The sequence below is a fragment of the Myxococcus sp. AS-1-15 genome (assembly GCF_020037055.1).
GTDB classification, from domain to species: domain Bacteria; phylum Myxococcota; class Myxococcia; order Myxococcales; family Myxococcaceae; genus Myxococcus; species Myxococcus fulvus.
This window is the reverse complement of record NZ_JAIQDF010000024.1, coordinates 57,672-103,753: the sequence shown is the minus strand read 5'-3', so window position 1 is coordinate 103,753 and position 46,082 is coordinate 57,672. Positions and strand designations below refer to the sequence as shown.

The window sequence follows — 46,082 nt, the reverse complement described above, 5'->3', positions numbered from 1 at the left end:
CTGACGGGGAAGGCCAGCGGGAAGTTTCCCCCTGTGTCCATCCACATGCCGTGGATCATCCTCGTCCAGCCGCCCGTCGCTGCTCGGCTTGAGGGGCTCACAGGGGCCATCCCGGTCCCGACGCGGTTCAAGGCACGACCTGGAGTGGCCGAGCTGCTGGAACTGGAGGTTCGACCTGGAGGGGGCGTTCGCGGAGGGAGTGACGGTACGCCTTGCAGGACTTGCGGCCGCGTGGGCGGCGCAGCACTTCCTCCCCTGAACGAGTTGCGTCTGGATGCCGTTCCCTCCGCCGATTTCGCGAGGGTCTGTCCGACCGTGGTGGCGGTGAGTGAGCGCGTCGTCGAGCGGCTGGGAAAGGAACTGGAGGCGTCAGAGATTGTCGCCGTTGACATCACGGGCCCCCGGAGAGGCGCGGGCTCTCAGCCAGCCGGCATCGTCGTGTCGCCGTGATGATCGCCCGAGGCTGCGCGTAGGACACGAGCCTGGGGATGAGCGCATGGGCTGCTTGCTCGCGCCCACGGGAGTTCTCTGCTGGGGGCGCTACCGGAGTTCGTGCGTCGTCGTGACTGGCGCTGTTCCGTCGTCCGGTCCGCGCCAGTAGGGCTGCACCCAGATGAGCCTCCGGTCGCGGCGCTCGGGGCCGTGCGCCTGGCGCTTCCAGTGCCCGGAGACGCGCACGCGAACGACGAGCGGCATCCCGGTGCCCTCGGACTCGGGAGGGCGCTCCACGGGCGGGACGTTGCGGCCGAGGATGATGCGGCGCTGCGGGTCCAGTTCCTTCAGCTTCGCGCGGAGCTTGTCGCGCTTCTCCCCCTTGGGGAGCTTCTCCATGCGCTCGCGGAGCTGCCGTGCTTCGCGGTTGTGCCACACCTCTTCCCGCACGCCCCCGCTGGCTGCGTAGAGGGCGACGTTCATCGCCCAGTTCCAGAGGGCTCGCCAATCGCCGTGGGGGGCTTCGCCCGTCTTCGCCGCGTGCTCGGTGAGGGCGTCCTCCAGCATGCGCCCTTCCGAGAGCGCCGCCGAGAAGAGGTTGAGCGTCCGGGCCCCGTCAGGGCGCCGCGCCTCAACGCAGATGCGCCAGCACCGCCCGGGCTCCGGCCTCTTCGGCTTCGCGGAGGTCAACAACCGCGAGCGGATGGCGGGCGTGGGTGCGCGGTGGACTTTCGGCCTATAGGCACGCGGCCCGCTCTAGCCCAGGGCGGGCCGGTCTATCGGTCGAGTGGCCGGAAGGCGTGGAAGTGAGCAGGCACCCATCCTGTAGTGGGGCCTGAACTTCGTGACCCTTGGGGTTATCGCTCATCCCGGGGTTACTGAACTATGAGGGCTGCGTATGCGCGATATCGATGTCCGCACAGCGCTGCTGCGGGACCTGCGCGCCGCCCATGCCGGTGAGTCCGACACGCTCATCCTGGACGAGCTTGGGCTGGAGCATGGTGATGTTCGCGTGGATGTCGCCGTCATCAACGGCGAGTTGCACGGGTACGAGCTCAAGAGCGAGCGCGACACCCTGGAGCGACTGCCGCGTCAGGTGACGGCGTACAGCGCTGTACTGGACAAGGCGACGCTGGTGGTGGGGCGGAAGCACCTCGAAAAGGCCCTAGCCCTCATTCCGGAGTGGTGGGGCGTGCTGGCTGCGACCACCTGTGAGGACGGTACGGTGGCCGTCGAGGTCCACCGAGCTCCTCGCCTCAATCCGGAGCAGAAGCCGCTCTCCGTCGCGCGGTTGCTCTGGCGTGATGAGGCGCTCCGGCTGTTGGAGGACATCGGGGCCGCTGCCGGAGTTCGCAGCAAGCCCCGACCGGTCCTCTACGAACGCCTCACGGCGTCGCTCCCCCATGACCAGTTGAGGGACCGGGTGCGGCTGGCGCTGAAGTCGAGAACGCGCTGGCGAGCTGACGAACGACGAACGTGAGGTGGTGGTTCGTCCCGACGCGCCGCCATGTCTCCGGGTTGCCGGGCTTCATGCTGCCTGTCGCGCAGCCCGCGATGTACCTGTCGCCCTCGCTGAAGGTCGCCCCCATGAACTCGGGCTGGGCGATGAGCTGCTGGCACAGGCCAATGAACCCCGCGCCGCCGTTCTTCTTGAAGTTGACGCCCTTGAAGATCAACCACTCGGCGGAGGCTGTGTACCGGATGTTCTGGGGCGTCTTGAGGACGCGTGGGTCAATCTCCGCCAGCGTCGTGAAGGAGATGCCGTAGTCGGCGAACGATGGCTTGCGCGTTCCAGGAGCAAGGCGCGAGCAGACGTGACGCCAGAGCAGCCAGTCCACGCGAGACGTCCGTCCGACGGCACCGACGGTGAAGGACCCGAGGGTCTCCGGGAAGGCGCAGCTCGCCAGCGTAAGCGTTCGCCACGCGGTCAGGTTCGGCATCGCTCCGAGGAGAATGGGGACGCTGGCGACGTATGCCTGGACCGAGCCCGAGTCTACGTCCTCCAAGTCGATGAGCACGTCCAGCATGCTAGGGGCGAGCGAGAGCTGGCCGGCCAAGCCCGTCAACAGGGCCGGCAGACCGGGCGAGAAGAAGTGGTCCTTCACGATGCGCAGCATCGCGCCGCGCTGGTCCACAACTGCGGCACCAGCGACGGCCGCGATTGATGCCGGTCCAGCCGTCGAGGTCAGTACGGGGATGAGTTTCAGCCCCTTGCCTCGGGCGAGGTCGAAGAGGCACGTGATGGGGCTTCGGCCAGCAGGGTCGCCCTCGACGGCGTCGCTCAGGTCCGCCGTCTCCACGTCGACGAAGATGGGCCGGTCCGTGCCCCAGTACTTGAACAGGTTGTCGACCGTGGAGACGAGGTGGGCGAACTCCGTCTTCTTCGCCACGTCGTCTTCCCAGTTCCAGTCGACGGGCGGCACCTCAATGACTGGCGTAAGCCCGGCCAGGTCCGCCGCGTAGAGTTCCTTCAGAGCGCTGTACTCGCCGCGCTTTCCCTTCAGAATCGGAACGTAGTGTGTGTGCTTGAACAGGACATCCCCCGTTGTCTGTGGAAGCCATCAAGACAACGCTTTCAAAAGCCCGCTGGCAACTGGGTTCGGTTCTACCCGCTGCGGGTGGACGCCAGCCATTGATGCGACGGTCACGGGCCGCACCGAATTCTCCGCCTTCGACCAAGCGAGGTCGACTTCACAGAATCGGCAGCGTGTGTATCGTGGCCAGGACAGCTCGATGCCCACAAGGAGAGGACTGCATGAGCCACGTGAAGCGCGACTGGGAGAGAGGCGAAGCGATTCGAGATGCCGTCACCGCGATAGCTGCCGATTTGGGGGCTCTTGCGTCCTGCTCTCAATGTGGCGCTGTCTCCGACGTGGATGACGAGATGCGCGAAGAGGTCCGCGCGGAGGCGCTCAAGCAGTTCCACGCAGGGGGGGAGGACTTGCGCGAGGCCGAGGGAGACCAGGAAGTTGTCGACGCCGTCGACTCGGTGATGGCTGACACGGGCGACGAGTGCTCGTGCCAGCCCAGCCTCGCCGGTGACCCCCGCGACGAGGAACCCTGACCCACCAGCCAACGGTCTGCTGGCGAGGTAGCGGCCCGCTCATGAGCACCGGGGCGGGCCTCTCGTCCTACTTCCCGCCGTTGGTTTGCAGCCGCTTCAGTGCCAACAGGTACGCGGGAATCGTCTCCTCTCCAAGCCTGACGCTCGCGAATCGGATTGCTTCAGCCGCCGCTCGGGCAGGGATGAGTTCTTCGTTGACTGCTTCCTTTAGCCGCAGAACAAGCTCCGCATCTGCGATGGCTTCGGCGCGCGCAACTTGAAACGCCTCCAAGTCCTCTTTGACGCCCATGGTGCCCCCGTTGCTGGTGTGGAACCGGCATCAGACCCCATCCGGTCGGTGGCATGGAAGATCCCCCCAAGCGCGCCAGGACTAGAGCGGGTCGCCGAGGGTCCACCGCAGCCCGGGCTCCAGCAGGAGGAGGCGGCGCCGGTCGCCGCGCACGAGACGCAGCCCCTCCTGGTGCGCCATCTCCCCCTCAATCACGGCCTGGATGGGGCAGTGAGCTGTTGCACGGCGCTCCGAGTCGGCGCCGGCGGGCTCGTCGTAGAAGTGCCACTGCTCGCCGTCCCAGTCCAGACGCCCCTGGGGTTTCCCAGAGCCGGGCTGGGGCTCCGCCCACCCCCACGCATCCATCAGCGCGAGGGCGGCCGTGTGCGCCTTCGTGCCAGGGCGGAATCGGTGTCCATCGCTCATCCTTGTGACTGCTCCATCAGCTTGGTGAAGCGTAGCTCGCACGCGAGGTCCACGGCCTTCTGGTGCTCTTGTGCGCCAGCGCGGGCTGCGACAGGGAGGTTCAGCCGCAGCGCCTGGTCGTGCTCGCCGAGGAGGACGGCCAGCGCGATGAGTTCCGTCCTCTGCTGCTCGGCGTAGTCGGCCGCCCAGCCGGAATCGAGGGCGGCGCGGACTTCCTGACGGCGCCGGAGAATCGCTTCCTTCCCCTGCTCCGACAGCCTCCGGAGCCGAGCGGGCCGGCACCAGTCGGCGAATGCGGGGATGCACTCGCCACCGTTGAGAGCTGCCGCTGCGCCCTCGACGTCGAGGCGCGACATCGTCCCGCAGTTTTCGCACTTGAAGGACTGGGGGTTGGCCGGGTTGGGGCTGAAGATGTGCCCGCGCCGCCCTGCCTCCGCCAGTTCACCTTTGACGACCTCGTCCATGCGTACCCCCGTGTTGCTGCGCGGCGTGCGTGCCACGGTGTTGTTTGAAGCCAACGACTGCGGGACCTCATCGATACCAGCATCCTCGCCCATCCCATCGGCCAGCGCTCTCACCCCGGGGTGGTATGGCCTCGGGTGGCGGGCAAGCCGGCACACGCCTGAGGCGCCCGTTTCGCCCTGGTCGGTACATGCGTCCAAGAGGACCCGGAGGGTGCTGGGCCTTGTCCTCCCAGGGACACTCCAGAGCACCGTCGGCGCGGGGGAGGAGCTGCGCGCCGCAGGCCGGACAGCGGTACGTGGTGGGCATGCCCCTGAGACGCGGGCCGCCGCGGATGTTACCTGGGCCGGCTACGCGCGCGCGGAGGGCGGGGCGCTCGGTGGCACCTCCTCCTGGCTGCGGCCCACCAGGTACCCGATGAGCATCAGCGAGCCGACTTCGTTGAGGATGCCCGCGCGGGTGTCCTCGGGCAGCATGGCGCCCACCTCGTCGATGATGGTGCGCGTGTACTCGGCGAGGACGTCGGGCAAGTCGGGCCCGGCCAGTCGGTCCATGAGCGCTGCTACGTCGCGGTCGGTGAGGTGAGGGAGTCGCGCCAGGAACTCGGCGGCGTGGATGGCTCGTGCGTCAGGCATGGGCGTGGAACCTACCCAAGCCCATGCCTCGGGACGACGCACCAGGAGCGTGGGCTACCGCGACCGGCACGCGTTCAGGCTGTCCTTGGCGTCGCGAATCCGGCCCTTGGCGTAGCCGATGTTGTCCTTGAGCACGACGAGGACCTGCGTCAGCGCGTCCCTGACGCTCGAGTACACGCCGGCCTCCGGCGTCGCGAGGCGCTGCACTTCCGTCACCCGCTCCTGGATGAGGCGCAGGTGCTCCGCCTCCTGGATGTACTGCTCCAGTTTGGCTTCGTGCTTTCGGCAGTCAGCGGCCTCGGCGGGGCGCGGCGTGGAAAGGAGAATCGCAACCGCGACCGCAATCATCATCGACTTCATGGCGCACCTCTCGTGATGCAGCGCGAGGGGATTCCCGCGCTGGTGTTGCTCCGGGCGTCGGCCCGGTAGGTCTATGGACTGCGGCGATTCCGGGTCAGCGCCTGGCCCGCCACCTGGGGCTCCCCAACGTGGCGTAGGTGTGCCGCTCGCACGCCCACTGCCAGAGCTGCTGGAGCGCGGCGAACAAGTCGGCAGGGGAGGCGAAGCGACGGCGGCCGCGCTCCAACTCGCCGAGCATGGCGGGCGAGACGCCCCAGCCCGCGGCTATCTCCCGGAGGGACAGGCGCAGCTCGACACGGAGGGCGCGGAACACCTGCCCGTCGCTCTCGCGCTCGCGCCTCGCCTTGGCCTCGGCGAGGGACGCCACCGGGCAGGCACCGACGGATGGCATGGGCGGGCACCGCTCGAGCGCCAGCCGGTACCACCAGTGCGACAGCGGCTGCGGAGCGGATGTCACCGGGCACCTCCCTCGGACTCCCAGGTGGAGAGCGGCTCGATGTGCCCCATGGCCCTGGCGACGTGGATGTCGCGAGCGCTAACCCAGATGTGGCCGGTGGCCAGGTCGAACTTGACGGAGCCGAGGCACCCGGGGACGCGCAGCGTGACGGAGTCCGTGGCGATGAACTCCACCGTCGCGTCCGGCAGTGTCGCGAGTGCCTGCCGACGCGCGGACGCCTCGTGCTCCCGGTGCCGCTGCATGTCCTCGGCCCACGCCTCCTGGCAGGCGACGGAGCACCACGCGTTGTCATCGGTGACGACGGGCTCGGCCAGGACGTCGGCGTTGGCGTCGTCCGCGCACCGCTCGCAGCCCTCGTCGGCCACGGGGTGGTAGCACCACGCGCACTCGTACCACCACCCGGCATCGAGCAGCGCCGACACTGGGACGGGGCCGGGCGCGTGCTCGTCAAACCGAGGCTCGCGGCGGATCTTGACGTGGCGCGGGGCGTCACCGGTGGCGCGCCCCGCGAGCACCCGCGCGCGGCCCTCGCACCTGGCGAACACGACGTGCTCGGCGCCCTCGGTCTCTCCGTCGGTCACCCAGGCCAAGGCGGTAGACGGGCTCACGAGCGTCCCCCCCAGCGCATCGGACAGCGTGGCGATGGCGTCGCCCACGCGCCCAGCGGGCCCGTCGCGCAGCTGGCCCAGCGCCTGCCGGACAGCGTCGACGAGCCGGGGCGACGCGCGGATCTCCGCGGCAGGTGGTGACGGCACCGCGCCCGCAGTCTCCAGCGACAGGGCGCGCATGGACTCGGCCACGTTGGCCTGTTGGCGGAGTCGCATGTGGTCCGCCGCGAGCGATCCGAGAGCGCGGAACGCGTCGACCTGGACGCCCGGCGGCGCGTACTGGATGGCTTGTCTCACAGCCCTAGGGCCGTGGTACCCGCCGTGGGTCGCGCGCTCGGCCTTGAACGCTGGCACCGACGGCGCTGGCTCGGGCCTGCGAGGGCGCGGCGCAGCTGGCGCAGCGGGCCTGGTGTCCACCGGGTTCCGCGCGAGGAGGATAGGAGGGGAGACGCTCGTCCCGCGGACTCCCTTCGCGGCGTCGTAGGCGGCGAGGACGGCTCGGCCCTGCGCCGCAGTGAGCTTGATGGGCATCACCCCGGCGTCCGGCAGGCGGTGGACCTCCTCGTTGAGACGGACCTGCTCGGCCACAGGCCCCACCGCATCCACCAGCGCGGGCGGGGTGGACGCGATGCGCTCGCACTCACCGGTGTCGTGCGCGCAGCACTCGCCGCACGCGGGGTCGGACGGGCGCGCTTCGCCGCTTCGCCGCCCCCAGCAGGTGGCCGGCTTTCCACACACCGAGCACTGCGTCGGGGCGGGCGGTGACTGGGAGGCGCGAGCGCGGATGCGCTGGGCCGTCTCGTCTCCGCGACGCGTCTTCCACCCTGGAGACTCCGCCGCTATCGCAGCCTCCTCCAGTGCCGCGTTGCGCGCGCCCGCGAGCTTCTCCGTCAACTCCTTCACGCGCGCCTCGGCGGCGTGGTTCAGCGCCTGCCGCTCCTCCCACTCCCGCTCCGCACGGGCCACGGCCTTGTCCCGCTCCGCCTCCAGCGTGGTGACGCGCTCGCGGAGGGCTTCCGCTTCGGACTCCGTCGAGTTCCGCTCCGCCAGGCGCTGCTCGGCCAGCCGGCGCAGCGCCCATGCCTCATCGTCGCGTTTCTTCAAGTCCGCGCGCAGGTGGTCCGGCCCCACGTGCTCCGGCGAGCCACCGCGCTCCAGTCCGCTCGCATCCTTCCAGGCGTCCACCTCCGTCCGTGCAGCGTCGCGCTCGGACTCGGCCTTGGCGAGGTCGTCCTCCGAGGTGTTGCCCCGAGCAACGGCGCCCTCGGCGAGGACGAGCAGTGTGTCCTTGCCCATGAGCGGCCGCCCCAGGTAGCCCGCCAGCACGGCCCGGGCCTTGTCCATCTCGGCAGTGAGCGCCGCGATGTGGCCGCAGACGCGCGACTCGGCGTCGGCGCTCAGTGGTTCCATCGCGTCCTCCAGTTCCCGTCTCGTCAGCAGCTTCGCCTCACACGTCACGGCTCGACTCCTTTCGCGGCCAGCCCAACGCGGGGAGCCGCCACTGCTCGGGCGTCGTCGCAGCACCCAGCCAGATGCAGGTGGCGACACCAACGAGTCCAGACCACACCAACAGCGCGCCCTTATCCGCAGCGCTCGGCGTCACCTCGAGCAGCCAGCAGGCGAGTCGCAACGCCAGCACGGACGCCAACGTGCTGCCCCAGCCCACGGCAAAACAGCCCAGCACCTTCGCCAACATGGACACCTCGGGTGCAGCGGAAGAGGCGCGGGCGGCCCGTGCTGCACCGCCCGCGCGTGAGTCAGAGGGCTACGGCGTGGCGGCCTGCACGCTGCCGTTGCTCCACACCGTCGCGCCGTTGACCACCGTGAGGACGGAGGTGATGCCCCCGAGCTCGGGCACCGGAGTGGATCTCGGGTCGCGCGAGAGCACCTGGAAGCTGGCGCGCTTCCCGGGCTCCAGCGTGCCCAGGTCGGTCCATCCGCGCGCCGCTGCGGCGTGCACCGTCCACGCGTCCAGAGCCTCCTGGAGCGTCAGCCCCTGGGCGGGTCGGAAGGGGTGGGCGACCGCGAGTTGAATCTGGAGCCACGTCGACGTCGGCGCAATGAAGTCGTCCGAGGCGAAGGCCAGCCGCACGCCGTTGGTGACCAAGTCTCGGAGCGGCTCGCTCTCCGCGACGACGGCCGGCGCGTACCGGGCGGCGCTGAGCGGCGGCACCGTCAGCAGGTGCGTGGGGTTCTGCACGACGACGACACCGAGGCGCGCCGCGCGGGCCATGTCGGCGGGGCGGAAGTGGTCCCCGTGCTCCAGCGTCACCTGGGGCCAGCGCCCAGACGGCCCGCCGAGGGCTTCCAGCCGGTCCAGGAAGAGCGTCACCGCGCCGTCGCCGAGCGCGTGGGCGAGCAGCCGGCCCTCACCACCGAGCACTCGCATCAGCGCGAGGTCGATGTGGAGCGTCGAGAGGTTGGCGAACCCATGCCACGGCGCCGCCTCCGGGCACGTCTCGGGCGAGACGTACGGCAGGTGCATGAGAGCCTCACACCGGTCCGGCGAGCCGTCGATGAACACCTTGACGTGCGTCTCCCCGCGGTAGGGCTGGCAGTCCTGCGCCGGGTCCGTGAGCAGGCACGCCATCCGCCAGTAGTCCCCGGGCACCTGGGCGTAGACGCCGGCGCCGCGGGCCGGGCTCACCATGAAGGGAATCGCGAGCCCGCGGACCTGCCCAGTCCGCCACGCCGCCTGGGCGTAGCCGGTGGCATGGGCGACTAGGTCGGCGTCGGTGAAGGCCAGCGCCAGGCGCTGGAAGAGCGGCACCTCCGCCAGCTCCTGGACGTAGCCGGTGAGCCGGCCGGTGGAATCCCGGGTGAGCCGGCCGCCGTACGGGTCCGCCTGGCCGTCGCTGAAGCCGGCGAGCGCCAGGGAGGCGGAGTTGACGGCGAGCCCGTGCCCGCCCCAGCTGGCGATGACGACGGGGTGGTTGGGCGCCACGGCGTCGAGTGCGGCGCGTGGGTCCTGGCCGGCGCTGGCCCAGTAGGCCACGGAGACGAGCACCATGATGGGCTGGCCCGCGGGGGCGACCAGCGCCCGCTGTCGCACCAACTCGAGTACCTCGGCCGCGTCCGGGCCGTAGGGGTGCTGCGGGTGCGTCGGGTCGGAGACGTACTCGGGCGAGTTGACGAACCAGGCCGGCGCCCCGAGGGGCTCCGGGTGGATGTGTCCGTCGACGAATCCGCACATCAACGTGCGTCCGCCCAGGTCGACGACGCGCGCGCCGTGGGCCTGCGCCTCCAACGTCCGTCGCGGGCCGGTGCTGGTGATGCGGTCGTCCGTCGTGAGCAGCGCCTCGGCAGGGGGCGCGCCGGGCACGCACGTGTCGATGCGGCCGTTGACGTAGAGGACGCGCTCTGGGTCCGGTGGCTCGGACGGGCATCCGAGGCCAGCGGCGAGCAACAGCGAGAGCAGCTTGTTCATCTGGTGGGTACTCCAGGTGCGAGGGTGACGAGCCCGCCGTCCGAGACACCCTCGGACCGGGCTGGTGCATGTCGAGGTGGGAAGGGGAAAGGGCTGCCGGGGGCGCTCCGGCAGGTGCAGCAGGGGCGCCGCGTCAGCAGTACCGCCGGACGCGGCGGATGGGCGTCACGTCACAGGCGGAACATCGACGTCCAGAGCGAGTCGCACTTCGCGAACAGGGCGGCCACGTGCGGGTCCGGGTTTGCACCTGCGTCGACAGCGGTCGCGCAGTGGCGCTTCCACTTGTCCGCGAAGGCGTTCGTTTCCGAGAGCGAGTCGGACGTCCAGATGCCGCCCCAGCGCGTCCGGTAGTCGTCGTCGCTGACGTTCATGTTTGAGTAGCGGCTGCCCTTCATCGCGCAGCGCTCGGCGCCGCGCCACCGGGCGCACTGGTACACCGGGTCACTCCATGAGGCGGAGCCGGGGATGTTGTTGAGACACTGGACGGTTGCGTCCCAGCACTTGTCCAACGCCTTCCGGGGGAGTCCCTCGACGTCGGACGGCCGCTGCGTTTCCCTGCCGGCGGTGGTCAACTTCGGCGCGGACGCCAGCTTCGCCTGGCGCTGCATGGCCTTGAGCACGTCGGGGGCCGGGGGAGGGGCAACCTCATCGAGGAGGGCGCGGTTGAAGTTCGCCTGGGTGGCGGGCTGGTAGGAGTGCCAGACGGCCCGGTCCACCATGGCGTCAATCACCTGCTGTGCATCGCCTTCCGTCGTCACCGACGCGCACACCTTCTTGCTACGGCGCTCCATGTCCGCGCGGAAGTCACTGTTCTCCTCGCGCGACCGTGCCAACCCAGACGCGTCCTTCGTGCGTGCCTTCTGGAAGATGTAGCAGGACGACATCAGCCGTTCGTAGGCGCACTTCCACTGCTCATCCGTCATCCGTTTCGCGCTCGCCAACGTCTCGGGGTGGAGTCCGTCCGGACTGGTGACGTTGGCGAGGACGAGCCCCTCGCAGGTCTCCCACGCCGTCTTCTCCGCGCTGGCGGGACGGAGGATGCGCACGGCCCAGTCGGGCTTCGGACGTGCCGAGGAGTAGATGGTGGGCACGGTCGAGGCGGGCGGGTAACGCGCGTCGCGAGCGCGACTCACGCTGGGCGGCGGAAGGGCGCCAGGCTGCCCCGGCGGGTTGGTGGCTCCGGGGAGCGGCGGCAGTGCCTGGGAGCCCGGGGGGCGGAGGACGGGCGGGGGACGGACGGCTGGGGTGGGGCCGTCGAAGGCCATGGCCGGCGCGGCGAGCGCCAGGGCAATGAGCAACAGCAGACGCGTGTGCATGGATGTCTTTCGGGGAGTGAGAGGGGAGGGGACTACGGCTGCGAGGAGTCGGCCGACGCCTCGGAGCTCGAGGCCGAGGACGCGGCGGCAGGGGCGCTCACGGCCGGCGCCTCGGGCGTGCAGGCCATGACGGTGGCGGGCGCCACCGTAGTGCTGTGCGCGCAGACGTACTGGCAGAGGCTCGCGTCGCCGACCGCGCTGAGCCGGCCCAGGCACGCGGTGCAGGCCACGTTCGCGTCCTCGAGTTCGTCCTGGAGCGCCGAGCAGCGACGCTCCTGGAGGGTGGCGCATCCGGTGGTGACGGAGAGCAGCGACAGCGAGAGCAGCGACAGGCGGAACAGCTTCATGTGGGAACCTCTGGGCATGCGAGTGGGGAGCCCGCCGTCCGAGACATTCGGACCGGGTTGGTGTGCGTGCTGGTTGTCGTTGTGAGAGATGCGACGTCTGGTGTTACGGGGCTGCGGAGCTACAGAGAGGTGCGCGCCAGCCGGACACGGGGGCAGTTGAACCGGCTGGCGCACGAGGCACGCGAACTGCGCGCCGATGAAAGGCCCCGCCCGTCCTGGCGCGGGGTGACGACGGTCAGTCCTGGCCGGGCTCGCGCTGCTGCGCGGACTGCGCGGGCTTCGGCGGGGGCACGATGCCCAGCCGTCTGCACGTCGCCTTCAGCTTCTCGCCACACTTCTTGCGGAGGTCATCTCGCTTCAGCGTCTTCGCAACCTCCGACAGAGAGCGGACCTCGGCCTCGGTGGTGACGATATCGGCCTCGGTGCAGATGCCTTCGGCCTTCCACTCATCCTCGTCGGGCGCCGGGGTATCAGGCCCGTGCAGTCCATTCCGCGCGGCCTGGGCAGGCTCACTCGCGGGTTGGGCCTGCTCAGACGGACGGGCAGGGCGAGCGACGGGCGAGCCCTCCCCCGACCTCGATTCGGATGGCACCTGGGTGGCGGTGGTGGTCGCAGTCTCGGTGGCTGCTCCGTCCGTGAGCCATGCGCCGAGCGTCTCGCCAAGCGGCTCGCCGGGCTCGATGATGACTGCCTTCTGGAGCGTCGGGCAGCGCGTCTTGGTGACGACCAACTCGGCGCCGTCCATGTCCGCGACCACGTCAAACTCGTACTCCAGTCCGTCCCTCTGGACGGGGGCGAGTCCGATTTTTCGGGGCGTCTTCTTTCCGTTGACCTCCTCAACGACGTACTCGGTCTTCACCCGCATCGTCACGATGAGGTGCATCGGCGCACGGATGAGCGCGTCGACCATCGCGTTGTGCTCCGGCGTGACGCTGCGCCATGCGTCGAAGCTGTTCTTGGACTTCGACTGCTTCGCCACCTGGTCGACCATCTCCAGTGCCCCGCCCCGCCCCATCCACGCGTGAGAGAGGCTGTCGATGATGAGGCAGTCGTACTTCTCTCGCGCCGCGTCAGCGATGAGCGCGATGAAATCGCGAGGGCTGAACCGCGTCATCGGTTGCGTGTCGAACTCGAACCTGTCCGCGTACTTGCTAGCGCTCTCGTTCTCGGTGTCGCCCACCGCGATTCGGCCAGTGGGCCCAACCAGCCCGCGCGCGATGCGAAGGGCCGTGTACGTTTTCCCTGAGCCACTCGGTCCGATGAGCGCGAGCCGCAACCTCGCGCGCTTCTTCGTGGCCTTCTGAAACCCCGCCATGCCGTACTCCTCTCCCGTTGGCCCGCGCGCAGAGCACCGGGCAATTCGTTGTGTCAGCCAATTCCTGGCGCGGCCTTGAGTCGCCGCGTCGTGCCACTTCCACCGGTGCCACCTGTGTCGCCCGGGGTGGCCGTGCCGCCTGTAGCAGAGCGCCCACGGGTACTCGGGGTGAGCGTCTGTGTATGCCGTGCAGGTGCCCATGAAACCTCCGAGCACCAGTAGTCTTGCATGAACCTCTGACGTCTACTCCGCGCGCGGCGCTGGGAGGGCCCGCGCCAGCGCCTGTCGCTCCAGGGCGAATCGCTCCTCGCGCTCCAACTCCGCGCGCAGGTACACCTCCTCAACCGCGAGCTGCGCGCGACGGAGGCGCAGCGCCGTCAGCGTCCCGTGGCAGTCTCGCCACGTCTGCCGGGCAGCCGGTGTCGACTCCGGAGTGAGCGTCGACAGCGCGCGCTCCGCCAGGGGAAGCGCCGCCTCCACCTCGGCCGTCTCCCGCGTGAGCGTGGCCACCTGCTCCGCAAGGGCCACCGGGTCCGTCTCCTTGCGGACGTACGAGGCGAGCCCGAGGAGGGCGGCGGCGGTGTCGGCCATGCACGTCATGACTCAAGCTCCTGGGCGAGCGCGGCGCGGTCCCTGGCGTCGACCTCGGCCGAGATGGTGGCGACGGCAGCCCGGATGCGCGCGACACCGCGCTCACCCGCGACGGCGCGCACAGCGGACATCTCGTGGTGCTCGTACGTCCGCGCCGCCTTGGCCATGGCCCTGACGAGGTCGACGTCCGAGAGGTTGCGCACGCGGAGCCAAGCCCACACCGTGGCGGCCTCCGCCGTGAGGGCCACGGTGCCGTCCGGCAACACAATCTCCCGGGCGTACGACGGCGGCGTGGTCGGCCGGTACGACAGTCCCTGCGCGGCCAGGGTGTCCTTGAGGGACAGTTCCTCCGGGGCGGGCTTCATCGCGACACCTCGCGGCCGAGCGGACGGTGCGTGCGGTACCAGCGACGCCACGCCGGGTACGCAAGGCGCCACGCGACGCCCAACGCGCCCATCCACCCGAAGGCCAGCGAGAGGCCCGCCAGCCCCAGCCAGGGCAGCAGCGTCCGGAGCTGCGCCGCGCGCGGGGAGCACTCGACGCGCACCGGCTCACGCCCCTCGGCCGCCGCCTTCTCCGCCTCGCGGGTGCCGATGGAATCGAGCTCGGCGCCGACGAGGAGCGCCACGACCGACACCGTCAGCCCCGCCACCTGCCCGAGCGCCTCCGTCACCGTGCCCGCGCCGAGGGTGTCGCGGTGCTGCGCCACCACCGCAGTCAGCAGCGCCGCACCGTACAGCGAGCGCTCCACCATCCACGTCCGCACGCCAGCCCGCGACGCGCGGGACTCCAGCGCGAGGAGCGCCCGTCGAGCCCAGGGGGCCGGGTCCTGCCGTTCATCGACCACAAGGCACAGCTCCGCCATCAGGCTCACGTGAGCCTCCGTCAGAAGTGAAAGAGTTTGACCGGGCGTTGCGCCCGAGGTTGCTCAGTGCTCCCGGACGTACGCCCGGAACTCGGCCAGCGCAGTGCGCACCGGCGTCTCGGCGCCGCCGTCCCCACGCACGAGGAGGAAGCAGGTCACGCCGACGTCATCCACGTCGGAGTGCAGCTCATCGCCAGGGACGGCCGTGAGGTGCGCCGCGAGCCCGCCGACGTTCGCCCGTAGCAGTGGGAAGGCCCGAGTGAAGGTGTAGGTCGTCATGGCTTGGAGGGCTAGGGCCCCGGTTTGTCACCGGGGCCCCGGAGGGCTAGGCCCTCGCCTCGGGCTCATCCAAGGCGCCGTTGGGGTCGAGGACGCTCATCAGCTCATCCAGGTCCGCCGCCTCCTTGTTGAGGGCGTCCGCTTCCGCGTCCGTTCCTCCCTCCTCGATGTACCGGTTCATCCGGTGTACGAGGTCCTTCATCCGCTTCCGAATCTCGCCCACAGTCACCGCTCTGTCCGTCGCCATCTTGCTGCCCCCGTGTCGTGCTCCGTTGCGTCCTGCCCTGCTCGACGTCCTCGGCACCCGTGTGCCTCGCGCCCGCCCGGCCCCGCTCCCCCTCCCGGGGGCCCCGTCCGTCCGTCGATGGAGAGAACAGTAGCGACTCGGTAATACCGAGTCAAGCATATGTGGATGTGTGGCGATTGTGGTATTACGGTGTCGTTGGCGATGTGGGTCTTGGCACACCGCCTGCGGGCGGGCTAGGAGGCACCTTGAGGAAGAGAACTGGGAGGGCTGCCGTGATACCGGGGAAGAAAACGCCCAAGCCCGCTGGGCCGAAGAAGCGGGTCGTGACGTTCAAGCCGGATGCGGACGTCGCGGATTACATCGACGCGATGGTTGCCTCCGGCACCAGGCAGACGGATGTCATAGAGGATTCCATCCGCATCGTCCGGGACCTTGCGGCGACGCTGGGTGTCGAGGGCTGGGCGGAGTTGGTCAAGCGCGCGACCGTGCGGGAGGTGACTGAGGGCGTCATCGCCGGCGAGCTCGTGGCGCCTGCTCTGGAGGTGGACCGGATGACAGGGCACGAGCCGAAGCCTGGGGCGAAGAAGGGCAGGGGCACGTGAAGGCCCGCCCCTACCACTTCGGACCGCGCCTCCGGGCGGGCCTGGCGAGGCTGGTCAACCGCCTGCATCTGACACGCAATCGGGTGTCGGGCTACCCGGCCGTCCTCGTGCGCGAGCCCACCGAGGGCGCGTGCCAGGTGCTCGTCACCGCCTATCCGGACTGTGCCGTCGCGGAGCACCGTGCTGGTCGGCCGGACCTCGTCCCTGGTGTCCTCGACGTGGTCGCGGCGGCGTTCGAGGCCGCCCTGGACGACAAGTTGGGCAGGGCCCACCTCGAGTCTGGCCGGCGTACTGTCGCGCGCCCTGTGGTCTCCGTGACGGTGTTGCCGGCGCCGCGGGCGGCGTCGCCCCGGTGGATCCCCCACGCCGTGGCCGCCGCAGCACTGACGGCCCTGGTGTGGCCGCGAGCTGTGGACCACATCGCACCGGGCATCGGCGGCTCGGCCCGCGTGGAGTATGTGGTCCCCGATGCGAGCAGCGGCGAGTCCTATCTAACGGACCTCGTCGAGTTCGGTCGTCCTCTTCAGATGGGAGGGAAGAAAATCTGTGCGGCCGTGCCGAAGCAGCCACTCCCGGGGCAGGACGTGCCGCCCTGCCGTTCACCGGCACGGCCTCTCCGCGGCGGGTGCTGGGTCGAAATCACCGATAAGCCATCGCCGTGCTGTCCCGAGAACACGGCCGAACACAACGGCTCTTGCTACATGGGGTTGAAGGGCGGGGTGCAGATGAAGCTGCCCGACTCCATCCTCCTCAAGAGGGCGCCGTGATGGAGTCCCAGGGCGATGCCGGTGGCGCGAGCGCGTGGCCGGCAGCGGATTCACGGGGGCCGCCCGTGACGCCGCGAGCAGCTCGCCGCCGTACTCGCGAGCGGCGCCCTGTCGTCTTGGTGGCCACCTCGCGCGACGGCGCCATGTGCTGCCGCCGCGCGCAGCCGGTGGCCTGCGATTGCATTCGCGCGTACGAGTGCCCGCTGCACGGCGAGACGCACGCCGCGCACGCGGACGAGCAGTAAGCGGACTTGACAGGGCCCGCGTCGCGGGCTCATCTTGTCCGCGACGAACCCTCGCTGAGTTTTCCGGTCAGCAGCGAGCGACACGACAACTTCTAGAGCGGGAGGTCTGGCGGCTTCGGCCTGTCCAGCCACCGCTCCGGCGCCCGACGACGGCTCTGACCGGACGTCGTCGCGGCTCCGTCTTCTTGAGGTGGCTCGTGCACGTCCGCCAGGGACAGACCGATGTGACGACACTGGATGTATCAGTGTCTCATTTCGTGTCAGGAGTCTCGGAGGACGGACTGACGCGCCGCCCAATCGCAGACAGTCGGGAAGTCATGCGGGACGGCGAAAGCTCGGACACCCCGAGTGCGTGCGCGCGCGTCAAGCAATTTCCACAACCCCGGTTGATTGCGGGGTGGATGACTGGTATTGGCTTACTTGCGTGGTTGCCGCGAGGCGCGTCTGTGTTTCAGGCGTGGGCCGGGGGTGAGCGAGCGGCGACCACTTCTCTGGACAGGCGGCCCCCTGTCCCGACGTCGGCACAAATACTGCTTGGACGTACAGTGGGGGTTGGTCATGGTCAACTGTGACGACGGTGGCGCGAAGTCGGGACACCTCTCGGTCGTCAGGGGTTCGGTGTCCGCGGACGATGACGCGCGCGCATGGACGGTCGCTGATGTCTGTGCCTTTCTGAGTGTCGGCAAAACGTGGGTCTACGATAGGTGCGCCGAGAATCTCCCAGGCGGACTGCCGTTCAAACGCATTGGCTCACGCCTGCGGTTCGACAGTGTCGAGGTCCGTGCGTGGTGGAGGAGCCAGGGGCCAGAGGGGCAGGCTCAACTCTCCGCTGCGCTGCGCGAGCGTCGCGCCCCGCGTGATGCACGTGCGCGGTCGCGGAAGGAGCGGGAGCAGTGACGCGCGCCTACTTCCGCGTCAAGCGTGGTGTCTCCGCGTCCGCACGCAAGCACGCGCCAGAGAACGGCACGTGGTGGGTCGATTATCGGGATGCGGCAGGGCGGCGGAAGCAGGTCCGCACCACCGCTCTCCGACAGGCCGAGGCTGAGCGTCTCGCGCACGAACTGGCCGCTGTCGCCGACCGGCAGCGCAAGGGACTTGCCGTTGAGGGCCCTCCGCCCATCACCTTCGGGGAGGTGGCAAAGCGCTACCGGCTCTCTGTGCGGCATCTCGCTTCCTTCAAGGACATCGACGCGCAACTCCGGTTGCACATTGAGCCCCGGTTGGGGCGGAAGCTCATGCAGGAGATTACGCCGGCTGACGTTGACGCGTGCATCGCATCACGTCGTGACACGCTCTCACCTGCCTCGCTGCATGGACTTAAGGTGCGCATTGGCGCGGTGTTCCGGTGGGCGATCCGCAAGGGGAAGATCTTCCGTGGCGAGAACCCGACCCATGATGCAACTCGCGTTGAGGTGCCAGAGCGGGTTCCTCGATTCCTCACCCTAGAGCAGCTTGAGCAGTTCTTCGGGTCGGCTGGATACGACCGTGGCCTGTACTTGTTCGCGGTGCTCACCGGGCTGCGGAAGGGCGAGGTCGCTGGGTTGAGGTGGGACGGGCTCGACATCGAGAGAGCAGTCATCACCGTGCGCAACAGCTATGACTTGCCGCGTACGAAGGGCCGGAAGGACCGGCTGATTCCCATCCACCCAGCCTTGCTGCCGGAACTGCGGCGGATGAAAGCGGTGGCGAAGAGTCCGTGGGTGTTCCCCTCGCCGGATGGGTCCATGCGAAACGAAGAGTGGGACGCCGCGGAGAACTTCCGGGTCGCGCTCGTGCGCGCGAACCTCGTTGTTGGGTATTCCTACCGGTGCGTGACGCGAGGCAAGCGCCGCTCGTGCGGCTATGAGGACCGTCGCTCGACAAAGGCGCCGGCGCGCTGCCCGTCATGCGGCATGAAGCTGTGGGTGATGGGGGTCCCCATCCCGCTGACGTTCAAGGACCTGCGGTCGACGTTCGCGACTCACCTGGCCGAACACGGCGACCTGCGTCTCGTGCAGCGCCTGCTCGGACATGCCCGCATCGAGACGACGGACAAGTCCTATGCAGCGGCGCGCCTTGAGTGGTTGCGACGGGGGGTAGCGCAACTTCAGCTTGTGCGGGACAAGGATGGGACGCCAGACGTCCACAATCCCAAGTTGGCAGCGAACTGAGCAGCAAAAGAGGTGTAAAATGGGGCACTTGAAGGAGCGGTCGATGCGGTCGGTGAACAAGGCGCCGGCGGAGCGCAGGTCCGCCGGTGCCAGATTCACCGTGACGCGCTTCTGTGGCAGCTCGAAGCCGGTGTTCTTCAGCGCGGAGACCACGCGCACCTTCGACTCGCGCACCGCGCCTTCCGGCAGTCCCACCACGTTGAAGTAGGGGAGGCCGAGCGCCATGTCGACCTCGCACTCCACCACCACCGCGTCGATGCCCATCAACGCCCCCGACCGCACCCTCGCCAGCATCCGTCCCCCTCCCGCATCGCCCGGCTCCGCGTGGAGCAACCCGCGTACCGCCAGCCCTCCGAGGAGAATCCCGTGGAGAGCCAATCCCCTGGGGCGGATGCCTGTCCCATCCCCAGGAACACCAGGGTTCCACACTCACTGGATAAGTGAAGGGGCCTCTAGCCAGGGCGGGTGCGCCTTGGGTAGCTTGACGGGGAGTTGGGGAACGCAGGGGGAATGACGCAAATGGGGTCGCAGGAGATTCAGCGGCGTCGTCCGGTCCGTATCCGCCGGGCAGACATGAAGCGGGGTCAGCGGATGAAGGTCGCCTTCGCGATGTTCCGCTTCTGCCTCTACGGCATGGTGGGCATCAGCTCGGAGATCTTCTTCTACAACCTGGTGCGCGTATCCCGGGACGTGCCCGTCCTCGGCTCGCTCTTCCAGTTCCAGTGGCGGGTGGATGACCGCCTGGGGCTCAACGCCATCTGGGACACCCCCGCCGTCACCGCCTACGGGCAGTGTTCGCTGTGGATGTTCTTCATCTACGCCATCGCCTGCTTCTTCTTCGTGGAGCCCGTCTTCCGCTGGATGCTCTACCAGCACGCCAGCCTCCGGGCCGCCGTCTATGGCGTGGGCATCCTGCTGTTCGAGGGCTTCAGCGGCCTGGTCCTGGAGCGGCTCACCGGCTACCGCATCTGGTACTACGGCGACGCGGGCGCCATCATGGGGCAGATGACTTCGCTCTACATCCTGCCCATCTGGATGGTGACCGGCCTCATCGCCGAGTTCATCTACAGGGAACTGATGGACCCGGACCTCATGGCTGCCTTGGAGTCGCCGCTGCCGGCCACGCCCGAGGAGACCGAGGCTTCCTTCCAGCTGATGCGATAGGTGCAGGCGTGGCCGTCGTAGCCTGACGGCTCCACGCGCACCTCCTGGGCGCCGGCCACTCGCAGGCCGGCGTGGATGATGCCCGCCGTGAAGTCCGGGTAGTCGCCCACCTCGTTCATCCACAGCTCGAACTGGGTGGGCGTGAGCTCCACCAGCTTCGACTCGGTGTAGTTGTTGCCCGCCCGGAAGTTCTGCGTGGCCCGCATCAGCGTCCGGCGAGGCCCCAGCACCCGCAGCAGCGACAGCACCGCGCGGCCGAGCATCGTCTCGCGGAAGCCCTCGATATAAGCCTCACCGAGCTTCCAGGTCCCCTGGGCGACGGCCTCCTGGGGGAACAGCTCCTCCGCGGCGATGCGCAGGAACGCCATCCAGGACGTGAAGGAGTAGGCGGGACGCAGCTTCTGGTCCACGTCGAGCCCCGCCTGCTTCAGGCGCTGCTTGCAGGCAGGCGTCAGCCGCCCGTGCAGCGCGCGCAGGAAGAGGGCTTCGATGGTCTGTTCAAAGACGAGAAGCTCGTCGGCCATGAGGAGTGGACTCTAGCCGACGAGCTTCTGATTGTGAACCGCGACTCCAACCCGGAGCGTAGGCTCCGGGAGGGAGATGTCAGGGCGTGGGAGCGGGCGCCGGGGTGCCCGTGTCCACCTGCGTGCCCTGGATGATGGCGTTCGACGGCAGCTCCGTCGCCATGCCAAGCACCTTCGCGCCGGCCGCCTTCGCGCCGTCCAGGGCCGCGATGAGCCGCCCGTAGTTGGTCGCGTCGTCCGCCATGAAGAAGACGACCTTCTCGTCCGCCTTCTTCGCCGCCAGCATGCGCTTGAGCCGGTTGATGTAGTCCGACGCGGGCACCTTCTCCGTGTTGATGGAGTAGCTGCCGTCCTTGTCCAGCAGGACCACCAGCTGCTGGTTGTCTGGATTCTCGGGAGGAGGCTCGTTCTCCACCTCCGTGTCCGGCACGCGCACCAGGATGTCCTTCTCCAGGAGGGGCGTGACGACCATGAAGATGATGAGGAGCACCAGCACCACGTCCACCAGCGGCGTGACGTTGATCTCCGAGTTGGGCGCCGACTGCGGCTTCACCCACTGGCGCTGCTTGTGGCCGGCCATTACTTCTTCTCCTCGACGCCGAGCGCGATCTGCTTCGCCTTGGCCTTGCGGGCCACGTCGAGCACCTTGCGCACGTCGCCCACGTTCACCGTGTTGTCACCCTTGAGCAGGATCTTCTTGCCCGGGTCCTTCACCAGCTCCTCCGCGATGCGGTCCTGGAGGGCCTGCTCGTCCACCTGATCATTCTCCACGAACACCTTCTTGTCCGGGGTGATGGAGACGTAGAGAGGGTCCGAGTCCTTGCCCTTCTCTTTTTCGATCTCGGTGGCCTTGGGCAGCTCCACGGACTTGCCGCGCTGGAGCATGGGGGTGACGACCATGAAGATGATGAGGAGCACCAGCACCACGTCCACCAGCGGCGTGACGTTGATGTCGCTCTTGATGCCCCCCTTGGGGCCTGCTGACATTCCCATGCGTTTAACCTGCTTCCGGATGGTGGAAGCCCGCCTTCCCAAGGTGGCGTCGCGGGCCCCGAGGTTCAGGAGCCGCGTTCACGTCAGGAGGCGGGCCTCGGGTCGTCCCCGGGCTCGCCGGTGACTGCTCAGGCCGCGTGCGAGGACTGCGCGCCGCCGCCCAGGTGGCGGGCCACGACGTCGAGGAACTCGTTGGAGGACTCGCTGATGTCCACCGCGCGAGCATCCACCCAGCCCTGCAGGAAGTTGTAGGCCATCACGGCGGGGATCGCCACGAGCAGACCGAAGGCCGTGGTGATGAGCGCCTCGGCGATACCGGCCGAGATGGTGCCCAGACCGCCGGAGCCGGCCGCCGCCATGAGCTGGAAGGCGTTGACGATACCCATCGTCGTGCCGAGCAGACCGACGAAGGGGGCCGTCGAGCCGACCGTGGCCAGGAGGCCCAGGCCGCGCTTCATGCTCTGCACCTCGCGCTGCGCCTGGCGCTCGAGCGCGCGGGCCACGGACTCCACCGCCACGTCCTTGTTGTTGGGGCTGATGCGGTAGGCCGTCAGACCGGAGTTGATCACCCGGCCCAGGTGGCCCACGTCCTTGCCCAGGTTCGTGTTGGCCGCGGTGGTCAGGTCACCCTTTGCCAGGATGGCACCCATCTTGGCCGCGAAGTTGCGGCTGTCGGACCGGGTCTTGCGGAAGACGATCATCCGCTCCGCCATCACGACCAGGGACGCCACCGACATGATGGCCAGGGTGAAGATGATCATACGGGCGAAGAGGCCCGTGTGTGCCCAGATTTCGACGAGAGTGAATTGCATGGCTTTGGAGCGCTCCTCCTCACGAGCGCGGGGTGGTCGGCGGTGCTTCTCTACGGCGCGCCCGGATCAGCGCGGCAGCTTCAGATTCAGGGTGAAGGTGTAATCCACCTGGACCGGACGGCCCTGGAACGTGACGGGCTTGTAACGTGACGACGTCAGGGCGTCCATGACGGCCTGTTCCATGTGGGGCAGGGGCTTGATGATTCGGCAGCGCTCCACACGGCCTTCCACGGTGATGACGCACTTGACGATCATCGTGCCCTGCACGCGAGACTCGAGCGCCTCGCGGGTGTACTCGGGCTGCGGACCCGAGACCTTCTCCGGACGGGTCATGCCCGCACCGAACGGCAGCACTTCCGTGCCCGTCCCACCCAGCTGTCCACCGACCACGCCGCCGATCACACCACCGACGACGCCGCCCACGACACCACCGGCCACGCCACCCTCGACACCGCCCTCGACCGCCTCTTCACTGGGCTCCTCGGCGGCCTCTTCCGGCTGCTCGGTCGGCTCGACCTCCTTGGGGACCTCTTTCGGGATCTCCTTGGGCTGGACGATGGCGTCGGGCTTCTTGGGCTTCTTCGGGGTCGTCTTCGGCTTGGAGGTCGCCGCCGGGGGAGGGGGCGGCGGCGGAGGAGGCGGCGGGGCCATGGTGGCCTTCAGCGTCACCTCGATCTCCTTCTCCTCCTCGACCGGAGGCCTCGTCGAAAGAACGTAGGCCACCACGAACAGCGCCACATGCAGGATCACCGAGATGGTGGTTCCCACACCGAACCGCGCTTTGGGCGCCTGACCGCGGTCAAGGACTGAATCAAACATGTACTAGACTCCTCTTCACCAGTGGACACCCACCACGCCACCCCCGGCTGAAAGGGCGCGCCACCATACAGAAACGCGTTCCGGGTTCAAGTGAGCACGGTCAAGGGTAACTGACGTGATCGCGCAATTGCCCCACTGGTTACCAAAAAGCAACGGTCTATTGACAACTGCTCGACCTCGGATATTTTCCCCAGTCATTTTCGGTTGCAGCCCACCTTGGAGGGGTCTGGTATGCACTTGAACCGAGTGCTCCGGGAAACCGGAGTTGTCCTGGCCGCAGGTCTGCTTTATGGATCGGCGGCTTTCGCGCAGTCGAGCACGATGATCGGAACGATCATCGACGCTCAGAGTCGGCAGCCTGTTCCTGACGTGGTGGTAACCGCGACCTCGCCCAACCTTCAGGGTGAGCAGACCGTGGTTTCCGACGCACAGGGCAACTACCGTATTCCCCAGCTTCCGCCTGGTGTTTACACCCTGCGGTTCGAGAAGGAGCAGTTCAAGCCCTACGCCCGGTCGGACGTGCAGCTGCGTCTGAACCGCACCATCCGCGTCAACGTCGAGCTGCTCCCCGAGTCCCTCGGTGAGGTGGTCGAGATCGTCGGCGCCCCGCCGACCATCGACGTGGGCTCCACGACCACGGGCGTCAACGTGGATCAGGAGTTCATCAAGCGCATCGCGGTCGCCCGTCCGGGTGGCAAGAGCGGCGCGGCTCGCTCCTTCGAGTCCCTGGCCGAGCTGGCGCCTGGCGCCCAGAACGACCAGTACGGTGTCTCCATCAACGGCGCGACCTCGCCTGAGAACGGCTACGTGGTGGACGGTCTGTCCACGAACGACCCGGCCTACGGCGTGAACGCGAGCCCGATGAGCATCGAGTTCGTGCAGGACGTGAACATCATCACCGGCGGCTACCTGCCGGAGTTCGGTCGCTCCACGGGCGGCGTCATCAACGCGGTGACCCGGTCGGGCTCCAACGAGTTCCACGGCTCCGTGTTCGCCAACTGGACGCCTGGCACGTTCGAGGGTACCCGCAAGACGATCCGGTCGGAAGGCTCGGTCATCAGCGGCCTCAACGAGCTGAAGAACATGGGCGACTTCGGCGCCACCCTCGGTGGTCCGATCCTCAAGGACAAGCTGTGGTTCTTCGCTGGTTTCGCGCCGTCCTTCACGCGCTACCAGCACACCCGCACGCTCAACGCCATCCGCCTGGATGCGCAGGGCAACACGGTCACGGACGACACGGGCTTCACGGTCGTCGACCCCATCGCGGGCTCGGATCGTCAGTACTACGCTGACTCCCGGACCGTGCAGTACATGGGTAAGTTGACCTACCTCATCAACCAGGACCACACGGTCTCGCTCGCCCTCAACGGCACGCCGACGACCACGGGTGGCATGGGCAAGCTGTCCATCAACCCGCAGTCCGGTGGTCTGCCGGGCGCGATCTTCTCCCGCCCGGGCGACTTCGCCTTCACGGAGACGAACGCGAACGCCACGTCCGTCGCCCTGAAGTACGGCGGCGCGTTCATGGACAAGAAGGTCCTCGTCGACGCGACGGCCGGCTGGTTCCACCAGACGGCGTCCACCCTGCCGGCGGACGGCAGCAAGCTGGGCTCCTCCGAGGGCCTCGCGGGCTACTCCCGCTTCCAGTACACCAGCCAGCGCTCCCTGGCGGACCTCGAGGCCCTGCCCGCCGGGCAGGAGGGCGCCTGCGCCCCGTTCGAGACGGTCGATGAGGACGGCAATCCCGTCGTTGTCGAGCGCTGCCCCGTCATCGGCTACACGGTCGGTGGCCCGGGCTACATGAACGACTCGAAGCTGGATCGCTACCAGTTCAACGCGAAGGCCACCTACCTGCTCAACGCGCTCGGCACCCACGTGCTGAAGGCCGGTGCGGACGCGGAGTTCCTGTCCTACGACCAGCTCAAGGCCTACGGCGGTGGCGTGTACTTCCGTGAGTCCGCTCCGTATGCGGGCGCGACGCTCAACGGCCAGCCCTACTCCGGCGGCGCGGTGCAGGACTACCGTCGCTACGGCTACCAGGCCTCGCCCGACAGCCCCATCACCCAGCTGACCCAGCAGTCGAAGACCACCAGCACCACGGTCGGTGGCTTCCTGCAGGACTCCTGGTCCATCGCCAACCGCGTCACGCTCAACCTCGGCGTGCGCTACGACGTGCAGGCGATGTACGGCGGCGACGGCGAGCTGGCGCTCATCATGGGCAACCAGTGGTCGCCCCGCCTCGGCGCCATCGTCGACCCGTTCGCCAACGGCCGCACCAAGTTCTTCGTGAACTTCGCTCGCTACTACGAGCAGGTTCCCCTGAACATGCTCGACCGCGCGTTCCCGGGTGAGCGTCGCTACGAGGCCCGCCGCGCGCTCGCGTCGGACACGCAGGCGGGCTGCAACCCCACGGACCGCCAGAGCCAGCAGACGGAGTGCCGTGACCCGGCCTACGTGCTCGCGCAGCCCGAGAGCAACCGCAACCCGAACCGCCTCTACACGGGTGGCAAGGTCGAGAACGAGCCGATCGACCCGGACATCAAGCCGCAGTCGTCCAACGAGCTGGTGGTCGGCGCTGAGTACGAGCTCATCGCCAACACCCGCGTGGGCGCCAGCTACACGCACCGCAACATGAACATGGTCATCGAGGACATGAGCCGCGATGACGGTGCGTCGTACTTCCTCGGCAACCCGGGCAGCGGCTTCGCCAAGGAGTTCCCGAAGCCGGAGCGTAACTACGACAACGTCACGGTCTACCTGAACCGTACGTTCTCGGATGGCTGGCTCGCCGCGGCGAACTACACCTGGTCCCGCCTGAACGGTAACTACCCCGGTCTGTTCCGCCCGGAGACCGCGCAGCTCGACCCGAACATCCTGTCGGACTTCGACCTCGTCAGCCTCCTGGCCAACCGCACGGGTCCGCTGCCGTTCGACCGTACGCACCAGATCAAGGTGTTCGGCGCGAAGGAGTTCAACTTCACGAACGAGCTGTCCGCCAGCCTGGGTCTGTCCTACCGCGGCAACTCCGGCTCGCCGATCAACTACTTCGGCGCGCACTCGCTCTACGGTCCGGACGAGTCCTTCGTCCTCCCCCGTGGCGCGGGTGGTCGTACGCCCTGGCTGAACGTCATTGACTCCAACATCGGCGTCAACTACCGCGTCAGCAAGGACAGCGTCATCTCCGTCACCCTGGACGTGTTCAACCTGTTCAACTTCCAGGGCGTGAGCACGGTCGACCAGACGTACACCCTGCTCTCCGTGCAGCCCATCGCGGGCGGCAAGCCGTCCGACCTCCCTGGCAACGTCCAGTGGCAGGCCGGCGAGGAGCGCGACGAGCCGTTCGGCACGGTCGAGAACGACGTCAACCCCAACTTCAAGAACCCGACCAGCTACCAGCCGCCGCGCCAGATGCGCCTTGGTGTCCGGTACACGTTCTAGTCACTGGCCATTCACGGAACCAGGATTTCAAGTCACATGACCAAGAACATCTTCAATGCGGCAATGGTCCTTGTTGGCACGGCGGGTCTGCTGACGGGTTGCAACTTCGACCAGCCCGAGGCTCCCTGCTTCGTGCAGGACAGCGCGAGCTGGGCGACCCGGTATGACCCCATCGACGACCCTGTCGATGCCAATGGCGTGGGTTGTGAACTGCGGGCTCCCGTCGGTGAGCTGGTGGGCGTCTACAAGTTCAGCGATCCGGATGACCTGAGCAACTCGCTGCTCACCCTGCGTCCGCAGGGCGTGGCGTCCATCGCGAACCGCGACCCGGGCCCCACGACGGATCAGACGGCGCTGGGCCGGTTCGACACCGAGCCGGACGCGGATGAGTTCTGCACGGCGGAGACGCTCTCGGTTGCCTCGGTCAACGCCGCGGCCACCCAGACGCTTCCGGCGACGACCATCAGCTACGAGTTCAGCAACATCCAGGTGTACGCGGCGCCGTCGACGCCGGGTACGCAGCTGCGTGGCCAGGTGAAGTACACGCGCAATGGGTGCACCTCGAACTACGCCATCCGTTCGATGTGGCCGGCGGTCGCCTGCGACCCGTCCGATGCCACCTCGTGCGCGACCAACGCGAACCTGAACCCGGACTTCGCCACGGAGTGCCTCCAGGTGAGCGCGACGACGGCGATCTGCGTGCCGTCGAAGCCGGTCCCGTCGTTCAAGTAGTCGTCCATCGCTGAACAGCGCCACCCGCCTGGGTGGCGCCTCGCGGCCCCGGCAGCCCTCCTCAGGGAGTGGATTGTCGGGGCCGCGGTGTTTGGAGGCAGTACCCACTGGAGGCACATGGAGGGCCGTTACTCACTCATCCACCACGTCCGCTCGCTGCTGGACGACGAAGAGGGCACCCTCTACAAGGACGCGCCCTTCCGCGTGGCGCTCTGCTACCCGAGCCCCTACCACGTGGGCATGAGCTCGCTGGGCTTCCAGGCCATCTACCGGGAAATCCACCAGCACCCCGGTGCCACCGCCGAGCGTGTGTTCCTCCCGGATGACGTGGAGGCCTTCAAGAAGACGCGCACGCCGCTGTTCACCTGGGAGTCCCAGGCCCCGGTCTCCAGCTTCCAGATGCTGGCGTTCTCGGTGGCGTACGAGCTGGAGCTGACGGGGTTCTTCTCGCTGCTGGAGCTCGCCGGGCTGCCCGTGCTGGCGGAGGAGCGCCGGGATGGTCGCCATCCGCTGGTGGTCGCCGGTGGGCCCCTGACGTTCTCCAACCCGGATCCGCTGGAGCCCTTTGTCGACGTGCTCGTCCAGGGCGAGTCCGAGGAGCTGATCCACGTCCTGGTGGAGGCCGCGGCCTCCATGGAGCGCGAGGCGCTGTTGGATCATCTGGCGCGCATCCCCGGCTTCCGGGTGCCGGGCAGGGGAGGGGCGCGCTACCACGTGGCCCGGGCGACGGACTCGCGGTTGCCCGCCCGCTCGCAGATCATCACGCCGCACACGGAGCTGCGCTCGATGTTCCTCATCGAGCCGGAGCGCGGCTGCTCTCGCGGGTGCCATTACTGCGTCATGCGGCGCACCACCAACGGGGGCATGCGGACGGTGCCGCCCGAGCGGGTGCTGTCGCTCATCCCGGAGAACGCCAAGAGGGTGGGCCTGGTGGGCGCGGCGGTGACGGACCACCCGCGCATCGTCGAGCTGCTGCGCACCCTCGTGGACTCGGGGCGCGAGGTGGGCGTGTCGTCGCTCCGGGCGGATCGACTGACGCAGGAGCTGGTGGATCAACTCCGCCGGGGCGGGGCGACGAACCTGACGGTGGCGGCGGACGGGGCCTCGCAGCGGATGCGGGACATGGTGGACCGCAAGCACTCCGAGGAACAGATTGTGCGCGCGGCCGGGTATGCCCGGACCTCCGGCATGAAGCAGCTCAAGGTGTACAACGTCGTGGGCCTTCCGTTCGAGGACGAGACGGACATCGACGAGTTGATCCGCTTCACGGCGGAGCTGTCGCGCATCCTCCCCGTGGCGCTGGGCGTGGCACCCTTCGTGGCCAAGCGGAACACGCCGCTGGACGGCGCGCCCTTCGCGGGCATCCGCGAGGTGGAGAACCGGCTGGAGCGGCTGCGCAAGGGCCTGCGGGGACGCGCGGAGGTGCGTCCCACGTCCGCACGCTGGGCCTGGGTGGAGTACATGCTGGCCCAGTGTGGTCCCGAGGGTGGGCTGGCGGCGATGGATGCCTGGCGGGCGGGCGGCGGCTTCTCCGCGTGGAAGAAGGCCTTCGAGGCGAGGGGCTGTGAGCCCTATCTCGCGCGTCGGGTGGAGGATGGGCGGCGCAATCCCACCCTCTGGCCCACTGTTCCGAAGGTGGCGCCCGCGCCGTCGGCCGCGTGACGGCGGGCGTACGAGGGCCATGCATTGTGGGCCCGGGTTCCGCTAGAAGACCGCATGCGCCGATGGCCGGCGCCCAGGGGCAGCGGAGAACCAGGTGAGCACGCAGCGCGTGGACAAGGCTTGGCAGCAGAAGGGTCTCAAGGAGTTCTCGACGGAGGCCCTGCTCGGGACGCTCGGCCACTACGGCATCCCGGTGACGGAGGAGGACTTCCGGAAGCTGTCGGAGTCGACCTTCCCGTTGGGCATCGCCCAGCAGTGGAAGTCGAAGTGGAAGGGCACCGGGCCCTTCAAGGATTTCGTCGTCGCCGCTCCCGTGGAGCTGTGGCGCCGCTGGCTGCCGGACCGCGTGGCGCCGCATGAGATGACGGACACGCTGGCGTCGCTCATGAAGTCGCTGCTGGAGCTGCTCAACGGCAAGACGGATGCGCCGGTGAGCGCGGCCTTCGAGCGGATGACCAGCCTGCGCGCGCGGCTGCCCGTGGATGACAAGGGCCTGCCCCAGGAGCGCTTCATGCAGGAGGCGCTGGCGCCGTTCTCCGAGAAGGACGCGGAGCTGTTCGACCGCCTCGCGGAGCTGCTCGCGCGCTCGGGCCACGTGAATCACGCGGAGTCCTTCGCGGAGATGGAGGAGTTCTTCCTGCCGGACCGCAAGGGCATCTCGCGCGCGATGGTGCGCGCGGCGAAGGGCGAGAAGGACGAGGCGGCGACGGACTTGGTCAAGCTGTCCGAGGACACGAGCCGCTCTCCGATTGCTCGCATCCTGGCCGTCGACGGCCTCATCCACCTCCAGACGCACGGCGTGGCCGCCACGGCCGCCCGGACGCTGCTGGCGTGGGCGGAGGAGAACAAGGACCTGCACCTCGCGTTGGACCTCATGCCGCGCCTGGAGCACATCTACAAGGCGCAGAACGACCGCGTGGCCCTGCTGGACCTGATGCGCATCGCCGAGCGGCTCGAGTCCGAGCACGACCGCATCCACCCCGGTCACAACCGTCACCGTCACAGGTAGTGAGCAGGACCTCCGGCACGGCGCGCGGACCTCGGGTCCACGACGCCGTGCCCGAGTGGATGTCTCGAGGCAGAGCATGACCGCGGTCATCGCGAAGCCCTCGTCGCCTCGCCATGTCGTGAGTCTTCATCCGGCCTGGCGCAGGGGCTTGATGGGCCGTGACGAAGAGCCCGAGTCACGGGCTCAGGGCCGCGTACGACCGCGGTCATCCTGAAACCCTTGTCGCCTCGCCATGTCGTGAGTCTTCATCCGGCCTGGCGCAGGGGCTTGATGGGCCGTGACGAAGAGCCCGAGTCACGGGCTCAAGGCCGCGTACGACCGCGGTCATCCTGAAACCCTCGTCGCCACCAGGGTGTGAGGCCTCTATCTGCCTGGCGCGTGGGCTTGAGGGCCAGGTCCCTGTCTCGAGGCTGCATACGAGCAGCGTCACCCCGCGACGCTCGTTGCCGTCACTGGCCGTGAGTTCGCTGACACCACGGCGCGAGGGCTCGAAGAAGGACGCGCTGACAGGTCAGCGATGGGCTCGTGAGCGCCCCGTCACTCCGACGTGCCCGGGCCGCTGCTCTCGGAAGCGTCCGTGGACTTGCGGCGCCGCGCCCGCTTCTTCGGCGCGGGCTTCGCGTCCTCCTGGGCGGTCTTCACCGGGGCCATGTCCTCGAGCTCGCCCTGCTTCGTGGGCATGGCCGCCGCGCCCGGAGCCTCGGGCGTCGTGGACTCCTCCTGGGCTCGCAGCGGCGTCGAGCGCCTCAGGGGAATCTTGAGCACGTTGGGCACGCCCTCGACGACGTCTCGCGTGGAGACCACCGCGCCCACCGTCGTGTAGCGGATGGCGCCCGTCTGGGTGAAGGCGTGCTTGAGCGGGTACTCCTTCGCTCGCGGGAGGAACCAGTCGCGCGCTGCGCGCAGCGGCAACACGTGCATCTCCCCCTGCGAGAGGAACACGTACACGAGCAGGTCCGCGCCGCTGTAGAGGAAGCAGCCCGGGGTGTCCTTCTCCAGGTTGGACACCAGCTCGAAGAAGTACCGCTTCCGGGTGGCGTTGCGGTCCCCCTTCACCTCGATGCCGCGCACCTCGCCCGAGGGCAGCTCCCACAGCAGGTCCACGCCCCGATGCTGGAAGCGCGGGTCCGACTGCACGTCGTGCACGCGCGAACCCGGCTCCGTCTCCAGCAACCACGCCCTCGCGTGCTGGACGGCGCGGTCCGCGGCGCCCTGCACACCCTTCATGCTGAAGCTGCGCGCCATGTGTTACCGGCGCAGCTCGACGCCCGTCGCCACCAACTGCACCTCGCGCGGCTTGCCGTCCGCGCCGCGCGGGACGATGGCGCCCTCGGCCTCGTAGTGCGCCGCGTGGCCTTCGCTCAGCTCGGCCACCTTCACCACGCCCTCCACGCGCGCCTGCGAGCCCGCCGAGTCCAGCGGCACGAAGAAGCCGTAGTCCTTGAACGTCACGCGCACGCCCGGGCCCTTGGCCTGGCCCTCGGGGGCGAGCTCCATCCAGCAGCCCTTCTTCTCACACGCCTTGCGCACCGTGCCCTCGAGCCGCACCGTCTTCCCGTCGTGGGCCTGGGGCTTGGAGAGCAGGTCCGCGAGCTTCACCTCGGAGGCGCCCTTGAGGGCCTCGCCACGGGTGAGCTTCCAGCTGTCGTCCTTCGCGGCCTCGGGCTTGGGCGCGGCCGCGGCCTTGTCGGCCGGGTGGTGACAGTCGGCGGCGGCCGCGGCCTTGTCAGCCGTCTTTCCCTTGGCGGGCGTCTTGTCGCCAGCGAAGGCCACCAGGGGAACAGCGACCAGCAGCATCAGGGACGTGCGGAGCGAGTTCATGACCTGCCCGCTTAGTCAAAACTCGTTGCCCCGGCAAGGCGGCGCCCGTACTAGAGTGTGACTCCCGCACACCCCGGGGCGCGCAGCCCATGAAGGTCTTCCTCCCTCCTCGCAACCGCCGGCTCGGCACGGTGGACTACCTGGGCCTCATCGGCCTCGTGGGGCTGCTCGTCGCCCGCTTCATCCCGGTGGCGAAGCTCATCCCGTTCTGGGGCTGCGTGCTGCGCGAGCGGACAGGCTGGCCCTGCCTCGGCTGTGGCCTCACCCGCGTGGCGGACCGCGTGGCCCACTTCAACTTCGTGGGCGCGTGGGAGGCCAACCCCCTGGGCACCGTGGCCGCCGTGCTGTTCGCGCTCGCGGCCGTGGCCATGGTGGTGCATCTGGTGTTCGCCGTCCCCATCCCCGAAATCCAGCTCTCGCTTCGGGAGTGGAAGGCGTTCCAGGTGGTGATGCCCGTCATCGTCCTGGTGAATTACGCCTACGTGGTGGTGAAGACGCGCTTCCCCCACCTGCTGCTATAGCGTGGGGTCGTGACTCTCGCGCTCGTCCTGCTGGGCTACCTCGCCGGCTCCATCCCCTTCGGTGTCCTGCTGACGCGGTGGCTTCGCGGCGTGGACGTGCGCCAGAGCGGCAGCGGCAACATCGGCGCCACCAACGTCACCCGCGTCGCGGGCAAGAAGCTGGGCGCGGTGGTGCTGGTGCTCGACGCGGTGAAGGGCGCGCTGCCGGTGGCGCTCGCGATGCGGCTGGTGCCGGAGCTGCCCGGGGTGCACGTGCTGGTGGCGCTCGCCGCCGTGCTGGGCCATGTCTTCCCGGTGTGGCTGAGGCTGCACGGCGGCAAGGGCGTGGCCACCGCGCTGGGCGTGTTGCTGGTGCTCGTGCCCCAGGCGGCGCTGGCCGCGGGGCTCGTCTTCATCGCCATCTTCGCGGTGTGGCGCGTCAGCTCGCTGGGCTCGCTCGCGGCGGGGGCGACGGCGGTGGGCACGTCCGCGCTCACCGCTCGCGCGCCCGAGTACGCGGGCCTCTCAGCGGTCCTCTTCGCCCTCATGCTGTGGACGCACCGGAGCAACATCCACCGGCTCATGCGACGCACCGAGCGGCGCTTCTGAGTCCTCGCCGCCGCCGCCCGAGGGCCGGTAGCCGAGCAGCGTGCAGTCGATGGGGCCGTTCATCAGGTCGCGCCGCGCGGAGGGGCGCGCGTGGAAGGCGCTCTCGAAGGCCGGGTTGCCGCTGAGGACCCAGACGCGCCAGCCGGGCACACGCAAGGACTCGCCCAGCTTGTAATAGAAGCTCTTCATGCCCTTCTGTCCGCCCGTGCCGATGCGGTCGCCATAGGGCGGGTTGGTGAGGATGAGGCCACTGGACGCAGGCAGCGGCGGCAGCTTCGTCGCGTCGCCCTCGGCCAGGGTGATTTCCTCGGACAGCCGGGCCGCGCGCACGTTGCGCTGGGCGGCATCGAGGGCCTCCGGGTCCTTGTCGAAGCCCCAGAGCGGGACCTCCACCTTGCGCTCGTCGCGCCGAGCCTCCGCGCGCATGTCCGCGAGCAGCTCCTTCGCCCGCGTCCCCAGCTCGGGCCAGCGCTCCACGGCGAAGTCGCGGTTGAGGCCGGGCGCGCGCCGACGGGCCATCATGCCCGCCTCAATCAGCAGCGTGCCCGAGCCGCACATCGGGTCCACCAGCGCCTCGTCGCCCGTGTAGCGCGCGGCGCGCAGGATGGCGGCGGCGAGCGTCTCCTTGAGGGGCGCTACGGTGGGGCGCACGCGGTAGCCCCGGCGGTGCAGCGGCTCGCCGCACAGGTCCAGCGAGAGCGACAGCGTGTCGCGCGACAGGTGCGCCACCACGCTCACGTCCGGGTTCTTCGTGTCCACGTCCGGCCGCGTGCCCACCACGTCGCGCATGCGGTCGACGATGGCGTCCTTCACCTTCAGCGCGACGAAGCCCGAGTGGCTGTGCTCGCTGTCCTTCAGCGTCGCGTCCACGGCGAACGTCGTGGTGGGCCTCAGGTGCTCCTCCCACGGGACGCCGCGGGCGGCGTCGTACAGGCCTTGCGCGCCGCGGGCCTCGAAGGTGCCCAGCGGGTAGAGCACGCGCATGGAGATGCGGGACCAGAGACAGACCTTCAGCGCCTCGTCGAGCGAGGCCATGAAGCGCACACCGCCACGGTCCTGGCGGATGCGGCGCGCGCCGAGCTCCTTGAGCTCGTCGGCGAGCAGGTCCTCGGTGCCTCGGGTCGTGGTGGCGAATAGGGCGATGCGTTCAGCCATGGGACACCGCCCATAGACGACCTGCGCCTGCTTGGGAATCCAATACGCGCCTCACGTGCCCACCACCTCGTAGATGGCGAAGGTGGCCCCCTCCTGCTCGGCGCTGGCCTCCTTCGCCTTCCGGAAGTCCTCCGACTGGAAATAGCGCCGCATCGCCTCCTTGTCCCGCCAGCGCGTCACCAGCAGCAGCTCCGGCGAGCGCTCGAACGAGCGCAGCACCTCCAGCCCCAGGAACCCCTCGTGCGCGTCCACCCTGCGCGCGCGCTCCTGGAAGCGGGCGACCAGGCGCTCGGCGTCCTCGGGCGCGGCGCGGAAGCGGGAGATGGCGACAATCATGGGCACTCACCTGGAACACGTCGGGGCGGGCTGGGGATGCCCGCGCGGGGAGGAGAAACGGACAGGGGGCGCCCGGACCGAAGCCGGACACCCCCTGGGAGAACAACGGTGTGCCGCGGGTGGACTACATCGCGCCCGCGCCCGGCATGTCGCCCACCCCTCGGATGAGCACCTCGCGGGGCTTGGCGCCATCGGCGGCGCCGACGACTCCGTCACGCTCCATGCGCTCAATCATGCGCGCGGCGCGGTTGTAGCCGATGCGCATCTTGCGCTGGAGCATGGAGATGGAGACGGCGCGCATCTCGCTGACCGTGGCGAGGGCCTGGTCGTACAGCTCGTCGGACAGCTCGTCCTCCTCGCCGCCGGACTCCACGTCCTCGTCGCGCGGCTTGAGGATGGACTCGTCGAAGACGGGCTTGCCCTGGGCCTTGAGGTGGTCCACCGCCTTCTTGATTTCGTTCTCCGACACGAAGGCGCCGTGCACACGCTGCAGGTGCGCGCTCGTGGGCGGCATGATGAGCATGTCGCCCATGCCCAGCAGGGCCTCGGCGCCCACCGTGCCCAGAATCGTCATGGAGTCCGGCTTGGAGCGGAGCATGAAGCTGATGCGCGTGGGGAAGTTCGCCTTGATGATGCCGGTGACGACGTCCGTGGAGGGACGCTGCGTCGCGACCATCAGGTGGATGCCGGCCGCGCGAGCCATCTGCGCCAGGCGCGCCACGTACGTCTCCACCTCGCGGCTGGCGACCATCATGAGGTCCGCCAGCTCGTCGATGATGACCACGATGTAGGGCAGCTTCTTGAGCTCCTTCTTCTCCGGCTTGGCCGCCGCGGCGTCCAGCGGCGCGCCCGCGTCGTCGTCCTCGGGCTCGGCCTCCACCTCGGGCACTTCCGGGGCGGCCTCGTCCTCGGAGGACACCAGCGCCTCGCGCAGGTCCTCCATGTCCTCGCGCGGCGCGGCCACGCCCAGCCCGTCCGACGCCTGGGCCGCGGGCTTGGGCTCGCCACCCTCCAGGTCCACCACCAGGACCTTCTTGGGCTTGGACTTCTTGGGCGAAGGCTCCGCGGCGGCGAGCACCTCCTTCACCTCGGAGGCGGAGCTCTCCACCAGCTTGTTGTAGCCGGCGATGTTGCGCACGCCCGCCTCGGACAGCATCTGGTAGCGGCGCTCCATCTCCTCCACGGCCCAGCGCAGCGCGAGCGCCGCCTTCTTCGGGTCCGTCACCACGGGCAGCAGCAGGTGCGGGATGCCCTCGTACACGGAGAGCTCCAGCATCTTCGGGTCCACCATGATGAAGCGGACCTCCTCCGGCGTGGACTTCAGGAGGATGCTCATGATCATCGAGTTGACGGCCACCGACTTGCCGGAGCCGGTGGTGCCGGCGATGAGCAGGTGCGGCGCCTTGGCCAGGTCGAAGACGTACGGCATGCCCTCGATGTCCTTGCCCACGCACATGGTCAGCTTGCTGGGGCCCTTGAGGAACGCGTCCTGCTCGGCGATCTCCTTGAGATAGACGGTCTCACGGTCCTTGTTCGGCACCTCGATGCCCACCACGCCCTTGCCGGGGATGGGGGCGACGATGCGAACGCGCATCGCCTCCATCGCCATGGCCAGGTCGTCGGCGAGCGCGGCAATCTTGCTCACCTTGATGCCGGGGCCCGGCAGGAACTCGTACATGGTGACGACGGGGCCGGGGCGGATCTCCACGACCTCGCCGACGATGCCGAAGTCGGCCAGCTTGGCGCGCAGCTTCTCCGCCGTGGACAGGAACGCGTCCTTGTCCAGCTCCGAGCGCTCCTTCTTGTCGTACTCGAGCACGTCGAGCGGCGGCAGCGAGAAGCTCTTGCGGTCACCCACGAACTCGAACTGGTCCTGGGTCTTCTTGACGGTGGGCTTGGGCGGCGCCTTGGGCTCCACGATGAGCGGCATGCGCGCCAGCGCGGACGCGGCAGGCGCGGGCTGGGGCGCCGCGGTCTGCGGAGGCTGGGGCAGGGAGATGACGGGCGCGGGCGCCGGGGCCACGGGCTCGGTGGACTCGGGCAGCGCGGCGACGGGCGCGGCGGGGCCAGTGACGATGTTCGGCGTCTTGCGGCGGCCGCGCGGGGGCTCGACGCCCTCGGGGACGATGGGGGGCGCGGAGTGGGGCTGGGGCGCCAGGAAGGACGCGGCCCAGGCCGGGTCCGCGCCAGGGGCGGGGCGCTTCTCCGCGATGCGCGGCAGCAGCTTCTCGGCGGCCACCGGCGGGGAGGACGTGGGCGGCAGCGAGTCCGTGTCCTCGGGCAGGGGCAGGGCCTTGCGCGTCTGCTTCTCCAGCTTCTCCTTCTCGCGGGCCTCCTTGAGGGCCAGCTTCGCGGCGGCGGCCTGCTCCTTCTCGTTCTGACGGGCCAGGCGCACGGCCTCCTCGGCCATGGCCTCCGCCTCGGCGGCCTCGGCCTCCTCGGCGGCGCGCTCGGCCTCGGCGAGCTCCTCCTCGTCGGCTTCAATCTGCGCGAGGAATGCGGCCTCCTCGAGCTTCTCCTCGGCGGCGCGCTCCTGGCGGGCCTTGTACGCGACCTTCTGCTGCTCCCAGAAGGCCTCGGCGGACTCGGAGACTCGGCGGCCCAGCACGCACAGTCCGGCCCACACCAGCGAGCACAGCTTGAAGAACGTGTACTGGGTGCCGACGATGAGCGCCGCGGCGCTGATGGCGGTGACGAGGATGACGGTGCCGACGGTGGAGAACAGCCCCTCCATGACGCCGCCCAGGCTCGCGCCCAGCGCGCCGCCGGGCGGGTGTGCCCAGCCCTTGTCGCCGGCGAAGATGAGCTGCGCCAGCACGGCCACGCTCGCCGTCAGCAGCACGAGGCTGACGATCTGCGGCCCGCGCTTGCGCTCGCGGCTGCCCACGAAGAGCACCATCGCGGCGTAGACGCCTCCGACGGGTGCCAGGTAGGCGCACACGCCGAGCATCCCCCGCAGGGTCTCCGCGATGAGGTGGCCCATGGGGCCCACCGCGTTGCGGAAGCCCGGTCCGACCCGGTCATGGGCGTCGAACGTGGCCACCGACAACAATGACAGCAGGGACGCCGCCAGCAGGAAGACACCGGTGATGGCTCGGGCCGTCGTGCCGTCGCCGCCGTCGACCCCCGCCTTGCGCCGTTTGTCCGCGAGCGCCTTGCGACGCGTCGCGATCTCCTGCCGGGACAGCACTGCCTTCTCCGCCCGACCCTTCTTCGCCGTCATGACCTTCTTCCCTCTGCGCGTCTCAGCCGCGTAGCGGGCTGTAGCAATGCCCGCGACGAGTGTAGGGAGGGAGGGGGTCCGGTCAATTTTCCGGCTGCCGGACAGGGGGCCTACATTTCGGCTGCGCGTTGCACCAGAGGGGGTATGGTGCCGCCACGATTTCCTGGAGGTACATCGCCATGGCAGACAACGACAAGCCGTCCTCGAGCGAGGAGGAGTACTTCGCCCGCGAGGAGATTGAGAAGAAGCGGAAGCTTGCGCTCCAGCAGGCCGCCGACACGGCCCAGGCCCAGCGCGACGAGCTCAAGAAGCTCCACTGGATGAAGTGCCCCAAGTGCGGCATGGACCTGCAGACGCTCAAGCAGGGCAAGGTCGAGCTGGAGACGTGCTTCAACTGCGGCGGAGTCTTCCTGGACGCCGGCGAGCTGGACCAGATGGTGGCGCAGCACGGGCACGAGGGTGGCGGCAAGGTGATGGGCGCCATCCTGAACCTCTTCAAGAAGAAGTAGACCCGAGGTCCCGGGGAGGTCTGCGGGCATGGCCCTCACGCTCGAGCAGGTGCGACACGTGGCCACGCTGGCGCGGCTGGCGCTGACTCCTGAAGAGGAGCAGCGCATGGCCACGCAGCTGTCGGCGGTGTTGGACGCGGTGGCGCAGTTGCAGACCCTGGACGTGGGGGACGTGGAGCCCACCTCGCATGCCACGCTCACGGCCTCGCTGCTCCGCGAGGACGTGACGCGGCCCTCCCTGCCGCCGGAGAAGGTGCTGGCCAACGCCCCGGCGAAGTCGGGGACCTCCTTCGCGGTGCCGAAAATCATCGACTAGCCGAAGGGGTTCCACGTCATGCAGCTGACGGACCTGACGATGCTGGAGCTCGCGCGGAAGCTGGACGCGGGCGAGGTGTCCTCCGTGGAGGCCACCCGCGCGTGCCTGGCGCGCATCCAACAGGTGGACCCGAGGATTCGCGCCTTCCTGCGCGTGGACGAGCAGGGCGCGCTGGCGGCCGCGGAGGCGAGTGACGCCCGCAGGCGCGCGGGGACCCCGGCGAGCCCGCTGGACGGCGTGCCGGTGGGGCTCAAGGACCTGTTCCTCACCGAGGGCGTGGAGACGACCGCCGGCTCGCGCGTGCTGGAGGGCTTCGTGCCGCCGCTGGACGCGACGGTGGTGCGGCTCCTGAAGGAGGCGGGGCTGCCGCTGGTCGGCAAGCTGAACCTGGACGAGTTCGCGATGGGCTCCTCGAACGAGTCCAGCGCGTACCACCCCACGCACAACCCCTGGGACGTGACGCGTACGCCGGGCGGCTCCTCGGGAGGCTCGGCGGCGGCGGTGGCCGCGCGCGAGGTGTTCGGCGCGCTGGGCACGGACACGGGCGGCTCCATCCGTCAGCCCGCGGCCTTCACCAACACGGTGGGGCTCAAGCCCACGTACGGGCGGGTGTCCCGCTACGGCGTCATCGCGTATGCGTCGTCGCTGGACCAGCCGGGGCCCATGACGCGCACGGTGTCGGACGCGGCGGCGCTGCTGCAGGTCATCGCGCGGCACGACCCGCTGGACGCGACGAGCGCGCCGGCGAAGACGCCAGACTACTCGGCGGAGCTGGAGAGCGGGGTGCGCGGGCTGAAGCTGGGCGTGCCGCGCGAGTACTTCGCCGAAGGCATGGACCCGGAGGTGGAGGCTTCCGTCCGCGCCGCGCTGGCCGAGTACGAGCGGCTGGGTGCGACGCTGGTGGACGTGTCGCTGCCGCATACGCAGTACGCGCTGGCGACGTACTACCTCATCGCGCCCGCCGAGGCGTCCAGCAACCTGGCGCGCTACGACGGCATCCGCTACGGGCTGCGCGCGAAAGACGCGCGGGGGCTCAAGGAGCTGTACGCGCAGACGCGCGAGCGGGGCTTCGGACCGGAGGTGAAGCGCCGCATCATGCTGGGCACGTACGCGCTGTCCGCCGGCTACTACGACGCCTACTACCTGCGCGCGCAGAAGGTCCGCACGCTCATCCGCGAGGACTTCACGCGCGCCTTCAAGGACGTGGACGCGCTGGTGGCCCCCATCTCCCCCGTGGCGCCGTTCAAGCTGGGGGAGAAGGTGGATGACCCGCTGTCCATGTACCTGATGGACGTCTACACGCTGCCCTGCAACCTTGCGGGCATCCCTGGCCTGTCGGTGCCCTGCGGCTTCACGAAGGCGGGGCTGCCGGTGGGGCTGCAGGTGCTGGGGCGGGCCTTCGACGAGGCCCTGCTGCTGCGCATCGCTCGGGCCTTCGAGCGTGAGCACGACTTCTTCCGCCGCCTCGCGCCTGTCCCGGCGTAGGGCCGCTTGGTGACACCGCCATGCCCGTGAGCGATTTCCAGCCCGTCATCGGCCTCGAGGTCCACGCGCAGCTCCTCACGCAGTCCAAGATTTTCTGTGGCTGCTCCACCGCGTTCGGCGCCGAGCCCAATCGGAACACCTGTCCGGTGTGCCTGGGCATGCCCGGCGTGCTGCCCGTGCTCAACGAGCGCGTGGTGGACTTCGCCATCCGCGCGGGGCTCGCGCTGGAGTGCCGCGTCAACGCCAGGAGCGTGTGGAGCCGGAAGAACTACTTCTATCCGGACCTGCCCAAGGGCTACCAGATCACCCAGTACGACCTGCCCATCTGCGAGTTCGGGCGCCTGGCCATCGAGACGCCGCGGGGGGAGAAGGTCATCCGCGTCCGCCGCATCCACATGGAGGAGGACGCGGGCAAGAGCGTGCACGACGGGGACGGGGGCCAGAGCCTGGTGGACCTGAACCGGGCGGGCGTGCCACTGATTGAGATTGTCAGCGACCCGGACCTGCGCGACGCGGACGAGGCGGTGGAGTACCTCAAGGCGCTGCGCGACATCCTGGTGTACCTGGGGGTCAACGACGGCAACCTGGAGGAGGGCAGCTTCCGCTGCGACGCCAACGTGTCGGTGATGCCCAAGGGCTCCGACACGTTCGGCCAGCGCTGCGAGCTGAAGAACCTCAACTCGTTCCGCTTCGTGAAGCAGGCCATCGAGTACGAGATTGCCCGGCAGGTGGACGTCATCGAGTCCGGCGGGAAGGTGGACCAGGAGACGCGGCTGTGGGACCCGAACAAGGGCGTCTCGCGCTCGATGCGCAGCAAGGAGGACGCGCACGACTACCGGTACTTCCCGGAGCCGGACCTGCCGCCGCTGCACGTGACGACGGAGGTCGTCGAGGCGGTGGGCAGGTCGCTGCCCGAGCTGCCGCGCGCGAAGCTCCAGCGCTTCGTGAGCCAGTACGGGCTGCCCGCGTATGACGCGCGCCTGCTCACCACGGAGCGCCCGCTCGCGGACTTCTTCGAGGCGTGCGCCCAGCGCTACCCGGACGCGAAGAAGCTCTCCAACTGGTTCCAGGGGGAGCTGCTGCGGCTGCTCAAGGAGTCGGGCACCACCGTGGGCGAGGTGCGCTTCACGCCCGCACAGCTCGCGGAGCTGCTGACCCTGGTGGACCAGGGCACGGTGTCCGGCAACGCGGGCAAGGACGTGCTCGGGGAGATGTTCCGCACGGGCCGCGCGCCCGCGGACATCGTCGCGGAGAAGGGCCTGGCGCAGGTGCGCGACACGGGCGCCATCGAGGCGGTGGTGGACGACATCCTCGCGAAGAACCTGGGCGAGGTGGAGAAGTACCGCGCGGGCAAGAAGCAGGTGTTCGGCTTCTTCGTGGGGCAGGTGATGCGCGCCATGAAGGGCAAGGGCAACCCCACGCTCGTCAATGATTTGCTGAAGAAGAAGCTCGGCGACTGACGACGCGGGCCCTCTTCCGCAAGGGGGCTCCGCATGCGCGAGGGCCCGTCGTGGGTTGGCACTGGGGCAGAGCCGATGGGCGGGCGCGAGCGCAGGACGCCGTCCATCACCTCACGAGGACTGCCGCGCGTTGGAGGCGATGTTCAGGGCGCGAGCGCGTGAAGCGCTCATCACCTTTCGAGGACGTGCCTCGGGTTGGCGCGCGTCAGGCGGCGCAGACCGGTACGAGCGCGTGAAGCACTTCATCGGCTCGTGAAGGCTCCGCTCGTGCGAGGACTCGCGTCGTTCCCCCGCTCGTGCGCTCGACGATGAGCGAGGGCGCCTCGAAGCGCTGGTCGAATAGCTCACCCGCGAGCTGCGCCGTCACGGTGTAGCGGACGTGACGCAGGGCCGGCAGTTGCCCGAGGAGCCCCTCGTCGAGCGAGCGTTCATCCCAGTCCCCTGGATGCGCGGAGGGATGGGCGACGACCTGGGCCCTCCAGGCATCCAGGTACTGTGCGCAGGGGACGAACCAGGGCTCCTTCGACGTGCGAGGTCGCGCGGCACCGTCGTAGCCAAGCAGTGTCCCCAGTCTGCCGAACGGCGTGTCGATGAGCGTCAAGTCCTCGGGCCGGCCGGGGCTCAGGCGCAGGCGGTCCTCGCTCGCAGGCAGGACGTTCACCTTGCGCGCCGTGGCCACGCGGACACCCTCGGGTGAGAAGGTGTGGCTGGTGTTGAAGATGCGCGCGCCCCGGGGCTCGAAGTCCGGGCCGTCCCGGGTCAGGCGGTTGTCGGGGAGGAACGCGCTGCCCGCGACGACCCACAGGCCGAAGTCCCGGGCGATGGCGGAGAAGGTCTCGTGCATCACCCGGTGCACGCGCGACGCGAGCGTGGCGTGCAAGCACTCCACCATCGTCGGCGGGTGGAGCTCCTTCCACGTGCGCCACACGTCCCACCACTCGGCGCGCGCCACCCTCCGCAGCGCGCTCCTCACCGTCGTGTGGCGCTGCACGCGCTGCACGTGGCCCAGCAGCTCCAGCGGCGCCCCCACCCACTCGGGCCACACGGCGAGGGCGGGATGGCGCGGACGACCTGCCTCGTCGCGGGTCCGCAGGCGGTCCACCCGCTCGGCGAGCGCGCGGTGCCTCGCGGCGAAGGTGGAAGGGGAGGCGTAGTCCTCCAGCGCGACGCGCGGCTGGAGGGCGAACAGCTCCACATGCGTGGGCAGGGGGGCTTCGTCCACGAGTGCATCCAATGCCCGGTGGGACGCGCGCGTCGGACACCGGACGGTGAGGGACTACTTGATGAGCCCGTTCTCGCGCAGGCGCTGCTGCAGGAAGGCGCCGGCGGTGATGGGCCCGTGGCGGGCGGGGTTCTCCGGCGTCTGGGTGCAGGGCAGGGGCTCCAGCACGCAGTCGGAGTAGGGGTGCACGAAGAAGGGCAGCGAGTAGCGGACGGTGTCCTCGTCCGCGCTCTTCGGGTTCACCACCCGGTGCGTGGTGGCGGGGATGACCTCGTTCGTCACGCGGCTGAGCATGTCGCCCGAGTCCACGACGATCTGCCCGCGCAGCGTGTCCACCGGCAGCCACTCGCCATCGCGCGTGAGCAACTCCAGGCCCGACGCGGTGCCCTCGCACAGCAGGGTGATGAGGTTGATGTCCTCGTGCTCGGCGGCGCGCACGCCTCCGGGGATGAAGCGCTCCTTCAGCGGCGGGTAGTGGATGAGGCGCAGCACGGAGTTGCCATCCGTGGCCATGCCGCTGAAGGTGTCGCGCGCCACGCCGAAGAACTCGGCCAGCGCGTGGAGCATCACGCTCGCGGCGCCATCCAGCTCGCGGAAGAGGGCGAGCGCGTGCTCGCGGAACGAGGGGACCTCGCCGGGCCACACGTTGGCGCCGTAGTGCTTCAGGTATGGGTGGCCTTCGGGCAGCTCGCGGCCCACGTGCCAGAACTCCTTCAGGTCCCCCACCTTGCGGTCCTTCGCGTGCTCCTTGCCGAAGCCCGTGTAGCCGCGCTGGCCGGCGAGCTCCGGCACCGCGTAGCGCGTCTTCACGTCCTCGGGGAGCTGGAAGAGCTGCTCGACGTCCGAGTAGGTGCGGCGGATGAGGCCATCGTCGATGCCATGTCCCACCACGGAGACGAAGCCGAACTCACGCAGACCCTCGCCGAAGACTTGGACGAAGCGGGCTCGCTCGGTGGGAGTGCCGGTGCGGTAGTGGGACAGGTCGATGAGGGGGATGCGGCGTGAGGTTCCGGACATGGGCGCCGCACTCTAATCGAGCGTGATGGATTGTCGGCACCTTCAGCGTCCGCCGGAGGACCGTCTCCTGGCACCGCGGCGCGAGAGCCCACTTCGCCAGCCGACATCACCGGAGGCCGGCAGTGGCCCCGCCTGGACGTGAATGTCCAGATTAGCTGGGCAGGCCCGGGGGAGTGGCATGGCCCAGGAGAGCAGCGCTGATGCGTGCGAGGCGTGCGGCCACCGACATGGGTCGGCGTCGTCATGCTCGACGCTGGTCCGAGCCGAGGGTGAGAGCGTGCCCGCGCGGCCCCGCTGTTCGTCCGTCTCCGTGGAGGTGGACCCGCTGGTGGGCACGAAGCTGGGGAGCTTCCGGCTGGTGCGTCGGCTGGGCCGCGGGGGGATGGGCGCGGTGTACCTGGGCGAGCACGTGTCCATTGGCAGCCGGGTGGCGGTGAAGGTGCTGCACGAGCACCTGGCGACGTACCCGGAGCTGGTGCAGCGCTTCCACGCGGAGGCGCGGGCCGTGAATGTCATCGGCCACGAGAACATCGTCAGCATCTTCGACCTGAACGCGGGGCCGCCCAGGCCGTACCTCATCATGGAGTATCTGGATGGGGCGCCCTTGTCCGCGTGGGTCGGCTCGCCGCTGCCGGCGCCGGCGGTGGTGTCGGTGCTCTCGCAGGTGTGCGACGCGCTGCAGGCGGCGCACCTGAGCGGCATCGTCCATCGCGACCTGAAGCCGGACAATGTCTTCCTGGTTCGGCGCGGGCGGGGCACGCCGTTCGTGAAGGTGCTCGACTTCGGTATCGCGAAGCTGGCGGACGCGAACATGCCGCAGACCCACGCCGGCATCATCGTGGGTACGCCCGAGTACATGGCGCCCGAGCAGTCCCTGAGTCGACGGGTGGATGGTCGCGCGGACCTGTATGCGCTGGGGGTGATTGCGTATCAGTTGGTGACAGGTCGGCTGCCGTTCGAGGACGAGGGGCTGACGGCGCAGTTGGTGGCGCATCAGATGCGGGCGCCTCCGCCGCCCCGGTCCGTGCATGCGGCCGTGCCCGTGTCGTTGGAGCGGGTCATCCTGCGCGCGCTCGAGAAGGCGCCGGAGCAGCGGTACGCGACGGCGGCGCTCCTGCGTGCGGCGCTGGAGGGGGCACTGGCCGAGGAAATCCATGTCCGGTCGCGGCAGGCGCGGCCCGTGGAGCCCGCTGTTCGAGCCCGGAGTGTTCCCGCACCCGTGGCGGGTCCGGGGCCCGTGGCGGGCGATGGGAGGAACGCGCTTCCCGTTCCGGTGATGCTCGAGACGGACCTGCCCGAGCCCGTGTCGAACGGGAGTGTGGCGCCGCGACAGGGCCGGCCCGTGGAGGGCGTGAAGTCGACTGGGGGCCGGCCCGTGGAGGGGGCGATGCCGCACGGGGCACGGTCCGAGGAGGCCCGTCTCTCGCCGCCGGGACTCGTGCACGCGGTGGGCGAGGTGTCGACGTCGGGAGGCCCGCGACCGTCGCCGCGCGCCCAGGTGTCGCAGCCTGTGGATGCGAGGGGGGCGGGTGCGGGGGCGCGTCCGTCTCCGCCTGTGCCCGTGCAATCGCCGGTGGGAGCGATGCCAGCGGGGGCGCGTCCGTCGCCGTCCGTACCCGTGCAATCGCCGATGGGGGCGATGCCACCGGGGGGGCGTCCGTCGCCGTCCGTGCCCATGCAATCTCCGATGGGGGCGATGCCACCGGGGGGGCGTCCGTCGCCATCCGTGCCCATGCAATCACCGATGGCAGTGGTGCCATCTGGGGCGCGCCCATCTCCGTCTGTGCCCGTTCACTCACCAGTGGGCGCGGTGCCACCGGGGTCGCGTCCGTCGCCGCAGGTGCCGGTGCAATCGCCAGTAGGAGCGATGCCACCGGGGTCGCGTCCGTCGCCGCAGGTGCTGGTGCAATCGCCGATAGGGGGGATGCCACTGGGGGCGCGTCCGTCGCCGCCGGTGCCGGTTCAATCGCCGATAGGAGCGATGTCGCCGGGGGCTGGGCCTGCCCCGATGCAGGCTCGGCCGTCCGTCGAGGCACGACCGGAGGCTGCTCGACGTCCTTCGCCATCGCCTCACGCACAGGCGCGACCGTCCGTCGGCGAGAAGTCAGCGGAGGCACGTCGTCCTTCGCCATCGCCTCACGCACAGGCCCGGCCGTCCATCGACGCGAAGCCAGCAGAGGAGGCTCGTCGTCCTTCCCCATCAGGGATGGCTCGTCCACGCACCGACGAGATGCCGACGGAGGCTCGTCGTCCGTCGTCCCCGGGCAGCCCACCCCGCGCGTCCGATGTCGCGCCCTCCGGGCGCCCGTCATCCGACAGACGCGATGCTCCAATGCTCGCCACACCGAACCACAGCGCGCCGGCTGCCCCGCTGTCGTCCGGACGGAGCGTGCCTCCCGTCCCCACGCCGAAG

At 69.2% G+C, this 46,082-nt stretch carries 50 protein-coding genes and 1 pseudogene (1 of these 51 only partly in view); 19 read left to right on the top strand and 32 right to left on the bottom strand.

Annotated features, from left to right (window positions below; all coding sequences use genetic code 11):
- Positions 1-450, top strand: a 450-nt coding sequence (locus tag K8625_RS40915) for a double-CXXCG motif protein (protein ID WP_255666367.1), incomplete at its 5' end; no start/stop codon positions are given.
- 90 nt (positions 451-540) lie between these two features.
- Here the strand turns inward: K8625_RS40915 and K8625_RS40910 are convergent.
- The gene (locus K8625_RS40910; RefSeq protein ID WP_223785757.1) at positions 541-999 is read right to left on the bottom strand and encodes a hypothetical protein; all 459 of its coding nucleotides are present in this window, start codon (positions 997-999) and stop codon (positions 541-543) included.
- A gap of 331 nt (positions 1,000-1,330) precedes the next feature.
- Between K8625_RS40910 and K8625_RS40905 the strand changes: the two genes are divergently transcribed.
- Positions 1,331-1,912, top strand: coding sequence for a sce7726 family protein (locus tag K8625_RS40905; protein WP_223785756.1), 582 nt, complete (start codon positions 1,331-1,333; stop codon positions 1,910-1,912).
- Here the strand turns inward: K8625_RS40905 and K8625_RS40900 are convergent.
- Positions 1,818-2,906, bottom strand: a complete 1,089-nt coding sequence (locus K8625_RS40900) for a beta family protein (protein ID WP_255666374.1) — start codon at positions 2,904-2,906, stop codon at positions 1,818-1,820. The two genes, K8625_RS40905 and K8625_RS40900, sit on opposite strands and share 95 nt — an antisense overlap.
- Before the next feature lie 281 nt (positions 2,907-3,187).
- Here K8625_RS40900 and K8625_RS40895 point away from each other — a divergent pair, with 281 nt between their 5' ends.
- On the top strand, positions 3,188-3,496 hold the full coding sequence (locus K8625_RS40895) for a hypothetical protein (protein WP_223785755.1): 309 nt from the start codon (positions 3,188-3,190) through the stop codon (positions 3,494-3,496).
- Positions 3,497-3,563: 67 nt separating this feature from the next.
- On the opposite strand, the gene K8625_RS40890 is transcribed toward K8625_RS40895, so the two are convergent.
- From K8625_RS40890 to K8625_RS40810, 17 genes are all read right to left on the bottom strand, one after another.
- Positions 3,564-3,785 (bottom strand): hypothetical protein, encoded by a 222-nt coding sequence (locus K8625_RS40890; protein WP_223785754.1) that lies wholly within the window; start codon positions 3,783-3,785, stop codon positions 3,564-3,566.
- Positions 3,786-3,866: 81 nt separating this feature from the next.
- Positions 3,867-4,190 carry a hypothetical protein gene (locus K8625_RS40885; RefSeq protein ID WP_223785753.1) on the bottom strand — a complete coding sequence of 108 codons (324 nt, stop codon included), beginning with the start codon at positions 4,188-4,190 and terminating at the stop codon, positions 3,867-3,869.
- The gene (locus tag K8625_RS40880; RefSeq protein WP_223785752.1) at positions 4,187-4,747 is read right to left on the bottom strand and encodes a hypothetical protein; all 561 of its coding nucleotides are present in this window, start codon (positions 4,745-4,747) and stop codon (positions 4,187-4,189) included. Before K8625_RS40880 ends, K8625_RS40885 begins: the two co-directional genes overlap by 4 nt.
- 255 nt (positions 4,748-5,002) lie before the next feature.
- A complete protein-coding gene (locus tag K8625_RS40875; RefSeq protein ID WP_223785751.1) occupies positions 5,003-5,287 on the bottom strand; it encodes a hypothetical protein in 285 nt (94 codons plus the stop codon).
- A gap of 54 nt (positions 5,288-5,341) precedes the next feature.
- Positions 5,342-5,647, bottom strand: a complete 306-nt coding sequence (locus K8625_RS40870; protein WP_223785750.1) for a hypothetical protein — start codon at positions 5,645-5,647, stop codon at positions 5,342-5,344.
- 94 nt (positions 5,648-5,741) lie between these two features.
- Positions 5,742-6,104 carry a helix-turn-helix transcriptional regulator gene (locus K8625_RS40865; RefSeq protein WP_223785749.1) on the bottom strand — a complete coding sequence of 121 codons (363 nt, stop codon included), beginning with the start codon at positions 6,102-6,104 and terminating at the stop codon, positions 5,742-5,744.
- A complete protein-coding gene (locus K8625_RS40860; protein ID WP_223785748.1) occupies positions 6,101-8,122 on the bottom strand; it encodes a hypothetical protein in 2,022 nt (673 codons plus the stop codon). The genes K8625_RS40865 and K8625_RS40860 overlap by 4 nt, the downstream gene beginning before the upstream one ends.
- A gap of 37 nt (positions 8,123-8,159) precedes the next feature.
- Positions 8,160-8,408, bottom strand: coding sequence for a hypothetical protein (locus K8625_RS40855; protein WP_223785747.1), 249 nt, complete (start codon positions 8,406-8,408; stop codon positions 8,160-8,162).
- A gap of 69 nt (positions 8,409-8,477) precedes the next feature.
- The gene (locus K8625_RS40850; protein ID WP_223785746.1) at positions 8,478-10,139 is read right to left on the bottom strand and encodes an amidohydrolase; all 1,662 of its coding nucleotides are present in this window, start codon (positions 10,137-10,139) and stop codon (positions 8,478-8,480) included.
- Positions 10,140-10,309: 170 nt separating this feature from the next.
- Positions 10,310-11,455, bottom strand: a complete 1,146-nt coding sequence (locus tag K8625_RS40845) for a hypothetical protein (protein ID WP_223785745.1) — start codon at positions 11,453-11,455, stop codon at positions 10,310-10,312.
- Positions 11,456-11,487: 32 nt separating this feature from the next.
- On the bottom strand, positions 11,488-11,802 hold the full coding sequence (locus tag K8625_RS40840; protein WP_223785744.1) for a hypothetical protein: 315 nt from the start codon (positions 11,800-11,802) through the stop codon (positions 11,488-11,490).
- A gap of 235 nt (positions 11,803-12,037) precedes the next feature.
- Positions 12,038-13,078, bottom strand: a complete 1,041-nt coding sequence (locus tag K8625_RS40835; protein WP_223785743.1) for an ATP-binding protein — start codon at positions 13,076-13,078, stop codon at positions 12,038-12,040.
- A 282-nt stretch (positions 13,079-13,360) separates the two neighbouring features.
- Positions 13,361-13,717 carry a hypothetical protein gene (locus K8625_RS40830; RefSeq protein ID WP_223785742.1) on the bottom strand — a complete coding sequence of 119 codons (357 nt, stop codon included), beginning with the start codon at positions 13,715-13,717 and terminating at the stop codon, positions 13,361-13,363.
- Positions 13,714-14,073, bottom strand: a complete 360-nt coding sequence (locus tag K8625_RS40825; RefSeq protein ID WP_223785741.1) for a hypothetical protein — start codon at positions 14,071-14,073, stop codon at positions 13,714-13,716. Before K8625_RS40825 ends, K8625_RS40830 begins: the two co-directional genes overlap by 4 nt.
- Positions 14,070-14,582 (bottom strand): hypothetical protein, encoded by a 513-nt coding sequence (locus K8625_RS40820; protein WP_223785740.1) that lies wholly within the window; start codon positions 14,580-14,582, stop codon positions 14,070-14,072. The genes K8625_RS40825 and K8625_RS40820 overlap by 4 nt, the downstream gene beginning before the upstream one ends.
- Before the next feature lie 54 nt (positions 14,583-14,636).
- Complete coding sequence (locus K8625_RS40815) at positions 14,637-14,852, bottom strand: hypothetical protein (protein WP_223785739.1); 216 nt, start codon at positions 14,850-14,852, stop codon at positions 14,637-14,639.
- A 46-nt stretch (positions 14,853-14,898) separates the two neighbouring features.
- Positions 14,899-15,054 (bottom strand): hypothetical protein, encoded by a 156-nt coding sequence (locus tag K8625_RS40810; RefSeq protein WP_223785738.1) that lies wholly within the window; start codon positions 15,052-15,054, stop codon positions 14,899-14,901.
- 290 nt (positions 15,055-15,344) lie between these two features.
- On the opposite strand from K8625_RS40810, the gene K8625_RS40805 reads away from it, so the two are divergent.
- The 4 genes from K8625_RS40805 (at position 15,345) to K8625_RS40790 (ending at position 18,863) form a co-directional block, all read left to right on the top strand.
- Positions 15,345-15,701 carry a hypothetical protein gene (locus K8625_RS40805; protein WP_223785737.1) on the top strand — a complete coding sequence of 119 codons (357 nt, stop codon included), beginning with the start codon at positions 15,345-15,347 and terminating at the stop codon, positions 15,699-15,701.
- A complete protein-coding gene (locus K8625_RS40800; protein ID WP_223785736.1) occupies positions 15,698-16,468 on the top strand; it encodes a hypothetical protein in 771 nt (256 codons plus the stop codon). The genes K8625_RS40805 and K8625_RS40800 overlap by 4 nt, the downstream gene beginning before the upstream one ends.
- 803 nt (positions 16,469-17,271) lie before the next feature.
- The gene (locus tag K8625_RS40795) at positions 17,272-17,610 is read left to right on the top strand and encodes a helix-turn-helix domain-containing protein (protein ID WP_223785735.1); all 339 of its coding nucleotides are present in this window, start codon (positions 17,272-17,274) and stop codon (positions 17,608-17,610) included.
- Positions 17,607-18,863, top strand: coding sequence for a tyrosine-type recombinase/integrase (locus tag K8625_RS40790; RefSeq protein WP_223785734.1), 1,257 nt, complete (start codon positions 17,607-17,609; stop codon positions 18,861-18,863). The genes K8625_RS40795 and K8625_RS40790 overlap by 4 nt, the downstream gene beginning before the upstream one ends.
- 114 nt (positions 18,864-18,977) lie before the next feature.
- Here the strand turns inward: K8625_RS40790 and K8625_RS44030 are convergent.
- Positions 18,978-19,088, bottom strand: a pseudogene (locus K8625_RS44030) (magnesium chelatase domain-containing protein); the annotation flags it as partial.
- 366 nt (positions 19,089-19,454) lie between these two features.
- On the opposite strand from K8625_RS44030, the gene K8625_RS40780 reads away from it, so the two are divergent.
- Positions 19,455-20,027 carry a hypothetical protein gene (locus K8625_RS40780; RefSeq protein WP_223746459.1) on the top strand — a complete coding sequence of 191 codons (573 nt, stop codon included), beginning with the start codon at positions 19,455-19,457 and terminating at the stop codon, positions 20,025-20,027.
- Here the strand turns inward: K8625_RS40780 and K8625_RS40775 are convergent.
- The 5 genes from K8625_RS40775 to K8625_RS40755 all read right to left on the bottom strand — a co-directional run bounded on the left by K8625_RS40775 (position 19,928) and on the right by K8625_RS40755 (position 23,175).
- On the bottom strand, positions 19,928-20,551 hold the full coding sequence (locus tag K8625_RS40775) for a DUF2378 family protein (protein ID WP_074949874.1): 624 nt from the start codon (positions 20,549-20,551) through the stop codon (positions 19,928-19,930). The two genes, K8625_RS40780 and K8625_RS40775, sit on opposite strands and share 100 nt — an antisense overlap.
- Positions 20,552-20,630: 79 nt before the next feature.
- On the bottom strand, positions 20,631-21,131 hold the full coding sequence (locus K8625_RS40770; RefSeq protein ID WP_074949876.1) for a biopolymer transporter ExbD: 501 nt from the start codon (positions 21,129-21,131) through the stop codon (positions 20,631-20,633).
- Complete coding sequence (locus tag K8625_RS40765; RefSeq protein WP_223746460.1) at positions 21,131-21,544, bottom strand: biopolymer transporter ExbD; 414 nt, start codon at positions 21,542-21,544, stop codon at positions 21,131-21,133. The genes K8625_RS40770 and K8625_RS40765 overlap by 1 nt, the downstream gene beginning before the upstream one ends.
- A 128-nt stretch (positions 21,545-21,672) precedes the next feature.
- Positions 21,673-22,356: a MotA/TolQ/ExbB proton channel family protein gene (locus tag K8625_RS40760; protein ID WP_141325234.1), complete on the bottom strand. Its 684-nt coding sequence runs from the start codon at positions 22,354-22,356 to the stop codon at positions 21,673-21,675.
- Positions 22,357-22,422: 66 nt separating this feature from the next.
- Positions 22,423-23,175 (bottom strand): energy transducer TonB, encoded by a 753-nt coding sequence (locus tag K8625_RS40755; protein WP_223746461.1) that lies wholly within the window; start codon positions 23,173-23,175, stop codon positions 22,423-22,425.
- 231 nt (positions 23,176-23,406) lie between these two features.
- Between K8625_RS40755 and K8625_RS40750 the strand changes: the two genes are divergently transcribed.
- From K8625_RS40750 to K8625_RS40735, 4 genes are all read left to right on the top strand, one after another.
- Positions 23,407-26,613: a TonB-dependent receptor gene (locus K8625_RS40750; RefSeq protein WP_223746462.1), complete on the top strand. Its 3,207-nt coding sequence runs from the start codon at positions 23,407-23,409 to the stop codon at positions 26,611-26,613.
- Between the two features lie 36 nt (positions 26,614-26,649).
- Entirely contained in the window at positions 26,650-27,345 is a 696-nt protein-coding gene (locus tag K8625_RS40745; protein ID WP_223746463.1) for a hypothetical protein, read from the top strand.
- Between the two features lie 117 nt (positions 27,346-27,462).
- Positions 27,463-29,007 carry a radical SAM protein gene (locus tag K8625_RS40740; RefSeq protein WP_223785733.1) on the top strand — a complete coding sequence of 515 codons (1,545 nt, stop codon included), beginning with the start codon at positions 27,463-27,465 and terminating at the stop codon, positions 29,005-29,007.
- A 94-nt stretch (positions 29,008-29,101) separates the two neighbouring features.
- A complete protein-coding gene (locus K8625_RS40735) occupies positions 29,102-30,016 on the top strand; it encodes a hypothetical protein (protein WP_194869177.1) in 915 nt (304 codons plus the stop codon).
- A 537-nt stretch (positions 30,017-30,553) separates the two neighbouring features.
- On the opposite strand, the gene K8625_RS40730 is transcribed toward K8625_RS40735, so the two are convergent.
- The gene (locus K8625_RS40730) at positions 30,554-31,261 is read right to left on the bottom strand and encodes a hypothetical protein (protein ID WP_223785732.1); all 708 of its coding nucleotides are present in this window, start codon (positions 31,259-31,261) and stop codon (positions 30,554-30,556) included.
- Between the two features lie 3 nt (positions 31,262-31,264).
- On the bottom strand, positions 31,265-31,837 hold the full coding sequence (locus tag K8625_RS40725; protein ID WP_141325240.1) for a DUF4920 domain-containing protein: 573 nt from the start codon (positions 31,835-31,837) through the stop codon (positions 31,265-31,267).
- An 89-nt stretch (positions 31,838-31,926) separates the two neighbouring features.
- Between K8625_RS40725 and K8625_RS40720 the strand changes: the two genes are divergently transcribed.
- Together K8625_RS40720 and plsY are read left to right on the top strand one after the other, a co-directional pair.
- A complete protein-coding gene (locus tag K8625_RS40720; protein ID WP_223747747.1) occupies positions 31,927-32,358 on the top strand; it encodes a DUF2752 domain-containing protein in 432 nt (143 codons plus the stop codon).
- 9 nt (positions 32,359-32,367) lie between these two features.
- Positions 32,368-32,946 carry a glycerol-3-phosphate 1-O-acyltransferase PlsY gene (gene plsY / locus K8625_RS40715; RefSeq protein ID WP_223785731.1) on the top strand — a complete coding sequence of 193 codons (579 nt, stop codon included), beginning with the start codon at positions 32,368-32,370 and terminating at the stop codon, positions 32,944-32,946.
- Here plsY and K8625_RS40710 read toward each other — a convergent pair.
- From K8625_RS40710 to K8625_RS40700, 3 genes are all read right to left on the bottom strand, one after another.
- Positions 32,863-34,101, bottom strand: coding sequence for a class I SAM-dependent RNA methyltransferase (locus K8625_RS40710; RefSeq protein ID WP_223785730.1), 1,239 nt, complete (start codon positions 34,099-34,101; stop codon positions 32,863-32,865). The genes plsY and K8625_RS40710 overlap by 84 nt on opposite strands.
- 51 nt (positions 34,102-34,152) lie before the next feature.
- Positions 34,153-34,437 carry an antibiotic biosynthesis monooxygenase gene (locus tag K8625_RS40705; protein ID WP_223747749.1) on the bottom strand — a complete coding sequence of 95 codons (285 nt, stop codon included), beginning with the start codon at positions 34,435-34,437 and terminating at the stop codon, positions 34,153-34,155.
- A gap of 124 nt (positions 34,438-34,561) precedes the next feature.
- Positions 34,562-37,660, bottom strand: a complete 3,099-nt coding sequence (locus K8625_RS40700; protein ID WP_223785729.1) for a DNA translocase FtsK 4TM domain-containing protein — start codon at positions 37,658-37,660, stop codon at positions 34,562-34,564.
- Positions 37,661-37,839: 179 nt separating this feature from the next.
- On the opposite strand from K8625_RS40700, the gene K8625_RS40695 reads away from it, so the two are divergent.
- The 4 genes from K8625_RS40695 to gatB are packed head-to-tail and all read left to right on the top strand — an operon-like array spanning position 37,840 to position 41,430.
- Positions 37,840-38,169 (top strand): zf-TFIIB domain-containing protein, encoded by a 330-nt coding sequence (locus K8625_RS40695; protein WP_141328100.1) that lies wholly within the window; start codon positions 37,840-37,842, stop codon positions 38,167-38,169.
- A gap of 28 nt (positions 38,170-38,197) precedes the next feature.
- Positions 38,198-38,485 carry an Asp-tRNA(Asn)/Glu-tRNA(Gln) amidotransferase subunit GatC gene (gene gatC, locus K8625_RS40690; RefSeq protein WP_223747751.1) on the top strand — a complete coding sequence of 96 codons (288 nt, stop codon included), beginning with the start codon at positions 38,198-38,200 and terminating at the stop codon, positions 38,483-38,485.
- An 18-nt stretch (positions 38,486-38,503) separates the two neighbouring features.
- Positions 38,504-39,970 (top strand): Asp-tRNA(Asn)/Glu-tRNA(Gln) amidotransferase subunit GatA, encoded by a 1,467-nt coding sequence (gatA, locus tag K8625_RS40685; RefSeq protein WP_223785728.1) that lies wholly within the window; start codon positions 38,504-38,506, stop codon positions 39,968-39,970.
- A gap of 20 nt (positions 39,971-39,990) precedes the next feature.
- Positions 39,991-41,430 (top strand): Asp-tRNA(Asn)/Glu-tRNA(Gln) amidotransferase subunit GatB, encoded by a 1,440-nt coding sequence (gene gatB, locus K8625_RS40680; RefSeq protein WP_223785727.1) that lies wholly within the window; start codon positions 39,991-39,993, stop codon positions 41,428-41,430.
- 205 nt (positions 41,431-41,635) lie between these two features.
- On the opposite strand, the gene K8625_RS40675 is transcribed toward gatB, so the two are convergent.
- Positions 41,636-42,652 (bottom strand): carbon-nitrogen hydrolase family protein, encoded by a 1,017-nt coding sequence (locus K8625_RS40675; protein ID WP_223785726.1) that lies wholly within the window; start codon positions 42,650-42,652, stop codon positions 41,636-41,638.
- A gap of 54 nt (positions 42,653-42,706) precedes the next feature.
- Positions 42,707-43,669 (bottom strand): isopenicillin N synthase family oxygenase, encoded by a 963-nt coding sequence (locus K8625_RS40670; protein ID WP_223747755.1) that lies wholly within the window; start codon positions 43,667-43,669, stop codon positions 42,707-42,709.
- Between the two features lie 277 nt (positions 43,670-43,946).
- On the opposite strand from K8625_RS40670, the gene K8625_RS44720 reads away from it, so the two are divergent.
- On the top strand, positions 43,947-46,082 hold the 5' portion of the coding sequence (locus tag K8625_RS44720) for a protein kinase (RefSeq protein ID WP_370642033.1). It continues 1,095 nt past the right edge of the window; only the first 2,136 of its 3,231 coding nucleotides appear in the window; its start codon is at positions 43,947-43,949; the stop codon falls past the right edge of the window.

Coding starts and splice junctions, on each gene's coding strand:
- K8625_RS40910 (WP_223785757.1), bottom strand. CDS start 999: ATGCTGGAGGACGCCCTCACCGAGCACGCGGCGAAGACGGGCGAAGCC.
- K8625_RS40905 (WP_223785756.1), top strand. CDS start 1,331: ATGCGCGATATCGATGTCCGCACAGCGCTGCTGCGGGACCTGCGCGCC.
- K8625_RS40895 (WP_223785755.1), top strand. CDS start 3,188: ATGAGCCACGTGAAGCGCGACTGGGAGAGAGGCGAAGCGATTCGAGAT.
- K8625_RS40890 (WP_223785754.1), bottom strand. CDS start 3,785: ATGGGCGTCAAAGAGGACTTGGAGGCGTTTCAAGTTGCGCGCGCCGAA.
- K8625_RS40885 (WP_223785753.1), bottom strand. CDS start 4,190: ATGAGCGATGGACACCGATTCCGCCCTGGCACGAAGGCGCACACGGCC.
- K8625_RS40880 (WP_223785752.1), bottom strand. CDS start 4,747: ATGGGCGAGGATGCTGGTATCGATGAGGTCCCGCAGTCGTTGGCTTCA.
- K8625_RS40875 (WP_223785751.1), bottom strand. CDS start 5,287: ATGCCTGACGCACGAGCCATCCACGCCGCCGAGTTCCTGGCGCGACTC.
- K8625_RS40870 (WP_223785750.1), bottom strand. CDS start 5,647: ATGAAGTCGATGATGATTGCGGTCGCGGTTGCGATTCTCCTTTCCACG.
- K8625_RS40860 (WP_223785748.1), bottom strand. CDS start 8,122: ATGGAACCACTGAGCGCCGACGCCGAGTCGCGCGTCTGCGGCCACATC.
- K8625_RS40855 (WP_223785747.1), bottom strand. CDS start 8,408: ATGTTGGCGAAGGTGCTGGGCTGTTTTGCCGTGGGCTGGGGCAGCACG.
- K8625_RS40850 (WP_223785746.1), bottom strand. CDS start 10,139: ATGAACAAGCTGCTCTCGCTGTTGCTCGCCGCTGGCCTCGGATGCCCG.
- K8625_RS40845 (WP_223785745.1), bottom strand. CDS start 11,455: ATGCACACGCGTCTGCTGTTGCTCATTGCCCTGGCGCTCGCCGCGCCG.
- K8625_RS40840 (WP_223785744.1), bottom strand. CDS start 11,802: ATGAAGCTGTTCCGCCTGTCGCTGCTCTCGCTGTCGCTGCTCTCCGTC.
- K8625_RS40830 (WP_223785742.1), bottom strand. CDS start 13,717: ATGACGTGCATGGCCGACACCGCCGCCGCCCTCCTCGGGCTCGCCTCG.
- K8625_RS40825 (WP_223785741.1), bottom strand. CDS start 14,073: ATGAAGCCCGCCCCGGAGGAACTGTCCCTCAAGGACACCCTGGCCGCG.
- K8625_RS40815 (WP_223785739.1), bottom strand. CDS start 14,852: ATGACGACCTACACCTTCACTCGGGCCTTCCCACTGCTACGGGCGAAC.
- K8625_RS40810 (WP_223785738.1), bottom strand. CDS start 15,054: ATGAAGGACCTCGTACACCGGATGAACCGGTACATCGAGGAGGGAGGA.
- K8625_RS40795 (WP_223785735.1), top strand. CDS start 17,272: ATGGTCAACTGTGACGACGGTGGCGCGAAGTCGGGACACCTCTCGGTC.
- K8625_RS40780 (WP_223746459.1), top strand. CDS start 19,455: ATGAAGGTCGCCTTCGCGATGTTCCGCTTCTGCCTCTACGGCATGGTG.
- K8625_RS40775 (WP_074949874.1), bottom strand. CDS start 20,551: ATGGCCGACGAGCTTCTCGTCTTTGAACAGACCATCGAAGCCCTCTTC.
- K8625_RS40770 (WP_074949876.1), bottom strand. CDS start 21,131: ATGGCCGGCCACAAGCAGCGCCAGTGGGTGAAGCCGCAGTCGGCGCCC.
- K8625_RS40765 (WP_223746460.1), bottom strand. CDS start 21,544: ATGGGAATGTCAGCAGGCCCCAAGGGGGGCATCAAGAGCGACATCAAC.
- K8625_RS40760 (WP_141325234.1), bottom strand. CDS start 22,356: ATGCAATTCACTCTCGTCGAAATCTGGGCACACACGGGCCTCTTCGCC.
- K8625_RS40755 (WP_223746461.1), bottom strand. CDS start 23,175: ATGTTTGATTCAGTCCTTGACCGCGGTCAGGCGCCCAAAGCGCGGTTC.
- K8625_RS40750 (WP_223746462.1), top strand. CDS start 23,407: ATGCACTTGAACCGAGTGCTCCGGGAAACCGGAGTTGTCCTGGCCGCA.
- K8625_RS40745 (WP_223746463.1), top strand. CDS start 26,650: ATGACCAAGAACATCTTCAATGCGGCAATGGTCCTTGTTGGCACGGCG.
- K8625_RS40740 (WP_223785733.1), top strand. CDS start 27,463: ATGGAGGGCCGTTACTCACTCATCCACCACGTCCGCTCGCTGCTGGAC.
- K8625_RS40730 (WP_223785732.1), bottom strand. CDS start 31,261: ATGGCGCGCAGCTTCAGCATGAAGGGTGTGCAGGGCGCCGCGGACCGC.
- K8625_RS40725 (WP_141325240.1), bottom strand. CDS start 31,837: ATGAACTCGCTCCGCACGTCCCTGATGCTGCTGGTCGCTGTTCCCCTG.
- K8625_RS40720 (WP_223747747.1), top strand. CDS start 31,927: ATGAAGGTCTTCCTCCCTCCTCGCAACCGCCGGCTCGGCACGGTGGAC.
- K8625_RS40710 (WP_223785730.1), bottom strand. CDS start 34,101: ATGGCTGAACGCATCGCCCTATTCGCCACCACGACCCGAGGCACCGAG.
- K8625_RS40705 (WP_223747749.1), bottom strand. CDS start 34,437: ATGATTGTCGCCATCTCCCGCTTCCGCGCCGCGCCCGAGGACGCCGAG.
- K8625_RS40700 (WP_223785729.1), bottom strand. CDS start 37,660: ATGACGGCGAAGAAGGGTCGGGCGGAGAAGGCAGTGCTGTCCCGGCAG.
- K8625_RS40695 (WP_141328100.1), top strand. CDS start 37,840: ATGGCAGACAACGACAAGCCGTCCTCGAGCGAGGAGGAGTACTTCGCC.
- gatC (WP_223747751.1), top strand. CDS start 38,198: ATGGCCCTCACGCTCGAGCAGGTGCGACACGTGGCCACGCTGGCGCGG.
- gatA (WP_223785728.1), top strand. CDS start 38,504: ATGCAGCTGACGGACCTGACGATGCTGGAGCTCGCGCGGAAGCTGGAC.
- gatB (WP_223785727.1), top strand. CDS start 39,991: ATGCCCGTGAGCGATTTCCAGCCCGTCATCGGCCTCGAGGTCCACGCG.
- K8625_RS40670 (WP_223747755.1), bottom strand. CDS start 43,669: ATGTCCGGAACCTCACGCCGCATCCCCCTCATCGACCTGTCCCACTAC.